At 43.3% G+C, this 57,671-nt stretch carries 56 protein-coding genes, 2 pseudogenes and 2 other annotated features (1 of these 60 running past the window's edge); of the genes and pseudogenes, 7 read left to right on the top strand and 51 right to left on the bottom strand.

Features of this window, described 5'->3' with window-relative positions; all coding sequences use genetic code 11:
* Positions 1 to 23 precede the first annotated feature (23 nt).
* Both rplC and rpsJ read right to left on the bottom strand, forming a co-directional pair.
* Positions 24 to 653: a 50S ribosomal protein L3 gene (gene rplC / locus ACFOZY_RS15850; RefSeq protein WP_378157278.1), complete on the bottom strand. Its 630-nt coding sequence runs from the start codon at positions 651 to 653 to the stop codon at positions 24 to 26.
* A gap of 59 nt (positions 654 to 712) precedes the next feature.
* Complete coding sequence (gene rpsJ, locus ACFOZY_RS15845) at positions 713 to 1,021, bottom strand: 30S ribosomal protein S10 (RefSeq protein WP_378157276.1); 309 nt, start codon at positions 1,019 to 1,021, stop codon at positions 713 to 715.
* Between the two features lie 607 nt (positions 1,022 to 1,628).
* Between rpsJ and ACFOZY_RS15840 the strand changes: the two genes are divergently transcribed.
* Positions 1,629 to 2,468: a nuclease-related domain-containing protein gene (locus ACFOZY_RS15840; RefSeq protein WP_378157274.1), complete on the top strand. Its 840-nt coding sequence runs from the start codon at positions 1,629 to 1,631 to the stop codon at positions 2,466 to 2,468.
* A gap of 47 nt (positions 2,469 to 2,515) precedes the next feature.
* Here the strand turns inward: ACFOZY_RS15840 and ACFOZY_RS15835 are convergent, their stop codons facing one another.
* The 35 genes and pseudogenes from ACFOZY_RS15835 to ACFOZY_RS15665 all read right to left on the bottom strand — a co-directional run bounded on the left by ACFOZY_RS15835 (position 2,516) and on the right by ACFOZY_RS15665 (position 37,453).
* Positions 2,516 to 2,638 (bottom strand): hypothetical protein, encoded by a 123-nt coding sequence (locus ACFOZY_RS15835; RefSeq protein ID WP_378157272.1) that lies wholly within the window; start codon positions 2,636 to 2,638, stop codon positions 2,516 to 2,518.
* A 287-nt stretch (positions 2,639 to 2,925) separates the two neighbouring features.
* Positions 2,926 to 3,069: a hypothetical protein gene (locus ACFOZY_RS15830; protein WP_378157270.1), complete on the bottom strand. Its 144-nt coding sequence runs from the start codon at positions 3,067 to 3,069 to the stop codon at positions 2,926 to 2,928.
* Positions 3,070 to 3,291: 222 nt separating this feature from the next.
* On the bottom strand, positions 3,292 to 4,479 hold the full coding sequence (tuf, locus tag ACFOZY_RS15825) for an elongation factor Tu (protein ID WP_378157268.1): 1,188 nt from the start codon (positions 4,477 to 4,479) through the stop codon (positions 3,292 to 3,294).
* A 124-nt stretch (positions 4,480 to 4,603) separates the two neighbouring features.
* Positions 4,604 to 6,682, bottom strand: a complete 2,079-nt coding sequence (gene fusA, locus ACFOZY_RS15820; protein ID WP_378157266.1) for an elongation factor G — start codon at positions 6,680 to 6,682, stop codon at positions 4,604 to 4,606.
* A gap of 51 nt (positions 6,683 to 6,733) precedes the next feature.
* The gene (rpsG, locus tag ACFOZY_RS15815; protein WP_378157264.1) at positions 6,734 to 7,204 is read right to left on the bottom strand and encodes a 30S ribosomal protein S7; all 471 of its coding nucleotides are present in this window, start codon (positions 7,202 to 7,204) and stop codon (positions 6,734 to 6,736) included.
* A 38-nt stretch (positions 7,205 to 7,242) separates the two neighbouring features.
* Positions 7,243 to 7,662: a 30S ribosomal protein S12 gene (gene rpsL, locus ACFOZY_RS15810; RefSeq protein WP_378157262.1), complete on the bottom strand. Its 420-nt coding sequence runs from the start codon at positions 7,660 to 7,662 to the stop codon at positions 7,243 to 7,245.
* A 99-nt stretch (positions 7,663 to 7,761) separates the two neighbouring features.
* The gene (locus tag ACFOZY_RS15805) at positions 7,762 to 8,010 is read right to left on the bottom strand and encodes a ribosomal L7Ae/L30e/S12e/Gadd45 family protein (protein WP_378157259.1); all 249 of its coding nucleotides are present in this window, start codon (positions 8,008 to 8,010) and stop codon (positions 7,762 to 7,764) included.
* A gap of 127 nt (positions 8,011 to 8,137) precedes the next feature.
* Positions 8,138 to 11,734, bottom strand: coding sequence for a DNA-directed RNA polymerase subunit beta' (gene rpoC / locus ACFOZY_RS15800; protein WP_378157257.1), 3,597 nt, complete (start codon positions 11,732 to 11,734; stop codon positions 8,138 to 8,140).
* Positions 11,735 to 11,837: 103 nt separating this feature from the next.
* Positions 11,838 to 15,398: a DNA-directed RNA polymerase subunit beta gene (gene rpoB, locus ACFOZY_RS15795; RefSeq protein ID WP_378157255.1), complete on the bottom strand. Its 3,561-nt coding sequence runs from the start codon at positions 15,396 to 15,398 to the stop codon at positions 11,838 to 11,840.
* Between the two features lie 219 nt (positions 15,399 to 15,617).
* Positions 15,618 to 16,217: a class I SAM-dependent methyltransferase gene (locus tag ACFOZY_RS15790; protein WP_378157253.1), complete on the bottom strand. Its 600-nt coding sequence runs from the start codon at positions 16,215 to 16,217 to the stop codon at positions 15,618 to 15,620.
* 116 nt (positions 16,218 to 16,333) lie between these two features.
* Positions 16,334 to 16,693: a 50S ribosomal protein L7/L12 gene (rplL, locus tag ACFOZY_RS15785; protein WP_378157251.1), complete on the bottom strand. Its 360-nt coding sequence runs from the start codon at positions 16,691 to 16,693 to the stop codon at positions 16,334 to 16,336.
* Between the two features lie 71 nt (positions 16,694 to 16,764).
* Complete coding sequence (gene rplJ / locus ACFOZY_RS15780; RefSeq protein WP_378157249.1) at positions 16,765 to 17,265, bottom strand: 50S ribosomal protein L10; 501 nt, start codon at positions 17,263 to 17,265, stop codon at positions 16,765 to 16,767.
* A 29-nt stretch (positions 17,266 to 17,294) separates the two neighbouring features.
* Positions 17,295 to 17,436, bottom strand: a sequence feature (ribosomal protein L10 leader region).
* 40 nt (positions 17,437 to 17,476) lie between these two features.
* A complete protein-coding gene (gene rplA, locus ACFOZY_RS15775) occupies positions 17,477 to 18,178 on the bottom strand; it encodes a 50S ribosomal protein L1 (RefSeq protein WP_378157247.1) in 702 nt (233 codons plus the stop codon).
* Between the two features lie 107 nt (positions 18,179 to 18,285).
* Entirely contained in the window at positions 18,286 to 18,711 is a 426-nt protein-coding gene (gene rplK, locus ACFOZY_RS15770; RefSeq protein WP_378157244.1) for a 50S ribosomal protein L11, read from the bottom strand.
* Positions 18,712 to 18,872: 161 nt separating this feature from the next.
* Positions 18,873 to 19,418, bottom strand: coding sequence for a transcription termination/antitermination protein NusG (gene nusG / locus ACFOZY_RS15765; protein WP_465251167.1), 546 nt, complete (start codon positions 19,416 to 19,418; stop codon positions 18,873 to 18,875).
* Between the two features lie 93 nt (positions 19,419 to 19,511).
* The gene (gene secE, locus ACFOZY_RS15760; protein WP_378157239.1) at positions 19,512 to 19,697 is read right to left on the bottom strand and encodes a preprotein translocase subunit SecE; all 186 of its coding nucleotides are present in this window, start codon (positions 19,695 to 19,697) and stop codon (positions 19,512 to 19,514) included.
* A 44-nt stretch (positions 19,698 to 19,741) separates the two neighbouring features.
* Positions 19,742 to 19,888: a 50S ribosomal protein L33 gene (rpmG, locus tag ACFOZY_RS15755; protein WP_378157237.1), complete on the bottom strand. Its 147-nt coding sequence runs from the start codon at positions 19,886 to 19,888 to the stop codon at positions 19,742 to 19,744.
* A gap of 85 nt (positions 19,889 to 19,973) precedes the next feature.
* A complete protein-coding gene (sigH, locus tag ACFOZY_RS15750; protein ID WP_378157235.1) occupies positions 19,974 to 20,612 on the bottom strand; it encodes an RNA polymerase sporulation sigma factor SigH in 639 nt (212 codons plus the stop codon).
* 68 nt (positions 20,613 to 20,680) lie between these two features.
* Positions 20,681 to 21,190 carry an NYN domain-containing protein gene (locus tag ACFOZY_RS15745; RefSeq protein ID WP_378157233.1) on the bottom strand — a complete coding sequence of 170 codons (510 nt, stop codon included), beginning with the start codon at positions 21,188 to 21,190 and terminating at the stop codon, positions 20,681 to 20,683.
* Positions 21,187 to 21,939: a 23S rRNA (guanosine(2251)-2'-O)-methyltransferase RlmB gene (gene rlmB, locus ACFOZY_RS15740; RefSeq protein WP_378157231.1), complete on the bottom strand. Its 753-nt coding sequence runs from the start codon at positions 21,937 to 21,939 to the stop codon at positions 21,187 to 21,189. The genes ACFOZY_RS15745 and rlmB overlap by 4 nt, the downstream gene beginning before the upstream one ends.
* Before the next feature lies 1 nt (position 21,940).
* Positions 21,941 to 22,351, bottom strand: a complete 411-nt coding sequence (locus tag ACFOZY_RS15735; protein WP_378157229.1) for a Mini-ribonuclease 3 — start codon at positions 22,349 to 22,351, stop codon at positions 21,941 to 21,943.
* A gap of 4 nt (positions 22,352 to 22,355) precedes the next feature.
* A complete protein-coding gene (cysS, locus tag ACFOZY_RS15730) occupies positions 22,356 to 23,753 on the bottom strand; it encodes a cysteine--tRNA ligase (RefSeq protein WP_378157227.1) in 1,398 nt (465 codons plus the stop codon).
* A 127-nt stretch (positions 23,754 to 23,880) separates the two neighbouring features.
* Positions 23,881 to 24,396, bottom strand: a pseudogene (cysE, locus tag ACFOZY_RS15725) (serine O-acetyltransferase); the annotation flags it as partial.
* A 59-nt stretch (positions 24,397 to 24,455) separates the two neighbouring features.
* Positions 24,456 to 24,675, bottom strand: a binding site (T-box leader).
* 45 nt (positions 24,676 to 24,720) lie between these two features.
* Complete coding sequence (gltX, locus tag ACFOZY_RS15720) at positions 24,721 to 26,184, bottom strand: glutamate--tRNA ligase (RefSeq protein ID WP_378157223.1); 1,464 nt, start codon at positions 26,182 to 26,184, stop codon at positions 24,721 to 24,723.
* Positions 26,185 to 26,250: 66 nt separating this feature from the next.
* Entirely contained in the window at positions 26,251 to 26,739 is a 489-nt protein-coding gene (ispF, locus tag ACFOZY_RS15715) for a 2-C-methyl-D-erythritol 2,4-cyclodiphosphate synthase (RefSeq protein WP_378157221.1), read from the bottom strand.
* A 1-nt stretch (position 26,740) separates the two neighbouring features.
* On the bottom strand, positions 26,741 to 27,430 hold the full coding sequence (ispD, locus tag ACFOZY_RS15710) for a 2-C-methyl-D-erythritol 4-phosphate cytidylyltransferase (protein WP_378157218.1): 690 nt from the start codon (positions 27,428 to 27,430) through the stop codon (positions 26,741 to 26,743).
* Between the two features lie 130 nt (positions 27,431 to 27,560).
* On the bottom strand, positions 27,561 to 28,673 hold the full coding sequence (locus ACFOZY_RS15705; RefSeq protein WP_378157216.1) for a PIN/TRAM domain-containing protein: 1,113 nt from the start codon (positions 28,671 to 28,673) through the stop codon (positions 27,561 to 27,563).
* A gap of 142 nt (positions 28,674 to 28,815) precedes the next feature.
* Positions 28,816 to 30,195, bottom strand: a complete 1,380-nt coding sequence (gene radA / locus ACFOZY_RS15700; RefSeq protein ID WP_378157214.1) for a DNA repair protein RadA — start codon at positions 30,193 to 30,195, stop codon at positions 28,816 to 28,818.
* A gap of 144 nt (positions 30,196 to 30,339) precedes the next feature.
* Positions 30,340 to 32,781, bottom strand: a complete 2,442-nt coding sequence (clpC, locus tag ACFOZY_RS15695; RefSeq protein ID WP_378157212.1) for an ATP-dependent protease ATP-binding subunit ClpC — start codon at positions 32,779 to 32,781, stop codon at positions 30,340 to 30,342.
* Between the two features lie 261 nt (positions 32,782 to 33,042).
* Positions 33,043 to 34,134, bottom strand: coding sequence for a protein arginine kinase (locus ACFOZY_RS15690; RefSeq protein ID WP_378157210.1), 1,092 nt, complete (start codon positions 34,132 to 34,134; stop codon positions 33,043 to 33,045).
* Positions 34,124 to 34,666 carry a UvrB/UvrC motif-containing protein gene (locus ACFOZY_RS15685; RefSeq protein WP_378157208.1) on the bottom strand — a complete coding sequence of 181 codons (543 nt, stop codon included), beginning with the start codon at positions 34,664 to 34,666 and terminating at the stop codon, positions 34,124 to 34,126. The genes ACFOZY_RS15690 and ACFOZY_RS15685 overlap by 11 nt, the downstream gene beginning before the upstream one ends.
* Positions 34,667 to 34,708: 42 nt before the next feature.
* On the bottom strand, positions 34,709 to 35,179 hold the full coding sequence (locus ACFOZY_RS15680) for a CtsR family transcriptional regulator (protein WP_378157206.1): 471 nt from the start codon (positions 35,177 to 35,179) through the stop codon (positions 34,709 to 34,711).
* A gap of 213 nt (positions 35,180 to 35,392) precedes the next feature.
* Positions 35,393 to 36,340, bottom strand: coding sequence for a nuclease-related domain-containing protein (locus ACFOZY_RS15675; protein ID WP_378157384.1), 948 nt, complete (start codon positions 36,338 to 36,340; stop codon positions 35,393 to 35,395).
* Positions 36,341 to 36,422: 82 nt separating this feature from the next.
* A complete protein-coding gene (locus tag ACFOZY_RS15670; protein WP_378157204.1) occupies positions 36,423 to 37,013 on the bottom strand; it encodes a YIP1 family protein in 591 nt (196 codons plus the stop codon).
* A gap of 179 nt (positions 37,014 to 37,192) precedes the next feature.
* Complete coding sequence (locus ACFOZY_RS15665; RefSeq protein ID WP_378157202.1) at positions 37,193 to 37,453, bottom strand: hypothetical protein; 261 nt, start codon at positions 37,451 to 37,453, stop codon at positions 37,193 to 37,195.
* A gap of 161 nt (positions 37,454 to 37,614) precedes the next feature.
* Between ACFOZY_RS15665 and ACFOZY_RS15660 the strand changes: the two genes are divergently transcribed.
* A complete protein-coding gene (locus ACFOZY_RS15660; protein WP_378157200.1) occupies positions 37,615 to 38,007 on the top strand; it encodes a thiol-disulfide oxidoreductase DCC family protein in 393 nt (130 codons plus the stop codon).
* Between the two features lie 138 nt (positions 38,008 to 38,145).
* Here ACFOZY_RS15660 and ACFOZY_RS15655 read toward each other — a convergent pair.
* From ACFOZY_RS15655 to ACFOZY_RS15630, 6 genes and pseudogenes are all read right to left on the bottom strand, one after another.
* Positions 38,146 to 39,243, bottom strand: a pseudogene (locus ACFOZY_RS15655) (ABC transporter ATP-binding protein); the annotation flags it as partial.
* An 18-nt stretch (positions 39,244 to 39,261) separates the two neighbouring features.
* Positions 39,262 to 40,116 carry a carbohydrate ABC transporter permease gene (locus tag ACFOZY_RS15650; RefSeq protein WP_378157198.1) on the bottom strand — a complete coding sequence of 285 codons (855 nt, stop codon included), beginning with the start codon at positions 40,114 to 40,116 and terminating at the stop codon, positions 39,262 to 39,264.
* Positions 40,113 to 41,024, bottom strand: a complete 912-nt coding sequence (locus tag ACFOZY_RS15645) for a carbohydrate ABC transporter permease (protein WP_378157196.1) — start codon at positions 41,022 to 41,024, stop codon at positions 40,113 to 40,115. The genes ACFOZY_RS15650 and ACFOZY_RS15645 overlap by 4 nt, the downstream gene beginning before the upstream one ends.
* Before the next feature lie 110 nt (positions 41,025 to 41,134).
* Positions 41,135 to 42,454 carry an ABC transporter substrate-binding protein gene (locus ACFOZY_RS15640; RefSeq protein WP_378157193.1) on the bottom strand — a complete coding sequence of 440 codons (1,320 nt, stop codon included), beginning with the start codon at positions 42,452 to 42,454 and terminating at the stop codon, positions 41,135 to 41,137.
* A gap of 402 nt (positions 42,455 to 42,856) precedes the next feature.
* Positions 42,857 to 44,782: an SH3 domain-containing protein gene (locus tag ACFOZY_RS15635; protein ID WP_378157191.1), complete on the bottom strand. Its 1,926-nt coding sequence runs from the start codon at positions 44,780 to 44,782 to the stop codon at positions 42,857 to 42,859.
* Positions 44,782 to 45,354, bottom strand: a complete 573-nt coding sequence (locus ACFOZY_RS15630) for a hypothetical protein (RefSeq protein WP_378157189.1) — start codon at positions 45,352 to 45,354, stop codon at positions 44,782 to 44,784. Before ACFOZY_RS15630 ends, ACFOZY_RS15635 begins: the two co-directional genes overlap by 1 nt.
* Positions 45,355 to 45,525: 171 nt before the next feature.
* Between ACFOZY_RS15630 and nfsA the strand changes: the two genes are divergently transcribed.
* Positions 45,526 to 46,257 carry an oxygen-insensitive NADPH nitroreductase gene (gene nfsA, locus ACFOZY_RS15625; RefSeq protein WP_378157381.1) on the top strand — a complete coding sequence of 244 codons (732 nt, stop codon included), beginning with the start codon at positions 45,526 to 45,528 and terminating at the stop codon, positions 46,255 to 46,257.
* Positions 46,258 to 46,505: 248 nt separating this feature from the next.
* On the opposite strand, the gene ACFOZY_RS15620 is transcribed toward nfsA, so the two are convergent.
* Together ACFOZY_RS15620 and ACFOZY_RS15615 are read right to left on the bottom strand one after the other, a co-directional pair.
* Positions 46,506 to 49,649, bottom strand: a complete 3,144-nt coding sequence (locus ACFOZY_RS15620; protein WP_378157187.1) for a DEAD/DEAH box helicase — start codon at positions 49,647 to 49,649, stop codon at positions 46,506 to 46,508.
* A gap of 97 nt (positions 49,650 to 49,746) precedes the next feature.
* Entirely contained in the window at positions 49,747 to 50,412 is a 666-nt protein-coding gene (locus ACFOZY_RS15615; protein ID WP_378157185.1) for an MBL fold metallo-hydrolase, read from the bottom strand.
* Between the two features lie 147 nt (positions 50,413 to 50,559).
* Between ACFOZY_RS15615 and corA the strand changes: the two genes are divergently transcribed.
* Both corA and ACFOZY_RS15605 read left to right on the top strand, forming a co-directional pair.
* Positions 50,560 to 51,522, top strand: coding sequence for a magnesium/cobalt transporter CorA (gene corA / locus ACFOZY_RS15610; protein ID WP_378157183.1), 963 nt, complete (start codon positions 50,560 to 50,562; stop codon positions 51,520 to 51,522).
* An 86-nt stretch (positions 51,523 to 51,608) separates the two neighbouring features.
* Complete coding sequence (locus ACFOZY_RS15605; RefSeq protein ID WP_378157180.1) at positions 51,609 to 52,256, top strand: phosphatase PAP2 family protein; 648 nt, start codon at positions 51,609 to 51,611, stop codon at positions 52,254 to 52,256.
* Positions 52,257 to 52,268: 12 nt separating this feature from the next.
* Here the strand turns inward: ACFOZY_RS15605 and ACFOZY_RS15600 are convergent, their stop codons facing one another.
* Complete coding sequence (locus ACFOZY_RS15600; protein WP_378157177.1) at positions 52,269 to 52,916, bottom strand: HAD family hydrolase; 648 nt, start codon at positions 52,914 to 52,916, stop codon at positions 52,269 to 52,271.
* Between the two features lie 240 nt (positions 52,917 to 53,156).
* Here ACFOZY_RS15600 and ACFOZY_RS15595 point away from each other — a divergent pair, with 240 nt between their 5' ends.
* Complete coding sequence (locus ACFOZY_RS15595; protein ID WP_378157175.1) at positions 53,157 to 54,215, top strand: LLM class flavin-dependent oxidoreductase; 1,059 nt, start codon at positions 53,157 to 53,159, stop codon at positions 54,213 to 54,215.
* Between the two features lie 45 nt (positions 54,216 to 54,260).
* Here ACFOZY_RS15595 and ACFOZY_RS15590 read toward each other — a convergent pair whose 3' ends face one another.
* The 4 genes from ACFOZY_RS15590 to ACFOZY_RS15575 all read right to left on the bottom strand — a co-directional run bounded on the left by ACFOZY_RS15590 (position 54,261) and on the right by ACFOZY_RS15575 (position 56,580).
* Positions 54,261 to 54,434 carry a hypothetical protein gene (locus ACFOZY_RS15590; protein ID WP_378157173.1) on the bottom strand — a complete coding sequence of 58 codons (174 nt, stop codon included), beginning with the start codon at positions 54,432 to 54,434 and terminating at the stop codon, positions 54,261 to 54,263.
* A gap of 110 nt (positions 54,435 to 54,544) precedes the next feature.
* A complete protein-coding gene (locus ACFOZY_RS15585; protein ID WP_378157171.1) occupies positions 54,545 to 55,456 on the bottom strand; it encodes an MBL fold metallo-hydrolase in 912 nt (303 codons plus the stop codon).
* 94 nt (positions 55,457 to 55,550) lie between these two features.
* Positions 55,551 to 56,117 carry an LPXTG cell wall anchor domain-containing protein gene (locus ACFOZY_RS15580; RefSeq protein ID WP_378157169.1) on the bottom strand — a complete coding sequence of 189 codons (567 nt, stop codon included), beginning with the start codon at positions 56,115 to 56,117 and terminating at the stop codon, positions 55,551 to 55,553.
* A 52-nt stretch (positions 56,118 to 56,169) separates the two neighbouring features.
* On the bottom strand, positions 56,170 to 56,580 hold the full coding sequence (locus ACFOZY_RS15575) for a DUF4362 domain-containing protein (protein WP_378157167.1): 411 nt from the start codon (positions 56,578 to 56,580) through the stop codon (positions 56,170 to 56,172).
* 78 nt (positions 56,581 to 56,658) lie between these two features.
* Between ACFOZY_RS15575 and ACFOZY_RS15570 the strand changes: the two genes are divergently transcribed.
* Positions 56,659 to 57,057: a DUF5412 family protein gene (locus ACFOZY_RS15570; RefSeq protein WP_378157165.1), complete on the top strand. Its 399-nt coding sequence runs from the start codon at positions 56,659 to 56,661 to the stop codon at positions 57,055 to 57,057.
* 24 nt (positions 57,058 to 57,081) lie between these two features.
* Here ACFOZY_RS15570 and ACFOZY_RS15565 read toward each other — a convergent pair whose 3' ends face one another.
* On the bottom strand, positions 57,082 to 57,671 hold the 3' portion of the coding sequence (locus tag ACFOZY_RS15565; protein ID WP_378157163.1) for an amidohydrolase family protein. 535 nt of this gene lie beyond the right edge of the window; only the last 590 of its 1,125 coding nucleotides appear in the window; its start codon lies beyond the right edge, outside the window — the gene reads right to left on this strand; it ends in the stop codon at positions 57,082 to 57,084.

Raw genomic sequence — 57,671 nt, 5'->3', positions numbered from 1 at the left:
CTGTTTCCTCCTTTCTTCAGAGATTATTTCGATTTGATAGCAGTTTTAACAACTACCATAGATTTACGAGATCCAGGAACATTACCTTTTACGAGCAATAGGTTACGCTCAGCGTCAACACGGACAACTTGCAAGTTTTGGATCGTCTTGATCACGCCACCCATTTGACCAGGTAATTTCTTTTGTTTGAATACGCGGTTTGGAGCAACCGGACCCATCGAACCAGGACGACGGTGGTAACGGGAACCGTGGGCCATAGGGCCGCGGGATTGTCCGTGGCGTTTAATAACACCTTGGAAACCTTTACCTTTTGTCACACCTGTTACATCGATTAAATCGCCTTCTGCGAAAATTTCTACCTTGACTTCCTGACCAACTTCGTAATCAGCTAAGTTTACATCGCGGAACTCGCGAATGAAGCGCTTAGGAGCAGTGTTCGCTTTAGCTACATGTCCTTTTTCAGGTTTGTTGGAAAGCTTTTCACGCTTATCTTCAAAACCTACTTGGATTGCTTCGTAGCCGTCCGTTTCAACTGATTTCTTTTGAAGTACTACGTTTGGAGCAGCTTCAATTACAGTTACTGGGATCAAATCACCGTTCTCAGCAAATACTTGCGTCATACCGATTTTTCTACCTAAGATTCCTTTGGTCATTAGTCACACCTCCTGTACATTTTTCTGTTGTTTTTGTTTTTTATATAGTCGTTTACCAATTAAAGTTTGATCTCAATATCAACGCCAGATGGTAAGTCAAGCTTCATTAACGCGTCCACTGTTTGTGGAGTTGGGTTAACGATATCGATCAGACGTTTGTGCGTACGCATTTCGAATTGTTCACGAGAATCTTTGTACTTGTGAACGGCACGAAGAATTGTGTACACAGTCTTCTCAGTAGGAAGCGGAATCGGACCTGATACGCTTGCACCTGAACGTTTAGCAGTTTCCACAATCTTTTCAGCGGATTGATCCAACACCCTGTGATCATACGCTTTCAAACGGATACGGATTTTTTGTTTTGCCATTATTTTCCCTCCTTTTCGCCTATTTTCTAGACATTCTCCACGGAAATATCCCGCCAACCCCTGCCATGGCAAAGCGGCCGGGTGTGTCGGCAACCTCCCGCTTCATCGCAGTCAAAGACCAACATTCAACATTATACATAAATAAAAAGAATCTCGCAAGACCTTTGGCGAAATTCTTTTCTGTTGACTTCCCTATTATATATAGGTTTATTCGCATTTTCAATTAAAAAGGAAATTGTCGGAAGATTAAATGGAGTTTGGGAATTGTGGGTGTTGTTTGGGAGAAGGTGTTTAGGGTTGAGGGTTTTAGGTTAGCCAATACAACGTCGGGAGTTTTGACAAAGCAGTACCAATGTTGGAATGACTCTAATTTGGTGTGGTGGTTTTGGTATAGGGAGGGTGTTAAACGAGTTAAGTCTTTTTAATTTGAACGGAAATCCTGATTATGATTCTTCTTTTATTATAGTCGAGTTTCTTCTATATAAATATGCTATGATGTTGGTAAATTGGAGGAGGTGGAAGTTTCATCGTTAAGGCTCATAGGATTTTATTAGTACGACTATCACCACGACATTCTAAATATGCATTGGTTGAAGAGAATTTGAGAATGATTAAAGCTGGAATCCGCGGTGAAGAGAGATTGCTTCAAAAGCTTTCAAGTTTAGAGCAAGAGTTTATTATTCTACCGAATGTCTGCTTAGAATTCGGTGAAGAAAAAGTACAAATCGATTGTCTGCTTTTAAGTAAGAAATGCATCATCGTATTAGAATCGAAGAACATTAGCGGTGACCTATACATAGATTCTGACACTGACGAGTTCTATCGATTAAATAATGATCAGTCTAAGAAGTACTTTCCCAACCCGTACTATCAATTAACGAAGCACATTCGCTTCATGCTGAACTGGACGAAGCAACAAGACTGTTCCATCCCCGTTTCTGGTGCAGTTGTTTTCACTTCCAAGAATGTTACGCTGCGTAACAATCCGTTTCACTATCCATTTAACAAATTGGACTCAGTCTTTGAAAGAGTTCATCGCTTGTCCCCCACTGCTAATCATCTTTCCGACCAAGAACTCTCTTCTATTGAAATGAACATTCACTTATCCCATCGACCGTTCCAACGTCAAAATTCTTTACTTGAGCAATATGAGATTAACCACGCTGACATTATCAAAGGAATCGTTTGTCCTTCTTGCAAAGTGTATTCACTGATCAGGGACAAATACTACTGGCAATGCGGTCATTGCTGTTATAAATCAAGGACCGGCCTCCAACAAGCGATCGAAGAGTATTTCACTCTTGTAAAACCGACTATAACAAATCAAGAGTTTCGTGATTTTTTTGGAGTTAAATCAATGAAAACCGCCACTAATATGCTAACAAATTTGGATTTAAAAGCTTCCGGATCTAAAAGAAACAGAATTTATATGCGTAAGCAGATGTGAAGTGAGAATTAAACACGTATTCCACAATACTCCGGTTTCAATCAGCATTAAATGGCTGTGGGGCAGCATTGATTTCTCGTATCAGCATTATCTATTGGTGAGTCAGCATTAAACTCGATCCATTCAGCATTAAACAGCTGTGAGTCAGCATCGATTTCTCGTATCAGCATTACCTATTGGTGAGCCAGCATTAAACTCGATACATTCAGCATTAAACAGCTGTGGGGCAGCATTGATTTTCCGTACCAGCATTATTTGTTGTTGAGTCAGCATTAAATTCAATACATTCAGCATTAAACGGCTGTGGGGCAGCATTGATTTTCCGTACCAGCATTATTTGTTGTTGAGTCAGCATTAAACAGCTGTGGTTCAGCATTGATTTTCAGTACCAGCATTATTTCTTGTTGAGTCAACATTAAACTCGATCCATTCAGCATTAAACGGCTGTGGGGCAGCATTAATTTCTCGTATCAGCATTATCTGTTGTTGAGTCAGCATTAAACTCGATCCATTCAGCATTAAACGGCTGTGGGGCAGCATTGATTTTCCGTATCAGCATTATTTGTTGTTGAGTCAGCATTAAACTCGATCCATTCAGCATTAAACGGCTGTGAGTCAGCATTGATTTCTCGTATCAGCATTATCTGTTGTAGAGTCAGCATTAAATTCAATCCAGTCAGCATTAAACGGCTGGGGGTCAGCATTGATTTCTCGTACCAGCATTACCTATTGGTGAATCAGCATTTCCAGTATATTTTCTTCTTTTCATTCAAAAAACCCCCGCTGCCGAAGCAACGGGGGTTTTCTTATTCCCAAAGGGGAATTATTTTGTGATTGTAGCTACAACGCCAGCGCCTACTGTACGTCCACCTTCACGGATAGAGAATTTTGTACCTTCTTCAAGAGCGATTGGGGAGATCAAAGAAACTGTCATTTCGATGTTGTCTCCAGGCATAACCATTTCAACGCCTTCTGGAAGGTTAACTACGCCAGTTACGTCAGTTGTACGGAAGTAGAACTGTGGACGGTAGTTAGAGAAGAATGGAGTATGACGTCCACCCTCTTCTTTAGAAAGAACATAAACTTCAGCTTTGAAGTCTGTGTGTGGAGTGATAGAGCCTGGCTTAGCCAAAACTTGACCACGTTGGATTTCTTCACGAGCTACCCCACGAAGAAGAGCTCCGATGTTGTCTCCAGCTTCTGCATAGTCAAGAAGCTTACGGAACATTTCTACACCTGTTACAGTTGTAGATTTTGGTTCTTCAACAAGACCGATGATTTCAACAACGTCACCGACTTTAACTTGACCGCGCTCTACACGACCAGTAGCAACTGTACCACGACCAGTGATTGAGAATACGTCCTCAACTGGCATCATGAATGGTTTGTCAGTTTCACGAACTGGATCTGGAATGTAAGAGTCAACAGCGTCCATCAATTCAACGATTCTTTCTTCCCATTGAGCGTCTCCTTCAAGAGCTTTCAATGCAGAACCTTTGATAACTGGGATGTCATCGCCAGGGAAATCGTATTCAGAAAGAAGGTCACGAATTTCCATTTCAACTAGTTCAAGAAGTTCTTCGTCGTCTACCATGTCACATTTGTTCATGAATACAACAAGGTAAGGAACACCTACTTGACGAGAAAGAAGGATGTGCTCACGAGTTTGTGGCATTGGGCCGTCAGCAGCAGATACTACCAAGATCCCGCCGTCCATTTGAGCAGCACCAGTGATCATGTTTTTAACGTAGTCAGCATGTCCTGGGCAGTCAACGTGTGCATAGTGACGCTTATCAGTTTCATACTCGATGTGAGAAGTGTTGATTGTGATTCCACGCTCTTTTTCTTCTGGCGCGTTATCGATTTGGTCGTAAGATTTTGCTTCTCCGCCCATTTTCTTAGAAAGAACTGTAGCGATTGCAGCAGTTAAAGTTGTTTTACCATGGTCAACGTGACCAATTGTACCAACGTTCGCATGTGTTTTGGAACGATCAAATTTTGCTTTAGCCATGTTAGGATTTCCTCCTTAAATATAAGAAATAGTTTTAATTTATCGTTACAGATGGCGGAGGACATAGTCCCCCATCATCCATAGCTTATAGAATAGTTATACTAAATAACTGGTGAACTTTCAATTATTCACCTTTATTTTTTTTGATGATTTCTTCAGAAATAGATTTCGGTACTTCTTCATAGTGATCGAACACCATGGAGAATGTTCCGCGTCCTTGTGTATTGGAACGTAGGGACGTTGCGTAACCGAACATTTCAGAAAGTGGAACCATCGCACGTACAACTTGTGCGTTACCACGAGCATCCATACCTTCTACACGTCCGCGACGGGAAGTGATGTCACCCATGATGTCTCCGAGGTATTCTTCAGGAATAACAACTTCGACTTTCATCATTGGCTCAAGAAGTACTGGATTTACTTTAGATACAGCGTTTTTAAGTGCCATGGAAGCGGCAATTTTGAACGCCATTTCGTTGGAGTCAACATCATGGTATGAACCATCGAATAGTTTCGCTTTGATGTCGATCAATGGATATCCTGCAAGTACACCGTTATCAAGCGAGTCACGAAGACCTGCTTCAACAGCCGGAATGTATTCACGTGGAACAACCCCACCAACGATAGCGTTTTCGAATTCGAAGCCTTTACCTTCTTCGTTTGGAGCGAACTCGATCCAAACGTGTCCGAATTGTCCACGACCACCGGATTGACGTACGAACTTACCTTCAACTTTAGCAGAATCACGGAATGTTTCACGGTAAGATACCTGTGGAGCACCCACGTTTGCTTCAACTTTGAATTCACGGCGCATACGGTCAACTAAAATATCAAGGTGAAGCTCACCCATACCCGCGATGATTACTTGGCCAGTTTCTTGGTCAGTATGAACGCGGAATGTTGGATCTTCTTCTGCCAATTTAACGAGTGCAGTACCCATTTTATCTTGGTCAGCTTTAGATTTTGGTTCTACAGATAGAGAGATAACCGGTTCTGGGAATTCCATGGATTCAAGGATAACTTGTGCCTTGTCATCACATAGTGTATCTCCAGTCGTTGTATCTTTCAAACCTACTGCCGCTGCGATATCTCCAGAGTAAACTTCAGCGATTTCTTCACGGTGGTTCGCGTGCATTTGTAGAATACGTCCTACACGTTCACGTTTACCTTTAGTAGAGTTTTGTACATAAGAACCTGATTGAAGTGTTCCGGAATACACACGGAAGAACGTCAATTTACCAACATAAGGGTCAGTCATAACTTTGAACGCCAATGCAGAGAATGGAGCAGAATCGTCAGCAGGACGAGTCGTTTCTTCTTCTGTATCAACATCGATACCTTTCATCGGTGGGATATCCAACGGAGATGGAAGGTATGCAATGACAGCATCCAACATTTTTTGAACACCTTTGTTTTTGAAGGCAGTACCACATACTACTGGATAGAATTCAACGTTGACTGTACCTTTACGGATTCCTTCTTTCAACTCATCAGTTGTAATCTCTTCTCCGCCAAGATATTTCTCCATCATTTCTTCATCAAGTTCAGCAACCGCTTCAATTAGCTTTTCACGGTATTCTTGAGCTTGATCCATGTATTCTGCAGGAATTTCACCTTCTGTTGTATCTGTGCCTAAATCATTACCGTAGAAAGTAGCAGTCATTTCTACAAGGTCAATGATTCCTTCAAATTGATCTTCAGCACCGATCGGTAATTGGATCGGGTGAGCGTTCGCTTGAAGGCGGTCATGAAGTGTTTTAACAGAGTACAAGAAGTCTGCACCTGTTTTATCCATTTTGTTAACAAAAACGATACGTGGAACACCGTAGTTTGTTGCTTGGCGCCATACTGTTTCTGTTTGTGGTTCTACACCGGATTGAGCATCAAGTACTGTAACAGCACCGTCAAGTACACGTAGGGAACGTTCAACTTCAACAGTGAAGTCTACGTGTCCTGGAGTGTCGATGATGTTTACGCGATGACCTTTCCATGATGCAGTTGTCGCAGCAGAAGTGATCGTGATTCCACGTTCTTGCTCCTGTTCCATCCAGTCCATTTGGGAAGCACCTTCGTGTGTTTCACCAATTTTGTGGATACGACCTGTGTAATAAAGGATACGCTCAGTCGTTGTTGTTTTACCAGCATCGATATGCGCCATGATTCCAATATTACGTGTATTCTCCAAGGAGAATTCTCTAGTCATATTGTAGGTCTCCTTCCGTCTCGGATTAGAGTGATTAGTATAGGTATTAGATTACCAACGGTAGTGAGCAAATGCTTTGTTAGCTTCTGCCATTTTGTGCATATCTTCACGTTTCTTGACGGATGCACCAGTGTTGTTGGATGCATCAAGGATTTCGTTAGCAAGACGCTCTTCCATCGTTTTTTCGCCACGAAGACGTGAATAGTTCACAAGATAACGAAGACCTAAAGTTGTACGGCGGTCTGGGCGCACTTCAACCGGTACTTGATAGTTTGCACCACCGACACGGCGAGCACGAACTTCAAGAACTGGCATAATGTTGTTAAGTGCAGCTTCGAATACTTCCAATGGATCTTTACCGGAACGCTCTCTAATTAATTCGAAAGCTCCATAAAGGATTTTTTGAGAAGTACCTCTTTTACCATCAACCATCATTTTATTAATCAAGCGTGTTACCAGTTTCGAATTATAAATAGGATCTGGAAGCACGTCACGTTTGGAAACAGGACCTTTACGAGGCATGTGGTTTCCTCCTTTCGATTATTCTGCTAAGTGGATTATTATTTCTTTTCTTTCGGACGTTTTGCACCGTATAGGGAACGGGATTGCATACGACCGTTAACCGCTGCAGTGTCAAGTGCACCACGAACGATATGATAACGTACCCCTGGTAAGTCTTTTACACGTCCGCCGCGGATTAGAACGACGCTGTGCTCTTGAAGGTTGTGGCCTTCACCTGGGATATACGCGTTAACTTCGATTTGGTTTGTCAAACGTACACGTGCATATTTACGCAACGCGGAGTTTGGTTTTTTCGGTGTCATCGTACCAACACGAGTACAAACACCACGTTTTTGTGGAGAGTTAACATTTGTCAAGGATTTCTTGAAGCTGTTGTACCCTCTGTTCAACGCTGGAGATTTCGATTTCGTGCTTTTGGATTTACGAGGCTTACGTACCAATTGGTTAACTGTAGGCATCGATTACTCCTCCCTTCATTCATTTCTTTGTAATACCACACATCCAGGTGGTTCATTTTTGGGGTAAAAACAAAGTCTTTGCGTCTGGCGCAAAAACTGCTATTCAGCAATCGCAACGATTGTAGCTGCTACTTGGATCCCGCATGCCTTTCCCAATTCTCTTTTAGAATCAACGAAATACACGGGTATTCCTTTATTCTTAGCTGATTGGACCACCGGTTCGGTAATCCGCTCTTCAGCGTCAAGGGCAACGAATAACTCTTTCACTTGACCTGAATCCATCGCTTTCGCTGTTTGCTTTGTACCGATGATTGTTTTCTTCGCCTGTTTAACTCTTTCATAAGACATTTACATATCCTCCAAAGTACAGACAGTCAACTCTCAACCTTAAATATAGTAACATCGCTGAGTTTCAGTGTCAACTCTTATCAAAAAATTCCGGGGAAGAAAGTTTCCCCGGAATCAGATTGTCTCTTTACTCTGCTGCGATCGGCTCTTCGGTAGTTTCTTCCTGATCCATCCGAATTTGACGATAACGCTGCATACCAGTACCCGCCGGAACGAGTTTCCCGATAATGACGTTTTCTTTCAATCCGAGCAATTCGTCGCGTTTTCCTTTGATCGCTGCATCTGTCAAGACACGTGTTGTCTCTTGGAAGGATGCTGCAGATAGGAACGATTCAGTCTCAAGAGATGCTTTCGTAATACCTAAGATGACCGGACGCGCAGTAGCTGGAATTCTGCCATTGACCACTGCTTCTTTATTCGCATCAGCGAACTGATGAATATCGAGCAATGAACCAGGAAGCAGATCAGTTTCACCAGCTTCGATGACACGCACTTTGCGAAGCATTTGGCGAACCATGACTTCAACGTGTTTGTCGCCGATTTCTACCCCTTGCATACGGTAAACTTTTTGGACTTCTTTAAGCAAGTATTCTTGAACAGTCGAAACATCTTTTACGATCAAAAGCTGTTTCGGATCAATGGAACCTTCAGTAAGTGCCTGCCCGCGCTCAATTTGATCGTTCAACATGACTTTCAAACGAGCGTTATATGGTGCTGTATACTTACGTGTTTCCACTTCACCTTGAATTGTAATCTCTTTTTGGCCTTCGCGGATTTCATCAATTTCGGTGATTACACCGTTAATTTCTGAAATGACTGCTTGACCTTTCGGATTACGCGCCTCGAAGATTTCTTGGATACGCGGGAGACCTTGTGTAATATCGTCTCCAGCAACACCGCCTGTATGGAATGTACGCATAGTCAACTGAGTACCAGGTTCACCGATGGATTGAGCAGCAATGATTCCGACTGCTTCCCCAACTTCCACTTTGTCGCCTGTTGCCAAGTTGATACCGTAACATTTCTTACATACTCCGTGTTTCGTGTTACATGTAAATGCAGAGCGGATTGTTACTTCATCGATTCCAGCTTCCAAAATTGTTTTCGCAACATCTTGGTCAATCAAGCTGTCTTTCGGTAAAATAACTTCCTTCGTTTCCGGATGATAGATCGTTTTCTTAGAATAACGACCGATAATCCGTTCATCAAGACCTTCGATGATTTCTGTTCCATCCATCAATGCACCGATTGTTAAGCCACGGTCAGTTCCGCAGTCATCTTCACGGACAATAACGTCTTGAGCAACGTCGACAAGCCGGCGAGTCAAGTAACCGGAGTCAGCTGTCTTAAGCGCTGTATCCGCAAGTCCTTTACGAGCACCATGGGTAGAAATGAAGTATTCCAATACGGTCAAACCTTCACGGAATGAAGATTTGATCGGCAACTCGATAATCCGTCCAGACGGGTCAGCCATCAGACCACGCATACCTGCAAGCTGAGTGAAGTTTGATGCGTTACCACGGGCACCAGAGTCACTCATCATGAAGATTGGGTTAAGACTATCAAGGGACTTCATCAACTGATCTTGAATGGTATCCTTCGCCTGGCTCCAATAAGAGATGACACGGTCGTAACGCTCTTCTTCCGTGATTAGACCACGGCGGAATTGCTTCATGACTTTATCAACCTTATCTTGTGCTTCTTGAAGGATTTGGCCTTTGTTAGGCAAAACGACGATATCGGAAATACTAATAGTAAGACCAGCTTGCGTCGAATATTTGAATCCAAGGTTTTTCATGCGATCCAGCATCTTAGAAGTTTCAGTGATATGGAATCGTTTGAAGACTTCCGCAATGACGTTACCGAATGTTTTCTTCTTGAATGGCGAAACAAGTTCAGCTTCTGCGATATGTTTCTTAATGTCCGTTGTAGCCGGAACGAAATACTTCGCAGGTGTTTCAACTTCTAAATTATAATCTGTCGGCTCGTTAATGTACGGGAACGTTTCCGGCAAGATTTCGTTGAAGATGACTTTACCGACAGTTGTTAAAAGAAGCATTTTGTTCTGCTCTTCAGTGAATGTCGGGTTCTTCAATGAGCCTGCTTGGATTGCAATTCTTGAATGAAGATGTACATGACCGTTATTGTAAGCGATCATTACTTCATTTGGACCGTAAAATACAGAACCTTCGCCGATTGCATCTTTACGCTCAAGAGTTAGGTAATAGTTACCCAATACCATATCTTGAGAAGGTGTTACGACCGGTTTACCATCTTTCGGGTTCAAGATGTTCTGAGCAGCAAGCATGAGCAAACGAGCTTCTGCTTGAGCTTCAGCAGAAAGTGGTACGTGGACCGCCATTTGGTCACCGTCAAAGTCGGCGTTATACGCAGTACATACGAGCGGGTGAAGACGGATTGCACGACCTTCTACAAGTGTCGGTTCAAATGCTTGAATTCCGAGCCTGTGAAGCGTAGGGGCACGGTTTAAAAGTACCGGATGCTCACGAATGACGTCTTCAAGAACATCCCAAACTTCTGAGTGAAGACGTTCAATTTTACGTTTCGCGCTCTTAATATTATGAGCTAATCCTCGTTCAACAAGTTCTTTCATGACGAAAGGCTTGAATAATTCGATTGCCATTTCCTTCGGAAGACCGCATTGGTACATTTTCAAGTGAGGACCAACAACGATAACGGAACGGCCTGAGTAGTCAACACGTTTACCTAATAAGTTTTGACGGAAACGTCCTTGTTTCCCTTTCAGCATATGAGAGAGGGATTTCAACGGGCGGTTACCAGGTCCTGTTACCGGACGGCCGCGGCGTCCATTGTCAATCAATGCATCAACAGCTTCTTGCAACATCCGTTTTTCGTTTTGAACGATAATGCTTGGCGCACCAAGATCAAGTAAACGTTTTAAACGGTTGTTACGGTTGATCACACGACGATAAAGGTCATTCAAGTCGGATGTAGCGAAACGACCTCCGTCAAGTTGAACCATCGGACGCAACTCCGGAGGAATGACAGGAAGTACATCCAAGATCATCCAATCCGGTTGGTTGCCGGAATGACGGAACGATTCTACTACTTCAAGGCGTTTGATCGCACGAGTACGTCTTTGTCCTTGAGCAGTTTTCAATTCTTCTCTTAATGCATCTGTCTCTTTGTCGAGGTCGATTTCCTGAAGAAGGCGTTTGATCGCTTCCGCACCCATCAACGCAGTGAATTTTGTGCCGTATTTTTCACGATATGCACGGTATTCTTTCTCAGACAGAAGTTGTTTCTTCTCAAGCGGAGTATCCGCAGGATCTACAACTACGTATGATGCAAAATAGATGATTTCTTCCAAAGCACGCGGGGACATATCCAAGATTAGGCCCATTCGGCTCGGGATTCCTTTGAAATACCAAATATGTGTTACAGGAGCTGCCAACTCGATGTGGCCCATGCGTTCACGACGGACTTTAGCACGAGTGACTTCAACGCCGCAACGGTCACAAACTACGCCTTTGTAACGGACACGCTTATATTTACCGCAATGGCATTCCCAGTCTTTTGTAGGTCCGAAAATGCGTTCACAGAACAAACCGTCTTTTTCCGGTTTCAATGTACGGTAGTTGATGGTTTCAGGTTTTTTAACTTCTCCGTAGGACCAAGAACGAATCTTATCCGGTGAAGCTAAACCAATTTTCATGTATTCGAAATTATTAACATCTATCAAGGAGCCTACCTCCCTTTAGTCTTTTGTCTTCGATTTAAAGACTTTACGCAGCTCGGACGTTAACACTCCGGGCGGGGTTTCCCCGCCACAGAGCAAGTTTGAATTAATCTACACTGCCTACAGGTTCTTCGCCAGAATTCTGCAGGATATTCAACGCGTCTGTCGGTTGAAGATCATCTTCGTCGTCAAGATCACGCATTTCGATTTCTTCATTGTTAATGGACAGCATCTTAACGTCCATTCCCAAGCTTTGAAGCTCTTTGATCAATACCTTGAATGACTCTGGAACACCTGGTTCCGGAACGCTTTCGCCTTTGACGATCGCTTCATATGTCTTAACACGTCCGACGACATCATCGGATTTGACAGTCAAGATTTCTTGAAGCGTGTAAGCAGCACCGTAAGCCTCAAGTGCCCAAACCTCCATCTCACCGAAACGCTGACCACCGAATTGCGCTTTACCGCCAAGTGGTTGCTGTGTAACTAATGAGTAAGGACCAGTAGAACGAGCATGTAGCTTGTCGTCTACCATGTGTGCAAGTTTGATCATGTACATGACACCGACAGATACACGATTGTCGAATGGTTCGCCAGAGCGTCCATCATATAAAATCGTCTTACCGTCACGATTCATGCCAGCTTCTTCCATTGTTGTCCAAACGTCTTCCTCGTTTGCACCATCGAATACAGGCGAAGCCATATGAACACCCAAGATTCGGGCAGCCATACCTAAGTGGAGCTCCATTACCTGACCGATGTTCATACGGGAAGGTACCCCAAGCGGGTTTAACATGATATCTACAGGCGTACCGTCTGGAAGGAATGGCATTTCCTCTTCCGGAAGAATACGGGAAATAACCCCTTTGTTTCCGTGACGTCCCGCCATTTTATCCCCAACAGAGATTTTACGTTTTTGAACTATATAAACGCGAACCAGTTGGTTTACACCAGGAGGAAGCTCATCACCGTCTTCACGGTTGAATACTTTAACGTCAAGGACGATACCGCCGGCTCCGTGTGGTACACGAAGGGACGTATCACGAACTTCACGGGCTTTCTCACCGAAGATCGCATGTAATAAGCGTTCTTCTGCAGTCAATTCTGTAACCCCTTTAGGCGTTACTTTACCGACAAGAATATCGCCATCGCGAACTTCAGCACCGATCCGGATAATGCCACGGTCGTCAAGGTTGCGCAATGCATCTTCACCGACATTTGGAATATCACGTGTGATTTCTTCCGCACCGAGTTTTGTATCACGGGATTCGGATTCATATTCTTCAATATGAACGGATGTATATACATCATCCTTTACGAGGCGTTCACTCATGATGACAGCATCCTCGTAGTTATAACCCTCCCAAGTCATGAACGCTACAAGAACGTTACGGCCTAATGCCATTTCGCCTTTTTCCATAGAAGGACCATCAGCAAGAATGTCCCGCGGTTTTACACGGTCCCCTACTTTTACGATCGGACGCTGGTTATAGCTTGTTCCTTGGTTGGAACGGATGAACTTTTGAAGTTTGTATTTCGTCAAGTCACCTTTGACTTCCTTGCCATCGACCATTTCAATACGACGGACGTAGATTTCTTTCGCTTCAACATGTTCTACGATTCCTTCATATTTCGCGACAACAGCAGCACCAGAGTCACGGGCAGAAACGTGTTCCATTCCTGTTCCAACAAATGGTGCTTCAGGATTCAACAAAGGTACTGCTTGACGTTGCATGTTCGCACCCATAAGGGCACGGTTGGAGTCGTCATTTTCCAAGAACGGGATACATGCTGTAGCCGCAGAAACTACCTGCTTCGGCGATACGTCCATGTAGTCGATCCGTTCTCTCGGATACGCTGCGTCATCCCCACGGAAACGACCTACAACCATTTCATCGACAAATTCGCCATCTCCAGTAAGAGGTGAATTCGATTGTGCAACTACATAGTTGTCTTCCTCATCAGCAGTCAAGTAATCGATTTGATCCGTTACACGGCCTGTTTGCGGGTCAACACGACGGTATGGCGTTTCAATGAAACCGAACTTGTTAACACGTGCAAATGTAGACAATGTATTGATCAATCCGATGTTCGGACCTTCAGGTGTCTCAATTGGACACATACGGCCATAGTGGGAATAGTGAACGTCACGTACTTCAAAGCCGGCACGTTCTCGTGTCAAACCACCAGGTCCAAGTGCAGAAAGACGACGCTTATGCGTCAATTCAGCAAGCGGATTTGTCTGGTCCATGAACTGGGAAAGCTGGGAGCTTCCGAAGAACTCTTTAATAGATGCAATTACCGGACGAATATTGATCAATTGTTGTGGAACAATAGATTGCGTATCGTTAATTGACATACGCTCTCGTACAACACGCTCCATACGGGATAAACCGATACGGAATTGGTTTTGAAGCAATTCCCCGACCGAACGGAGACGACGATTACCTAAATGGTCAATGTCATCAGTGTTGCCCACATTGTATAGCAAGTTGAAGAAGTAGTTGATGGAAGAAATAATATCAGCAGGCGTGATATGCTTGACCGCCTCTTCAACATAAGCATTGCCGATTACATTGATTTCTTTCTGAGCTTCATCTTTCGGTGCATAGATTTTAATGGATTGAATCGTAATATCATCTGGCAGTACTCCGCCAACTTGGGATAATGTACGGAATCCGATACCATTCTCTAAATGTGGAATAATACGATCTAATGCACGGCGATCCAGAAGGGTTCCTTCCTCAACAAGAATTTCACCTGTTTCCGGGTCCACTAAAGTTTCAGCAATCGTTTGATTGAACAAACGGTTTTTGATGTGAAGCTTTTTATTCATTTTGTAGCGTCCAACATTTGCTAAGTCATAACGTTTAGCATCGAAGAAGCGCGAATATAAAAGGGTTTTAGCACTTTCGACTGTTGGCGGTTCACCCGGACGTAAACGTTCGTAAATTTCAAGAAGCGCTTTTTCCGTGCTATCCGTGTTGTCTTTTTCAAGTGTATTACGTAAGTATTCGTTATCACCCAAAAGATCAATGATTTCTTGGTCGGAACCGAATCCTAACGCTCGTAGAAGAACGGTAATAGGTAATTTACGAGTACGGTCAATCCGGACATAGACAACGTCTTTCGCGTCTGTCTCGAATTCAAGCCATGCACCGCGGTTCGGGATGACAGTCGCACCAAAGCCCTTTTTCCCGTTTTTGTCTGTTTTGTCATGGTAGTAAACGCTCGGGGAACGAACTAACTGAGATACAATAACGCGCTCTGCACCATTAATGATGAACGTGCCCGTTTCGGTCATAAGAGGGAAATCCCCCATGAATACATCTTGTTCTTTGACCTCTTCGGTCTCTTTGTTGTGAAGACGCACTTTCACGCGAAGTGGCGCAGCATACGTAACATCACGTTCTTTCGATTCATCGACGGAGTACTTAGGTTCACCTAATATATAGTCGACGAACTCAAGCGAAAGATTTCCTGTGAAATCTTCGATTGGAGATATGTCGCGGAACATTTCCCGCATACCTTCTTCAAGGAACCACTCATAAGAAGAGGTTTGGATCTCGATTAAATTCGGTAACTCGAGAACTTCCTTGATGCGCGAGAAACTTCTGCGCTGACGGTGTTGTCCATACTGAACTAGTTGACCTGTCAACTGTTTCACCCCTCAAAAGCGATATTGGGTCTTTGCGAAATCAACGAAATAGTGTATGATATCGAAAAGACAAAAAGAAAACGAGTCCTAAATTAGAGCTCATTTTCGATTGAATAAATTATGCTGAAGTAAGTATACCCTTATAAATTTCAGCTTTATACAAATGGGCATACGTCTTCAAAATAATAATTTTGCATTTTATTATATTATCATAGCCGTTTTGTCAAGTCAATCTTTTTCAGCCTTCAAAATATAATACCCTTTCTTCTTCTCCACCGTTTCGACTCGACCGAAAAGTTCCCTTAAATGTTCGATCGTCGAAGGTGCTCCCTGCTTTTTCTGAATGACTACCCAGAGTTCTCCTCCTGCTTTCAATTTCTCAAAAGCCTCATCGTAAAATTTAAAGACTGTTTCTTTTCCTGCACGAATCGGAGGGTTTGTCAGGATTGCAGCAAACTGACCTTCCACATTGGATAGGCCATCACTTTCATAGATGTGCACATTTTCCACATCATTTTCCTTGGCGTTTTTCCCAGATAGTTCGATCGCTCTACCGTTTACATCGACCATGTGGACTTTTCGTTCAGGATAAGACTTAGCGAGCGACAAGCCGATCGGTCCATATCCACATCCGACATCCAGAACGTCCCCATCTACCTGCGGCATAACAAACGATTCAATCAACAGCCTTGATCCGAAATCAACTTCCCCTTTACTGAACACACCAGCATCTGTATTGAAGAAAAACTTTTCCCCCCGAAGTGTAAATGTCCATTTCCTCGGGTCGCTTTTCGAATGAGGATTTTTCGAATAATAATGGTCAGCCATCGGCCATTCCTCCAAAAGTGATGATGGTAAAAAAAGAGACTGATAACTACCAGCCTCTTTTTGGGATGAATGCATAAAAGCCCGCCGTTTCGGACGAGCTTTTTTGCTATGTTAAATTACTTAACTTCTACGCCAGCGCCAACTTCTTCAAGTTTAGCTTTGATTTCTTCAGCTTCTTCTTTAGAAACGCCTTCTTTAAGCGGTTTTGGAGCGTTGTCAACTACTTCTTTTGCTTCTTTCAAGCCAAGACCAGTGATTTCGCGTACAACTTTGATAACTTTGATCTTTTGGTCACCAGCAGAAGCCAATACCACGTCAAATTCAGTTTTTTCTTCAGCAGCAGCAGCACCTGCAGCAGCAACTGCGACTGGAGCAGCAGCAGTTACGCCAAACTCGTCTTCGATAGCTTTTACTAAATCGTTCAATTCAAGAACTGTCATACCTTTGATCGCTTCAAGGATTTGATCTTTGTTCATTTTATGTTCCTCCATTATAGGTTATTTTTGTAGGCGTTAGCCCGTCAGTGAAAACTTAGGCAATAAGTCGATTATGCGCCTTGCTCTTCTTTTTGCTCGGCAACAGCTTTTGTTGCAAGCGCGAAGTTGCGCATTGGAGCTTGAAGTACGCTGAGAAGCATGGATAGCAAACCTTCGCGAGATGGAAGTTCTGCCAATGCTTTCACGTCTTCAGCAGATGCAACCGCACCCTCGATGACACCAGCTTTGATTTCAAGCGCTTCGTTTTTCTTAGCGAAATCGTTTAACACTTTCGCCGGAGCAACTACGTCCTCGTTAGAGAATGCAATTGCGTTTGGTCCAGTCAAGCTTTCATTCAAGCCTCCAAGACCAGCAGCTTCAACCGCACGGCGTGTCATCGTGTTTTTGTAAACTTTGAATTCAACGCCAGCTTCACGAAGCTGTTTACGTAGTTCAGTAACTTGTGCTACTGAAAGGCCACGATAGTCAACTACTACGATAGACGCAGCAGATTTGAACTTGTCCGTGATCTCATCAACTAAAACTTTCTTAGCTTCAACCGCTTTGCTCATTTTGACACCTCCTGTAAGAATGGGGTCATTTATACCGAAAAAAACCTCTGTGCTACAGAGTTGTAGACACAGAGGTTTGAAGTCGTCATCTTAAATAAGAATCAGCCTTGTCCTCGGCAGGATGATTAAGCATTAAGCCCCTGCTGTCTACGGTACAAATGGAGATTTTCAACATTTGCAATCATATCAGATAGCAAATAAGTTGTCAACCTTAGTTTTTAACTACAACAGAAGATGGGTCAACTTTTACAGCAGGTCCCATAGTAGTTGTAACGTTTACTGACTTCATGTACGTTCCTTTTGCTGCAGAAGGTTTCGCTTTTTGGATCGCTTCGAATACAGCATTGAAGTTTTCAACCAATTTTCCGTCTTCGAAAGAAGCTTTACCGATTGGCGCATGAATGATACCAGTTTTGTCAGCACGGATTTCGACTTTACCAGCTTTGATTTCTTCAACAGCTTTTGCAACGTCGAATGTTACTGTACCAGTCTTAGGGTTCGGCATAAGGCCTTTAGGTCCCAATACACGACCAAGTTTACCAACTTCGCCCATCATGTCAGGAGTTGCAACGATTACATCGAACTCGAACCAACCTTGTTGGATTTTGTTGATGTAGTCTGCATCGCCAGCATAATCTGCGCCAGCAGCTTCTGCTTCTTTCAATTTTTCGCCTTTAGCGAATACTAAAACACGTTGAGTTTTACCAGTTCCGTTTGGAAGCACAACTGCTCCACGGATTTGCTGGTCATTTTTACGAACATCGATTCCAAGTTTGAATGCAACTTCTACAGTTGCATCAAATTTAACAGTGCTAGTTTGTTTTGCAAGCGCAACTGCTTCATTGATATCATAAAGCTTAGAACGATCGACAAGCTTTGCAGCTTCGATTAATCTTTTACCTTTGTTAGCCATTATAAATGTCCTCCTATTTGTGGTTTTAACGGAATTGACCTCCCACGACTAAGGGTTGCGCGTTCTGGCGAACAGCCGCAACCCTCCAACACACATCATTAGCCTAATTAGTCTACGATTGTGATACCCATGCTACGTGCAGTACCTTCAACCATAGCCATCGCAGCTTCTACAGATGCCGCATTCAAGTCAGGCATTTTTTGTTCAGCGATTTCGCGAACTTTATCACGTTTCACCGTAGCAACTTTCTTCTTGTTAGGTTCACCAGATCCTTTTTGAAGGCCTGCTGCCACTTTCAATAGAACTGCTGCTGGCGGAGTTTTCGTAATGAATGTAAATGAACGGTCTTCGAAAACAGAGATTTCAACAGGAATGATAAGACCTGCTTGATCAGCTGTACGAGCGTTAAATTCTTTACAGAATCCCATGATGTTAACACCTGCTTGACCCAATGCTGGACCAACCGGTGGTGCTGGGTTTGCTTTACCAGCCGGGATTTGCAACTTAACTACTTTAATAACTTTTTTAGCCACGAGACACACCTCCTTAAGTCCGTGATGTGGTAATAGGGTTTCCCCTCCCACTCAATATCTGTCCGTCAACTGGCGTTGAAAGAAATTATGTTCAGACCAGACCTATGATAGTCTGACCTTTGAAATGATATCACTTTTACCAATCACTTGCAAGCGGGAATTTAGTCGGCTTTGCGAATTTGTTCGAAGTCCATTTCCATCTTCGTTTCACGTCCGAACATATCGACAGAAACTTTTACTTTCCCTTTCGCACGGTCGATCTCTTCCACCTTGCCTTGGAAGCCGGCGAATGGTCCATCCATAACTTCAACAAGGTCATTTTCAGCGAAGTCGACATCGATTTTGCGTTCTGTCATACCCATTGAGCGAAGAATTGCATCGACTTCTTCCGGAAGAAGTGGAGTCGGTTTTGCCCCGCCGCCCGATGAACCGATGAATCCAGTGACGCCTGGAGTATTACGTACTACATACCATGAATCATCGGTCATTACTAATTCAACCAGAACATATCCAGGGAACGTTTTCCGCATCACTGTACGCTTTTTGCCATCCTTGAAATCGGTCTCTTGTTCCTCAGGAATGATGACGCGGAAAATCTTGTCTTGCATTCCCATTGTCTCAACACGCTTCTCCAAGTTTGCTTTCACTTTGTTCTCATAGCCTGAATAGGTGTGGACTACATACCAGTTCTTTTCCATAGTTCGCAGGACTTGCGTCCGTACCTCCCTTTCATTCGCCAAATGAAAAAACCCGTTCGTTTGGAAGACGGGCTATTTTGCAAAAAATATATTTTACTGCTCTTATAGTTCCAAGAACCATCGTACTACTTTTGAAATACCTAAGTCAACGATTGCGAAGAACACGGTCATGAACAAAACAGTTGAAAGAACGATCACAGTATAGCGTGTCAATTCTTTACGTTTCGGCCAACTGACCTTTCTCATTTCAGATACAACGTTACCTAAAAAGGATTTGATTTTCCCCATTATTATTCGAACCTCCGAATTTCCGAATGATCCGGCGAGACCGGTCATAATGTCTGTTTATGAAGTGTGTGCGAGTTGCAGTGTGAACAGAATTTCTTAATTTCCAGACGTTCGTCCGCTCTATTACCGGAAGGAACAGAGTAATTTCGGGATCCGCATTGCACACAGCATAAGACAATTTTCTTACTCATATTTTCACCTAATTATAGTTTACAGTCTTTTAAAAGACTATCACCTTAGTGACATACTGTCAATAACAGACAAATCAGGCGAATTTCATGTGACACTGTCTGTCAAGAGATGACGTTCAAGCTTCCGTTTAATGCGTTGAAGCGCATTATCTATCGACTTTACGTGTCGGTTTAACTCTTCTGAGATTTCGTGATAGGTTTGTCCATCCAAATAGAGTGCAAGAACTTGACGTTCCAGCCCACTTAGAATCTTCGACATTTCTTCTTCCATATGCGAGAATTCCTCGCGATGGATCATCAAATCCTCCGGATCATCCATAACTGCACCACGTAATATATCCATCAACGTCCGGTCCGATTCCTCATCATAGATCGGCTTGTCCAATGACACAGAGGAATTCAGCGGAATATGCTTTTGTCTCGTTGCAGTCTTGATCGCTGTGATAATTTGACGAGTGATGCACAGTTCAGCGAATGCGCGGAAAGAACTGAGTTTCTCTTCCTTAAAGTCTCGAATCGCCTTGTACAGGCCAATCATTCCTTCTTGCACGATGTCTTCCTTGTCAGCACCTATCAAAAAATATGACCTTGCTTTCATTCTGACAAATTGCCGATATTTCGTTATTAAGAAATCCAATGCATCAGGATGACCGGAATGGACCATTTCTACAAGTTCCTCATCTGTCATAGATTCATAGCTTACTAGAAAAAGATCATTCCCCATATCCATCACCCCGGATCTCTGTACTGTTACAGACAGTATACAGGATGTAAAATTTTAGCGTCAACCACTCATTTCATTCCTCGACGCCATTTTTCAAAAATTTCTGCCACTTCGTCAGTGAGCGGAATCTTAGAGAATGGACGCTGCTCTTGGATTGCCTTGACTTTCTTTGTTATATTCTTTTGAATTTCTTCCATTTGAATTTCTAATTCTCTTGCCGAAATTCGTAAGGCTCCCTGACCAAAGATCAGACGTTGCTCGGTCATGTCAGACGTTGCCACATGAATTTGGGTCCGGCGATTGCTAAGCTCATTTGTCAGTTTTTCTATTCGTTCATCCGCTGTCTCATTTTCTCTCGTGTACAATACTTCTACATCGTATGACTTATTTTTCTTCTCCGTTCCCGGCGCTTGATGGGCATCAAAAACGACAATCACCCTCCAGCCGGTGTATGCCCGATATTCCGCCATCATTTCAATGAGACGGTCACGGGCATCTTTCAGCTTTCGTTCTTTAAGGACACGGAGTTCCTTCCAAGCGCCGATGATGTTGTATCCATCGACTAACAGAATGTTCATTGTGAAAGCGGCCGCCGTTTACGGACCACTTCATACATGAGAAGTGCCGCCGCAACCGATGCGTTTAGAGAAGTGACATGTCCAAGCATCGGCAAGTTGTAAAGAAAATCGCATTTTTCTTTTAAGAGCCTTGCCATACCTTTCCCTTCGCTTCCGATGATAATTGCAAGAGGTAAAGTGGCGTCCATATGACGATAATCAGCAGAACCTTTTGCATCGGTTCCAGCGATCCAAACTCCACGTTTTTTCAAGTCTTCTACTGTCTGTGCCAAGTTATTGACCCGAACGACCGGGATATGTTCAATTGCTCCTGTAGAAGCTTTCGCGACTACACCCGTTAGACCGACGGAACGCCGTTTCGGAATGATGATGCCATGGACACCCGTTGCGTCCGCAGTTCGCATGATCGAACCCAAGTTATGCGGATCTTCGAGTTCATCCAGGATGATGAAGAATGGATCCTCTTTCCGCTCAGACGCACGTTCAAATAACTCATCTAACTCAGCGTAACGATAAGCCGCAATGGATGCTGCTACACCTTGGTGATTAACATCCGTTAATTGATCCAGCTTCTTCTTCGGCACGAACTGAACAATAATTCCATTTTCTTTTGCAAGCTTTACAATTTCTGAAACACTATTTTTCTGGATGCCTTCAGCAATCCAAACTTTGTTCATGTCACGGCCAGACCGAAGGGCCTCCAGCACCGGATTTTTCCCTGCTATGATTTCTGATTCCTGCTGTGTCAACTCATACACTCTCCTTTCCATCAATCAGATCAATTGAAAACTTCAGCAGCTCGGATAATCGGGCTTGTTCACTTCGCAAGTAGAGGTAGCCAAGCACAGCCTCGAATGCTGTGCTATGGCGATAAGTCAAAACATCCGTATTTTTAGGAACACTGCCTGATTTAGCATTGCGCCCCCTTCTCATGACCGCCTCTTCTTCCTCTGTCAGCCATTCTTTTTCCATCATCGTTTTAAGGATGTACGCTTGCGCTTTTGCTGATACGTATCTCGTCGCTTCATTATGCAATGTATTCGGCTTCACTCGGCCTGATCGGATGAGATGTTCACGAACAGCCTGTTCCAACACCGCATCCCCCATATAAGCCAATGCTAAAGCATTTAATTGTTTAACATCCGCATCACTTATAGCCATCTATTCACCCTCTTTTCCAGCGGGTGCCTTGAGCTGTATCTTCCAATATGATATTCATCTCTTTTAGTTGATCGCGGATTTCGTCGGAACGTTTGAAATTGCGGTCTTTACGTGCTTGATTCCGCTCAGCGATAAGGTTCTCGATTTCTTCATCCAACAATTGTTCTACCTCTACGTTTATGCCTATAACGTTCATCAACTCGGCCATCATGTCCATAAACGCACGGAGTACACGTTCTTCTGTATTCTTTTCAAGCAAGTAGACATTTGCCAAGCGAGTTAGTTCAAATACCGCAGCAATACCGTTGGCGGTATTGAAATCGTCATCCATCGCTTCTTCAAATTGCTTTCGGACTTCTTCAATCTTGAACATCCACGTGTCCGAGTGATCCCCTAAATTAGCGGTCGCTTCCAAACGGTGTTTCAAGTTGTTGTATGATGTACGGATCCGCTCCAAGCCGTTCTCTGCATTCTCCACCAACTCTTGGGAGAAGTTAATCGGATGACGATAATGGACCGACAGCATGAAGAAACGCAGTACGGAAGGATCCAATTGTTTTATGATGTCGTGGACAAGAACGAAATTCCCTAACGACTTCGACATCTTTTCATTGTCAATATTAATATAGCCATTGTGCATCCAGTAGCGTGCAAACGGTTTTCCTGTCATTGCTTCAGATTGGGCAATTTCATTTTCATGGTGAGGGAACGTCAAATCCTGTCCGCCTGCATGGATATCCATCGTGTCACCTAAATGCTCACGCGCCATGACCGAGCACTCGATGTGCCAACCTGGACGACCTTTTCCCCAAGGACTTTCCCAGTAGATTTCTCCTTCCTTCGCCGCTTTCCAAAGAGCGAAGTCCAAATTGTCTTCCTTCTTTTCGCCCGCTTCGATTCGCGCTCCGACTTTCAACTCGTCGATAGACTGATGTGAAAGCTTCCCATATCCATCGAACTTCCGAGTCCGGTAGTATACATCCCCTTGAGATTCGTAGGCAAATCCTTTATCGACTAACACTTGGATAAAGTTGATGATATCGTCAATATGATGAGTAACTCTTGGATGGACATCTGCCGGCTTGCAACCGAGTGCCGTAACATCCTCGAAATACGCGTTGATGAAGCGCTCCGTCAACTCGGATACTTCTTCACCTAATTCATTTGCCGCTTTGATGATTTTGTCATCTACGTCGGTGAAGTTTGATACGAACTTCACATCATATCCGCGATATTCTAAATAACGGCGGACCGTATCGTACACAATAACTGGCCGGGCATTCCCGATATGAATATAGTTATAGACGGTCGGTCCACAGACGTACATCTTTACTTTGCCTTCCTCCATCGGGATGAATGGCTCTTTTTGCCGGGTTAATGTGTTATAGATTTGAATGCCCATCTTCTTGCCCCTTTCGTTTGTTCACTTTCAACTCTTCTAGCTCCTTCTCCAATGCCGACACTCGCCTGCTTAGCGAGTCACAAATATCCTGTACCGGATCCGGCAAGTCTTGGTGATCAAGCTTCTGCTTCACCTTCATACCGTCTTGAATAACGACTTTCCCCGGTATCCCGACTACTGTCGCATTCGCAGGTACGTCCTTCAGAACGACAGAGCCCGCTCCGATTTTGCTGTTCTCGCCGATTGTAATTGAACCGAGGACTTTTGCACCGCTTGCTACCAGCACGTTATTTTGCAATGTCGGATGCCGCTTGCCTTTTTCCTTTCCGGTCCCTCCAAGTGTGACCCCTTGGAAGAGGGTACAATCATCGCCGATGATACACGTCTCTCCGATCACGACACCCATGCCGTGATCGATAAAGAAGCGTCGGCCAATTTGAGCACCTGGATGAATTTCAATCCCTGTAAAGAAGCGAGCCATTTGAGAAACAGCCCGTGCCAGGAAGGAAAGCTTTCTTTTGTATAACGCATGGGCAATTCGGTAAGCCCATATAGCGTGAAGTCCGGAATACGTCAGGACTACTTCCAAAGAACTTCTTGCAGCTGGATCCTGATCGAATACGACCCTTATGTCTTCCTTCATTCGTTTAAACATGTTGACCTCCTAAAAACGCCAATGAAAAAAACGCCTCTGTCAATAATGACAGAGACGCTGATTGCGCGGTTCCACTCTGATTGGAAGATGAGTACACAACTTCCCTCTCAACACCATTAACGCAGGTGATACGGCTTGGCATACTTAAGATTCAGCCAAACGCTCAGAGGTGCATTTCCATCTTGCAGGGGTCCAGACCACTTTCAGCCGATGATGGTCCTCTCTTTAGAACGTACTTGATGTACTTCTCCTCTTCAACACTTTCCATTGTATGTGCCCTTAGTAAAACACCTTCGGGTTGTAAAGTCAATCTTAATGTTTCGTGTATTGCGATAGGCGGGATAGAACTTTTTCTTTGCCTAAAAGCGCAATTGAATTCGGTAATTCCGGACCATGCGTTTGTCCGGTCGTAACTACACGAATCGGCATGAACAAGTTCTTTCCTTTATGACCTGTTTCTTTTTGGACTGCCTTGATCGCAGCTTTCACTGAATCAGGCTCTAAGACATCCAATTGTTCTAACTGAGCTTTAAGGGCAGTCATGACTTCCGGCACTTGTTCACCAGATAAGACTTCTTTTGCTTCTTCATCATATGAAAGTTCATCATTGAAAAACTGGGCGGATAATTCGACAATCTCCGCACCGAAGCTCATCTGATCATGATACAGTGCCACTAAATTTGAGACCCATTTTTGCTCATCCGCTGAAAGTTCTTCTGATACGAGTCCAGCCTTCTGTAAATGCGGCAAGGAAAGTTCGACAACTTTTTCAAGCGGGAGCTTCTTAATATATTGGTTGTTCATCCAAGTTAATTTTTGCTTATCAAACATGGAAGGGGATTTCGATAGACGTTTTTCGTCAAAGATCTTGATGAGCTCGTCTTTTGAGAAGATCTCCTCTTCTCCTTCTGGTGACCAGCCAAGCAATGCAAAGAAGTTGAACATTGCTTCCGGCAAATAGCCAAGTTCTTTATATTGTGAAACGAATTGGATGATGGATTCATCACGTTTCGATAATTTCTTACGATCTTCATTGATAATCAATGTCATATGACCGAATTTCGGATACTCCCATCCGAACACGTCATAGACCATTAATTGCTTAGGTGTATTGGATAAATGTTCTTCTCCACGGAAGATATGCGTCATGTCCATGAAGTGATCATCTAATACGACGGCATAGTTGTAAGTTGGGATACCGTTCGCCTTTACCAATACCCAGTCGCCTACGTCTTTCGATTCAAACTCGACGGTTCCGCGGATCATATCATCCACTTTATATGTCACGTTCTCCGGTACACGCATACGAATTGTATACGCCAATCCGGATTCTTCTTTAGCTTTCACTTCTTCTGCAGACAAATTGCGGCAGCGCCCGCTGTATTGCGGTGCAGGAATCCCTTGAGATTTTTGGCGTTCTCGCTCTTCCTCAAGTTCTTCAGAGGTACAGAAGCATTTATAGGCATGTCCTTTTTCAAGCATCTCGTGGGCATGCTTCGTATAAATGTCAAGGCGCTCCATTTGGCTGTAAGGAGCGTATGGGCCACCGATATCTACAGACTCGTCATAATCGATTCCGAGCCATCTTAAGTTTTCAAGCTGGGATTCAACCCCGCCTTCGATATTTCGTTCGATATCTGTGTCTTCAATACGAACGATAAATTTACCGCCATGGTGGCGTGCGAATAAATAGTTGAATAGCGCTGTGCGGGCTCCGCCTATATGTAAATGGCCTGTCGGGCTCGGCGCATAACGAACACGGACTTGCTGTGTCATATGACATCCTCCTAATAGATCGTACAATTTTAGTTCTGTGCTATTTTATCACTCAACATACGCTTTTTAAAGAGCGGCACCTTTTTTAACCAATAAAATTGAAGCTAACGATGCAATCCCCTCTTCACGTCCTGTAAATCCGAGTTTTTCGGTCGTTGTCGCTTTTACATTTACTTGTGAAACATCCGCTTTTAGTAATTGCGCTACTCGTCCGCGAATCTCTTCGATATGGGGCGCCATCTTCGGACGCTGTGCAATAATCGTACAGTCAATATTTCCGAGTTCATAGCCTCTCTCTTCAACAACCTTCCAGATTTCCTCTAAAAGCTTTGCTGAGTCTGCATCCTTGAATGCAGCGTCTGTGTCCGGGAAGTGCCTGCCGATGTCACCTTCGCCAATAGCACCTAAAGCAGCGTCTGTTATTGCATGTAGTAATACGTCTGCATCAGAGTGGCCAATCAGACCTTTATCGTGTGGGATTGTCACTCCCCCAATAATAAGCGGTCTTTCCTCTGCAAATGCATGTACGTCATATCCTTGTCCAATCCGAAACATTTCAATTTTCCTCCTGTCGGCTCTTGATGATCGCTTCTCCGAAGATCAAATCATCCACCGTCGTCATTTTTATGTTGTCATAAGTGCTTTCCACAATCGTAACGGGATGCCCGAGCCGTTCAACCAGCATAGCTTCATCCGTCCCCAGGAAACCATCAGCCTCAGCTCTCTCCTCCGCTTCCTTCAACACACTGCTTTTAAAAGCTTGAGGAGTTTGGATGATCCATAGGTTTTCTCTATTGACCGTCTCTTGGATGACACCATCCTCTACTAACTTCATTGTGTCCTTTGCCCGAACGCCTGCTACAGCAGCACCGCTCCGGTCAGCCTCATCCGCAAGGCGGGAAATCACCTCTTTATGGATAAATGGTCTCGCCGCATCATGGACAAGAACAATGTCCGTTCCTTCCACTACTTTGACACAAGCCTGAACACTATGCTGCCGTTCATCTCCACCAGTTTCTATAGATTTCACCTTTGTGATTCCATACTCATCCAGAAGGGAACGGATATCATCCTGTTCTTCAGGCTTGGCAGCGAGCCAAATGCCACTGCAATCCTGGTCTTCTTGGAACACATTTAGTGTGTGTATTAAGATCGGAATGCCATTCAATTTCAAAAACAGCTTATTCTCGCCGGCACCCATCCGCTTTCCACTTCCAGCTGCGGGCAAGATCACTTCATACTTCATTCGTACGTCAATCCTTCTACTGTCGATTCATTCTCCATTCCATTATACAGAATTCAACTCTTGAATGCGTCCCTTTAAGGCAGAGAAAAGGAAGAAGCCATCCGGTTAGCTCCTTCCTCCTTTTGTTCTATTAATTTGAAGCAGCCATTTTGCCGCCATTTTGTTTTGGCTTGGCGAAAATCATACGGCCTGCAGATGTTTGGAGCACGCTCGTAACGACTACGTCGATTGCCTGGCCAATGAATGACTTTCCTTCTTCGATGACAATCATCGTTCCATCATCCAAGTATGCGACACCTTGGTTGTGCTCTTTACCGTCTTTAATAACTACAACATGCATATCCTCGCCAGGAATGACAACCGGCTTGACGGCATTCGCCAAGTCGTTGATATTCAATACCGGAACTTTATGAAGATCACATACTTTATTCAGATTGAAGTCGTTCGTTACGACAACGCCGCCCATCTTCTTAGCGAGCCGGACCAATTTCATATCAACTTCCGGCACATCCTCGAAATCCTCTTCTACGATAAGCACTGACGAGTGACGCTCTTCTTGTAGTTTCTTTAGAATATCCAGTCCTCTTCGTCCTTTCGTACGCTTCAAAGTATCGGACGAATCAGCAATATGCTGGAGCTCTGATAAGACGAACTGTGGAATGACCATTACCCCTTCAATGAAGCCGGTTTGCGAAATATCCGAAATTCGTCCGTCTATGATGACACTCGTATCCAATAGTTTGTACGTGGCCGAGAGTGCCTGTTCATCTTTGTCGACTTCTGCATTCTTTTTCTTCGCGGGTCCCGATTTGTTACCGGCAAACATTTGAAGGATTTCTTCCCGTTTTTTGAATCCCACCTGAAAACCTAAATAGCCTAACAACACCGTCAGCAAGATTGGGACGACCGTTTGGACGACCGGAATCATGATAGTATTGACAGCGGACGATAATAGAAACGCCAGAATCAATCCCACAATCAACCCAATAGTTCCGAATAACAGGTCCCCGATCGGTGCTTTAAGAAGGCCTTCCTCAATCCATTTAATAAAGTTGACGACAGAGTCCGCAAATAATAGGGATAGCAGATAAAAAATGATTGCACCCACAATAGCCGAGACGTAGGCATTTGCCACCCAGGAATTATCGGATAAATTTAAGAACATGTATAAAAACGGTAAGAATAGAACTCCCAGTGTCCCGCCAATCAGCACAAATACAACTTGAATGCTTATTTTTAACAATTCGTCCACCTCCTTTTCCTAGATTATACACATTTCCTATAAAAGACGCTGTTCTGAAGGGGTTGTTTTACCCAAAAATGAGAAAAAGGGAAGAGAAACTTGGTCTTCCCGGTTAATAAAAGGAAGAGGAAGAATAGTTCCCCTATTCCCCAAACGCAACCTTTAATGCATCGTTTACATTTTCTACGCCGATGATTTGAATATCAGGCGGATAGTCCCATCCACCCAAATTGGATGATGGTACGATGGCTCTTTTAAATCCTAATTTTGCTGCTTCGGATACACGTTGTTCAATTCTGGTGACTCTGCGCACTTCTCCTGATAGACCAACCTCGCCGATTACACAATCATAAGCTTTGACCGGTACATCACGGTAACTGGAGACGATACTCGTCATCACGGCGAGATCAATTGCCGGCTCATCAAGTTTTACACCGCCTGCCACTTTAATATAGGCATCTTGAGCCTGTAGCAGCATGCCCATTCGTTTTTCCAGTACAGCCATCAGCAATGACACCCTGTTCTGGTCAACACCTGTAGCCATACGCTTCGGATAGTTGAAGCTGGATGGTGTCACAAGTGCCTGGATTTCCACTAAAATCGGCCTCGTCCCTTCCATTGACGCCACCACGGTCGAACCGGTTGCACCTTGTGCCCTTTCCTGCAGGAATAGTTCAGAAGGGTTCAACACTTCTCTTAAGCCGCTTTGGACCATTTCGAAAATGGCAATTTCATTGGTCGAGCCGAAACGGTTTTTAACACTTCGCAATATCCGATACGTATGATGCCGCTCCCCTTCAAAGTAAAGAACGGTATCGACCATATGCTCCAATAGACGAGGTCCCGCAATCTGCCCTTCCTTTGTTACGTGGCCGACAAGGAACGTTGCAATGTTTTTAGTTTTAGCAATCCGCATCAGTTCAGCTGTACATTCACGGACTTGAGAAACGCTTCCGGGTGCAGATGTCACTTCAGGATGATGGACGGTTTGAATCGAGTCGACAATGACGAACGCCGGATTTACATCTTCAATCGTTTGGTTGATCAGCTCTAAATTCGTTTCAGAATAAATATAAAGTTCCGGTGATTGAACGCCGAGACGCTCTGCACGCAATTTCGTCTGGCGGATTGATTCCTCCCCGGAAATATATAATACGCGCAATCCCCTGTTCGATAGAAGCGCCGATACTTGAAGAAGTAAAGTCGACTTGCCGATTCCTGGATCGCCACCTATGAGCACTAAGGAACCCGGGACGATCCCTCCACCTAACACCCGGTTCAACTCATCCATTTCGGTTTCAATGCGGGGTTCTTCAGCCGTTTCAACCGTCATAATCGGGGTAGCTTTCTGGGATACGGTACTCGAGTGCTGGAAAGCTCCACGAGGGCCTTTCGCCTTAGATACGATTTCCACTTCTTCCACCATCGTATTCCATTGCCCACAACCCGGGCAGCGGCCCATCCATTTAGCAGATTCATAGCCACATGACTGGCACATGAATTTCGTTTTTTTCTTGGCCATTTTTTCCTCCTCTAATCGTTCTATTAGTAGTACGTATGACTTGACTGAAGGTTTCTGCCGATACAATCCATACTCATATGTAATAAAGCGGGCATTCCACTCCAGACGGAAAGTCCGTCCGGCGGAATGTCCCGCTTTGTCTGCTTAAGCTTCAGCTACTTTTTCTTTTACACGGACAACGAAATCGTCATCTTCAACATCGAACACAACCGCTCCGCCTGTTAGAACTTGCCCTTTAAGCAATTCCTCGGATAGACGGTCCTCGACGTGCTTTTGAAGTGCCCGGCGAAGTGGACGTGCTCCATAATCCGGATCATAACCCTCTTTGGCAATTTTGTCCATTGCCGCTTCTGTTAATTCAAGATCAATATCCTGCTCTTTCAAACGGTTTTTCAATTGGCCCGTCATCAATGTAACAATCTCTTTCAAGTGTTCTTTCTCAAGTGAGTGGAACACGATCATTTCATCGACACGGTTCAAGAATTCTGGACGGAATGCTTTTTTCAACTCTTCAAGCATTTTATCCTTCATGTCCTTGTAATCTTTTTCACCGTCTTGAATACTGAAGCCTACGTATTTATTTTTCTTCAATTCGGAAGCACCAACGTTGGATGTCATGATTACCACCGTATTCCGGAAGTCAACCGTCCGTCCCTTCGAGTCAGTCAAACGGCCGTCCTCCAATACTTGGAGCAAGATATTGAAGACATCCGGATGTGCTTTTTCGATTTCATCGAGCAAGACCACGGAGTAAGGTTTACGGCGAACTTTTTCAGTCAACTGACCGCCCTCATCATATCCGACATATCCAGGAGGTGAGCCGACAAGACGGGATGTCGAGTGTTTTTCCATGTACTCGGACATATCGATTCGGATCATCGCGTCATCATCACCGAACATGACTTCAGCCAGTGCGCGAGCAAGTTCGGTCTTCCCGACACCTGTAGGCCCAAGGAAAATGAATGAACCAATTGGACGTTTCGGATCCTTCAATCCGGCACGTGCACGTCGGATTGCCCGGGAAATAGCCGTAACAGCCTCCGATTGGCCGATGACACGCTTATGAAGATGTTCTTCCAAGTTCAAGAGCTTTTCAGATTCCGTTTGAGCAATCTTGGATACCGGGATTCCAGTCCACATTGAAACAACTGCCGCTACGTCCTCCACTGTCACTTCGGATTGTTCTTTGCCTTGCTTTTCTTTCCATTGTTTCTTCGTTGTTTCTAATTCTTCTTTTAATTTTTGTTCTGTATCACGGAGTGCCGCAGCTTTTTCGAATTCTTGGCTTTGGACAGCTGCATTCTTTTCAGAACGTATTCCTTCCAACTTGGACTCAAGTTCTTTCAAGTTTGGAGGAGTTGTATAAGAGCGAAGACGTACCTTTGAACCTGCTTCATCAATTACGTCAATCGCTTTATCCGGCAAGAACCGGTCGGAGATGTAGCGGTCCGAAAGTTTTGTTGCCGCTTCGATTGCTTCATCTGTAATCTTCACTCGGTGATGCGCTTCATAACGGTCACGCAAACCGTGAATGATTTGAATGGATTCATCCACTGTCGGTTCATCGACTTGGATCGGCTGGAATCGGCGTTCCAACGCAGCATCTTTCTCAATGTATTTGCGGTACTCGTCAAGAGTTGTTGCCCCGATACATTGCAACTCACCACGCGCAAGGGATGGTTTCAAGATGTTGGAAGCATCAATTGCACCTTCCGCTCCTCCTGCACCGATCAATGTGTGCAATTCATCGATGAACAAGATGACGTTACCAGCTTGACGGATTTCATCCATTACCTTTTTAAGACGGTCTTCAAATTCACCACGATATTTTGTACCAGCAACGACTGTACCCATATCGAGTGTCATGACACGTTTGTCGCGAAGGATTTCCGGCACTTCGTTATTCACGATTTGCTGTGCAAGACCTTCCGCGATTGCAGTTTTACCTACCCCAGGTTCACCGATCAGAACTGGGTTGTTCTTCGTACGGCGCGATAGCACCTCAATAACACGTGTAATTTCTTTACTGCGGCCAATGACCGGGTCAAGAGATCCTTCACGCGCTATTTGAGTCAAATCACGTGCCAGACTATCAAGTGTAGGCGTGTTAGCTGCCGGGTTAGCACCATGACCAGTTTGTGTGTGGTCATTGCTGCCCAATAGTTGCAACACTTGTTGACGTGCCTTGTTGAGACTTACACCCGCATTATTCAATACACGAGCCGCCACACCTTCTCCTTCACGGATTAGCGCAAGAAGCAAGTGTTCAGTTCCAATGTAGGAATGACCAAGCTTACGCGATTCGTCCACCGAAAGCTCGATGACCTTTTTAGCCCGAGGTGTATAGTGGACAATGGGGCCGACATCTTTAGAACCGATACCGACAAGCTTTTCAATTCCTTCTTCAATCGTTTCTAAATTTACATCGATCGCTTCTAAAGCTTTCGCAGCAATTCCGCCGCCTTCACGGATTAGTCCAAGTAGTATATGTTCAGTGCCGATTGATTCGTGCTTCATACGAATTGCTTCTTCTTGTGCAAGCTGAAGCACTTTCTGTGCACGTTGCGTAAAACGGTTAAACATCATAAGTAGATCCTCTCCTTCTAATCGTTCATATTCGAACGGGCCTCTATGCTAAAGCATTCCCGTAAGCTTCTGAAGTGAAACTACACAAAACATAGCCTTCTATATAGAATTCTTTGATTCGCTGTGAAGTGAATAATCCCCTTCCTAAAAGCGGATTATTTTTTCATAGTCTGACTTTGACTATCTTTGACTTTATTATAATAAAAAATAGGAGCGTGTGCAACCGATTTGCTTGCAGGGAATAATAGGCTGAAGCGCCCATCATTCCCCGCCAGGTTCTCCTTTTTTACGGTGATCCATTTGAAGTCGCTCACGGAACAATTTTGCTCGGAACACATCCCGTTCACGCGGTTTTAGTTCTGTACTTGCATATTCCTGCAAAAATGCAGGCTGCATGAAAATCATCAGCTCATTCAAAATTGACATATCGATATCTTGAATCATCTTTAAGTCTATCCCAAGACGGACATCAGACAGGCATTTGGCCGCTTCATCCGTCGATAAAAGCCGAGCGTACGAGAGCACGCCAAGCGAACGATATAAGCGGTCTTCCAACGCGGTAGGTGAATTCGTCATGAGTGTATGCCGCGCTGTGCGCTCTTCCTGAATGATTTGCTCCGCGATACTAAGCAAGTCGGTCAGGATGTCCTCTTCCGATTTCCCTAAAGTAATTTGGTTGGACACTTGATAGATATTTCCTAGCGCTTCCGTACCTTCCCCGTAAATCCCCCGAACAACCATACCAAGACGGGCAATTTGCGGGATGATCCTGTTCATGCGGTTCGTTATGGTAAGGGCCGGCAAGTGCATCATGACGGAAGCCCGCAGACCTGTACCTGTGTTTGTCGGACAAGTTGTCGCGTAACCGAACCGTTCATCAAAAGCATATGGCAAATCCTTTTCTAATATGTTATCAACCTGGTTCGCTTTCTGATAAGCTTCCATCAGTTGAAGGCCTGGTGATAACACTTGAATGCGGATATGGTCTTCTTCGTTCACCATGACGCTAATCGTTTCGTCGTCAGAAAGGATAACCGAGCCTGGACGATCAGGATTAGCCAACTGCGGACTGATTAAATGCTTTTCCACGAGCACCTGCCGTTGGAGCGGCTGAACATCGCCCATCTGCAAACTTGTGAAATTCGTATTTAACTCAGGACCCGCTTCCAGCAAAACAGCTGTTACTTGCTGATCGACTTGATGGGCTTCGTCTTCCGAAAACGACAGCGGCATCCGGTAACCCACTAAGTTACGTGCCAATCGGATCCGAGTAGACATTACGATATCGGCATGTTCACCTTCGCTCGTCATCCACCCGGTTACACCTTGTTTAATAAACCGTTCAATCGACATCTTTACCTTCACCTCCGTTATGGAGTTGATGTTCTAATACCCGTACTTCATCACGGAGCTTGGCAGCATCTTCAAAACGTTCTTCCTCGATGGCTGTCTTTAATTGAAGACGTAAATCCTCAACTTTCCGTTTCAAAGCATACGTTGCATTAAAACTGGACGGCACTTTCCCTACGTGTTTCACATTTCCATTATGGAGACGCTTAAATACTTGGGGTAGTTGTTCACTAAAGCTTTCATAGCAATGGGAACAACCGAATTTCCCACGATTCAAGAACTCACGGAACGTCATGCCGCAATTTTCGCATGTAACAGCTTGTTGCTGTTTCGGTGCAGTCGACTGGAATGCACCGGTCCCAAAGAAATGGGATAGAAATTGGTTAAGTGACAACGGATCATTGGAGTAATCCACTTGGATCGACGTCGAATGCGAGGCACAAACTTCGCACAAATGCCGCTCCGTTGCTACACCGTTCTGCATTTGTTTAATGACGACCGATACCGGCCGCTGTTTGCAATTATCACAAATCATATGGACGACACCTCTTTTATATGGATTGCATATGGCTGATGGTCATGACATTTCCTGATACTTCAACGCCAAAAGCATCGCATGCAAAATACGTCCGCGGATTTGATCTCGCTGAGGCAAATTCGTCAAAATGGTAGACCGATCCACTGCACTCAACATGAGCTTCGCCTCACGCTTCGTAATAACATCCTCACTAATAAGACGGTACACAATATCTTCAGCCGCATTCTGGGAAGCACCTTGCCGTAAACTGTCCATAATATGATCTAACAGATCGATCTTTGAATGCGGACGTACACGCAAAATACGGATGTAGCCTCCACCGCCCCGCTTACTCTCAACCAAGTAACCGCGGTCAGCAGTGAATCGCGTATTAATCACGTAATTGATTTGCGATGGGACGCATTGAAATCTTTCTGCAATCTCACTGCGTTTAATCTCAATATACCCGGTTTGCTCATCTTCAAGTATCTGCTTTAAATAACTCTCAATGATATCCGATGTATTCCGCATGATCTCACCTCAATTATTCTAAGTATTCGCCCGGCTGACTTTGACTATCTTTGACTTAATTATACACGCGGGTTGATGGATGTGCAAAAGAAATGCGTACTGGATTCGTTCGTTTACTTGCAAGTTCTTGTCGATTACTTGCAAGTTTTTGTCGAACACTTGCAAGTTTGTCCAATTTACTTGCAAATTACTGTCGATTACTTGCAAGTTCGTTTATTTTAGTCGATACGTCCGATTACGATAGCTTCCAGTAAAGGGAAGGTTCAATTCTCGTAATAATCTCGAAGAAGCTGAGATCGATTCAATCCTACAAAACTCGCGAAATTGCTTATTGGTTATTGTTTCCCCATAAAGGAGACGATAATCCTGTAAAGCACGAATATGGCCATTCTTGTCTCGCAGACCGCAGCGAGGGCATGTCCAGGTTTTCCATTCATAGTGCATTTGTACACGATCACATCGCGTGCACATGACACCGTTACGCAGCCTTTTAAAAACTGCTTCTGGAATTAGGGAAGTCGGGTAGACCATCTTAGGGGAGTGGATGGTTTGTAAATAGTCGGCAAGTTGCCGAGCTTGTCCCGGGGAAAGGACATCTTGGGTGTAATACTCATAGAGGTTGTCAAGTAGACGTTGCAATCCGCTTAAGTGAATTGTGATGATGCCGGGTACAGTTTTACCGATAATGGTGGATGAATTCGCGAAAACAACCGCTCCGATGATTGGCAATTGAATGCCCAGTCCATGTAGTAATACAGCACTCAACTTTCGGCGGTGTCGTTCGACCTGATCGGCAGGATTCGAGAGACCGATTGTCGGCTCGTCCTCTTTTCTTCGGGTAAACTGATGTTTCTCTTCGTCAAAGTTCACTTCGCCGGCAATGTTTTTCATTTCGACGATCAAGATGAATTTTCGGGAAATAAAGATGGTGTCTAACTGATAGGTGACTTCTTCGATTGGCAGATGAAGATCGTGCAGCAGATCAAATGGCTCCAAACTATCCAACAGCTTCCATTCGGCGTCTCCTCTCTGTTCACCAACAAATCCCGCTTGTCTTCGGCGGATCATCTCTCTGCTAGTTTCTTCATAGCTGTCACCTACCGGCAGGTATCGCCAAACGGCTTCGAGCAATGACAATTTCACAGGCTTTCCTCTTTTCATTACGTTCAAAAGCACTCCTCCTTCATCCACACCATAGCTCAGCCCTTCAATTAAAACAAGAGGCCCTTAAGTCAGGACCTCCTTAAATGAGACTAAAGAGAACGAGGATGATCAATAAGAGCACAGCCGGAATAATATGTACGATGATTGATCTCCAAATTGAAAGCTTGTGTACCTCGGCTATAGCCAAAATGTTAATGATTATGGACCAAATTCCAATCAGGTCCCCTATGTATAACAGGATCATCTGTAACGGGTAATCCGAATTTCCGTAAAATCCGGTAATATCTCCGTAAATCATATTCAGCGGGAGATTTATGAGTATTAAACCAATAATGGAAGGGATAAACGCCCACCCTGTTGCAATTTTCATCTCCTCTTTTGAACCGGTCCCGCCCAACCATTTTCCGATGTGGAAATTTAGTTTATAGCTGACCCACCAGATGATGAGTCCCATGATGCTTCCGAAGATTAATGCTGAAATCAGGTCTCCCCACATTTTCCCTCCGTCAGTTGTTGAGGGAGCAAATAAACTTAAAAATCCAAATAGAACAGCCAACCATCCAGCATATTTAACCGGTGTATATTCAATAACATAACGGAAAGTGCTTCTTGGCTTCACCATAATTCCTAACCATGGAAAGATTTTCGTTTTTTCATTTGCTGAATCCACTTTTACACCTCTTTCTCATATATATCCTACCAACATTTTCTATTTTCAGGAAGGTGAAAAAATAAAACTGCTCTGTACCAAACAGCACAGAGCAGCAAAGGGAACTAACGGATATGCGGAAGAGGGACATACCCGTTCTACAGTCCTTCTATCTTTGCTTTAGGTGGGGGTAAGGGTGATTAGAACGGGCGGCCGAATGGCGGGACGCCAAATCCCGGACCTGTCGCCGGTACTGGACGAGCTGGAACCGTTACATTTGATTGAGTGAAGTAATGACGAGGGATGTCTGCAAAATGCTGACGGTTTACGTTCACTATCGGATGGATGAAGGGAACTTCACGCGGGATAAACGAATCGAAACAACGGTATTGCGGCGGGCACACGACGGGGTTTGTACGGAGTGGCGCTACCTGGGTAGGACAAAAATTGTGCGGATACATATCAATCTCACCTCCCCTCGGGTTTTCTACATTAAATGCCAGCATCTATTATTCGGCAACGGACAATATCCTAATTCTCCTAAATTATTATGTAAATAGGCTTCATTTTCTTTCGTGCATAGTATAATTGAATAAAGGGACGCCAAATAGGAGGGGAGCCTTTGGAACGAATCGTCTTGTTCGATGGAGTATGTAATTTTTGCAATAGCAGCGTGCAGTTTATCATTAATCGCGACCCTGCGGGCAAAATTCAATTTGCCTCCCAGCAAAGCGTGGTTGGCGAAAATCTGATGGCCGCTCACGGCATTACGGGAAATGATAGCATGGTCTATATAGAGGATGGCCAGGCGTATACAAAATCGACAGCTGCCCTTCGCATTGCTAAGCATCTCACTATGCCATGGTCAATATGTTCCGTTTTGACTATATTGCCGCTTCCAATCCGGGATTCAATTTATAGTCTAATCGCAAAATACCGCTATCGTTGGTTTGGCAAGCGTGACAGTTGCATGATCCCACCTCCTTCGATCCGCAACCGGTTCTTGCATGACTAATTCAGCAACTAAACTACTAAAGCTGCCAGTCCCCTTCTTAGGCTGGCAGCTTTTCCATTACACATATCGTAATACAGGTTTTGTAGTGTATTTTAGTTCACGTTCATTAGCAACTTTAGCTACGCCATGTTCGGATGCTTTTATGCGCATTCCGCTTTCAACATCGAAGAAGTGTGCGCTATCCATTTCAAACCCGAGCATGACTTCCTCGCCAGGTGAAACAATTGTTCTCGACTCTACTTGGGCAATGAATTCTTGAGAACCGATGGACGAATATAATAACATATCGGAACCAGTTAGTTCAGAAACAGCAATTTTGGCACGGAGCGGCTCATAACGAGACCCTTCATTTCCTGTTTGCAGTTGGATATGTTCTGGACGGATACCCATTACAACTTTCTTGCCGGTGTAACCCATTGCATTTAAAATGGCCATTCTCTCATCCGGCACCTTCAGCTCGAATCCCTCTGAAACAAAGCGACCATCCACAATTGTCCCATTGAAAAAGTTCATGGACGGCGACCCGATGAAACCTCCTACAAACACATTCTCAGGGAAATCATACACTTCCTTCGGGGTTCCGACCTGCTGGATCACTCCTTCTTTCATAATGACAATCCGGGTGGCCATCGTCATCGCTTCTGTTTGGTCATGGGTTACATAAATAGATGTCGTTTTCAGTCGCTGATGCAGTTTGGCAATTTCTGCGCGCATTTGGAATCGCAACTTGGCATCCAAGTTCGATAACGGCTCGTCCATTAGAAATAGTTTCGCTTCCCTGACAATCGCTCGGCCTAATGCGACACGTTGCCTCTGCCCCCCGGACAATGCTTTCGGTTTCCGTTTCAGCAAATCCTGCAATCCTAAAATCTCAGCCGCTTCACGAACACGGCGATCGATTTCTTTTTTATTCGTTTTGCGGATTTTCAATCCGAATGCCATATTATCGTAAACCGTCATATGCGGGTACAATGCATAGTTCTGAAACACCATCGATATGTTCCGATTGGAAGGAGGCACGTCGTTCATCAGTTTCCCATCCAAATAGAATTCGCCAGATGAAATTTCCTCAAGTCCTGCAATCATCCGAAGCATTGTAGACTTCCCACAACCGGAAGGGCCGACCAGTACAATGAACTCCTCATCTTTGACATGCAGGTTAAAATCCGTCACTGCATTTGCATTAACCGCCTTATCATACCGCTTATTTATATTCGTTAAGACTAACTCAGCCATCATGCACCCTCCTTATGATCATTTTCCACCTGATTGAAGATTGATACCTTGAATAAAGTACTTCTGGAAGAAGAAGAACAAGATGATCACTGGCAATAAAACTAAGAGTGACCCAGCCATCAAGTAGTTCCACTGTGTACTCATTTCTCCCTTGAATACTTGGAGTCCGATTTGGAGCGTATAGAGTTTCTCATCATTCAAATATAGGAGCGGACCCAAAAAGTCGTTCCATGCACCGTTGAATGAGAAAATCGCTACAGTAGCCAGAGCCGGCTTAGTCAGTGGTATGCCGATTTTTCTCCAAATATAGAAATGGCTGGCTCCTTCCATCCGAGCGGCTTCAATCATCTCATTGGGAATCGTCATATAAAATTGCCGCAGCAAAAAGATATTGAACGCGCTGCCGAAAAAGGCAGGCACGACTAATGGATAGTAAGTATTCAACCAACCTAAGTTGGCAAATAGGACATACTGCGGGATTAGCGTAACGAACCCCGGTATCATCATCGTTGAAAGGACAATGGCAAATAGGACATTCCTTCCTTTGAATGGGATCTTCGCAAACCCGTATGCCACGAATGAGTTCACAAATACTTGACCGATGACAACCAAGACGGTGATTGTCAACGTATTGATCGTATACAGATCAAAAGGCGCAGCTTCCCAAGTTTTGATGAAGTTCTCCCAATGCCATCCTTCCGGAAAAAAGGTAGGAGGAAAGCTCATCACTTCTTGCATCGTCTTCAATGCCGTTGAAATCATCCACCAAAGAGGGGAAAGAAATAGAAGACTTCCGAGACAAAGCAAAACGAAATTGGCAATCTTCAATACCTTATTCCTGTTCGTCATACTATCAAAATAAGATTCTTTCATCGTTTCGACTCCCCTTCGTAATGCACCCACCGAGGAGCAAGCTTCAGATTAATCATTGTTAGGATAAATACGATGATGATTAAAATCCAAGACATAGCCATGGCATATCCCATATCAAACACTTTGAATGCTTTATTCCACATATAGTAGTTATAGAACAGCAAGGAGTTTGCAGGTCCGCCAGTGCCGTTCGACATGACATATGCTTCCTGGAAAATTTGGAATCCACCGATTAAACTTGTCACAACGTCAAAGAAAATAACCGGTGTAATCATCGGCAGAGTAATATAACGGAATTGCTGCCATCTGCTCGCTCCATCAATTTGAGCCGCTTCATAGAGCGACTTCGAAACGCCTTGGAGGCTTGCTAAATATAAAAGCATTCCGCCCCCTACTCCCCAAAGCTTCATGAGAATCAAAGAGGGCTTTGTCCATTCCGGATCGAACAGCCAGTTTGGCCCATCAATACCGAACCAGCCTAATGCCATATTGACTAATCCTGTACTCGGGTCTAATAGTTGCATCCACAAGAGATATACACCCACACCGGATAAGACAGCCGGAAGGTAATAAATCGTTCGGAAGAAACGCATGCCTGGAACGTCCTGGTTGAGGAGGACGGAAAGTAAAATTGCACCGATGGTGGTGAGAGGAACAGAAAAAGCTACATAGTAAAGAGTGTTCCAGAGAGAGGTCCAAAAGAGCTGGTCGTCGACGAACAATTTTTCGTAGTTTCGAAGCCCGACAAAGTCCATTTGGGACGTAATATTGTAATTCGTAAAGCTGGCAACGAGTGAAAATAACAACGGTCCAGCTGTGAAGACAAGGAAGCCGATGATCCACGGAAGGATGAAGACATAGCCGACAAGCCCTTCCTGCCGCTTATAGTTGAATTTTTTCCTTTTCATTTCTCAAACTCCCCTACAGTTATAGCTTGAACTGATTTTCTATAAAGAGAAAGATAGAGAGCATCCCGCTCTTCCAGTCATCACTAGAAGAGCACTGCTCTCTCACCCATTTATTTGTTTTCTTTTGCAAGGTTTTCAACCGCTGCCTGCGCATCCTTTAATGCCTGTTCAGGCGTCTTCTTGCCTAATAGGACATTATCGATTTCCGGATTCATAAGAGTCGGGAAATCCGGTGCAGAAAGAGGATACGGCGTCAATAATGTATTCGGCATGTTATCCACAGCCAATTGGTACACGACCTGGTCTTTCTCAGGCAGTTCCGAACTTTTCGCTGCCGCTTCTGCTGCTTCGATATTGGCTACATTGTCATAGTTTTTAACAGCCCAATATTCCTGAGCTTCTTGATCCGTCAAGTATTTGATGAACTCCCATGCTTCTTCCGGATGGCTGGAGCCTTCAGGAATTTCAGCTACGAACCCGCCTCCCCAGCTCGTGTGGCCACTACCTTCCTCTTTTTCAGGAAGCATTGCTACACCGAAATTGAGGTCCGGAGCATAATCACGGATTTGTGTATAGAACGTAGGCGTATTCACAAACATCGCTAACTTACCAGTGAAGAATGGATTCCCTTGCTGACTATCAATTTGGGATTTAACTGAATTGATGACATTATCACCATAATGGTTCTTCCACTCCACTAACCAATTGAGTGTCTCAAGGTTAGTCTCCGTATCGATTTGTACTTCGCCTTCTTTGCTGACAAAATTCTCACCACTCGCATTCAGCATCCAAACATCATAGTTGACACCGAACAAAGGGTAGAAACCTAAACGTTCATAGTTTTCGCCGTTCTTCTTATCCAATTTAGCTGCATACTCTTCAAGTTCAGCCCATGTTGTCGGCGGTTGTTCTGGATCTAAACCAACTTCCTCGAAAGCATCTTTGTTGTAATACAAAATACGTGTATCTGTATTAAATGGAATTCCATAAGAATCCCCTTCATATAAGGTTGATTCCCAAAGTTCAGGATAGAAACGATCAGAAATATCGTCCTTCTCTAAGAACTGGGATAAGTTCATTGCTTGCTTTTTCTGTCCACGGAGTGCAGTTGCATTGATGTCGTTAATGACTACATCAGGTGGATCGCCTGCTGCAATTGCCGCAAGTTCTTTCGTCCATATATCGCCCCATGGTACAAAAGTGTGTTTAACAACGATTTGATCTTGGGAATTGTTAAAGTCTTCAACGATTTTTTCAATTACCGGCCTTCTGATTTCAGAACCCCAAAATGTCCAAAAATCTACAACAACTTTCCCATCAGCTTCTGCTTCTGCAGCCCCATCATCTTGTTTCCCCGTTTGGAAGCCTGCGCAGCCTGAAAGGATGAGCAACACAGACAATAACGAAAACAGCCATCTCTTTTTGTACAACTCATTCTCCTCCTAAAATAATTTCTTAAAATAGCAATGCACTTCTGTATTCCCCCTCACCTTTAAGATCAAAACTCATTTCCAAAGAAACTTCGAAAGTCGAAGAGAAAGGCCTAAGGTAATGGATTTTAACATAAGCAAAAAGCCCTATTCCGAACTGACGGAATGGGCTTATAGTCTCTATCCAACTTATAATGTAGTTTTTTGAAGGTTCGAAAGTATGCCCTTGAATACCATCATGAATGGTTATGTTTGAATAATTCATGAATCACAGAGCAAATCCATAGCGGGCAATAAGCCAGTCAACCTTGGGGTAAAAACAATGATTTTCCTAATTATATCTGCTCTGCCAACGGACAAACATATAAAAGTCTACCTCCCCGTGGAGAAGTAGACTTTCTCTTATTGCGCTATGTTCTCTGTAATTTTACTGCTAATCCATCCGTCTTTTCCATCTGGCAGCTTCACCAACAGCCAAGTACGATATTCGCTGTCAGTGGCTTCTTTATGCAAGTATTCCAGCTGGATAGACTGATCAACGGAATCAACAATTGAGCTGCTAAGTGACGGTTCAGAGCGTACATTGGCATATTCTGTATTAATCATTAAATAAATCGGTGCAGTTGCGACTATTTCAGTCTCTGCCTCGGAATTATCTGCAAATAGACTAATCCCTTTTGCTTTTTCAACGATTTCATTACCGTATACAAATCCACCTGTTCCAACTCCGATTGCCAACACTGCTGCTACTAACCATTTCTTATTTTTCGTCAAAGAAGTCTTAAACGAATGGAACAAAGCAGAACGGTATTGGAACTTGAGGAAGTCGGTTAAGGAGTCGGGCCTTCCGATCGCCTCATCGATTTTAATGAGCTCGCGGATTTGTCGTCTCTTCAAGCTTCCATCCAAAAATTGAAACTCAATTTCATATCCACATTGAATGTACAAAAAATTTTCTAATAAATAGAACGCTTTTAACTCATCCGTAAAAGCTTCCGCATCTTTAGTTGTTTCCCCTAAATAAGACCCATCCCGCTTCCAACGCTTACCCACTCTTTCCAAGTACTTGTGAGCTATAAGCAGATCTTCAGTGCGGTCTCGTTTGAGGGCTTCTTTAATGAACCGGAACAGTAAATCACCTGTTTTTGAAAAGTTAGAATCAATATTTTTGTCCAAAACAGTTAGCGGCATATCAGAATACAGCTTTTTCACTGTAGTATAAAAACTATCATAATGCCCATTTTGATATTCCTCTAACAAAGCTTCTTGGAAAGAAAGGTAATAGTATAAATGCGCTTCATAGATGGCTGATTTCCCACCATACATTTCTGTACGGGCTGCAACAGGTTGACTCTTAACCGTAAGGTAAAGCTCTTGTGAAATTCGGATCGCGTCCTTCCACAACTTCTTGGTTAGCAACTGTTTTATACCTGAGACTGATTCACGAAGCCACTTTTCCGTTTCTTTACGTTCTTGGCCATTTAATTCGAGTGCATAATCTTTACTTAAAAGGGCCATTTGACTGAAAGCAATATTCAGCTGATTCAGTTGGTCGTTTACACGAAGAATTGTTCCACCGTACAGAGCCGCCATAGCTAAACGATAGGTCTGCTCCAGCGTTTGCAAAAAACCGTAGAAGTGATCGACATACTCATCCCAGTCTTCAAACACATTGTCTAAAGAATCACTGATTTTGGATTGATCACTCCCGCCCATCAATGCGCCAACTCCAGCACCAGCGAACGGAATACCGACAAGCAAACCAAGTACGGAAGCTGTTCCTTTAATGAATGCTTTATCCTTCGCACTTTTCGCCACAGAGTCAAGTGTCAATGCATACCTGCCCACAGATTCTGCATAGCTCTTCAACGCGTGAACGATGTTGTCCACGCTATGTAAAATGCCATGTTGAATTCCATTGAAAAATTCAGCGGGATATCGATATCGCTTAAACAGTTCCCCGTACTCGCCTAATGACATTTTTTTGATGAATTCAGCATAATCCTTTTCAATCTTCTTAAATTGAAGAGCCCTTTGCAAATCGGCTGATACATGCGAGGGATCCGTCAATTTAAAAAACTGTTTCAGAAAGTAATCCCGATCTTCCTTGGAAGGTTCATCCGGAACTGATTTTTCCAAACGATCCAATTCCTCATACCGTCTTCGAAGATGATTCCACACTTGCTCCATTGCCTGATCTGTCAACAACTGTGAATAAGCATTTACTTCGTTGTACACCTCTTGATTGAGTCTGTTTTGCAAATCTCGATCAATGGCATTGTATTCCCGTACCGGATTTTCAAAATATTGATGGATCTGTTTAGCCATTAGAATAGATCCAATACATCGAGACCATCTACCATATCAGTAGCTGAACCCAAATCAGCCGCCGAGATTTGCGAAGAAATGGCATCGACTTCACTAAAGGAATTTTGAAGATCAAACGGTTGTGAGTATGTATATGTATCAGCCATTGATGAAGAAAAAGTTACTTGAGTGCTTCCGAACAAGTCTGGTGAAGTAGTAAAAGAATTGCCTGCTGACCCAATTCCGTGAATGCCGTCACCTGTAAAGTTGGGGCTGACAGTCCCGATCACATCCCCGCCTTGAGAAAAATTTTCGGTTCCAAAAATAGAAGGTCTACCCACGATGTCATTCTCAATGCCCGGCAAGTCCAAAGTCGTACTTCCATACACATTTTCATAAAGATGGCCCGTATCCCCATCTGCATATGAGACAGTAGCACCTCCGGCAACACTTGGTACGATATTTACAACCACGTTTCCACTACCGTCCACAAGAGTTAATTCGTTAAAAAAACTCTTTTTTATGAATAATGTTTTCGCCAATAACGGGTCATTCTCGAACATCGAGGTTAGCAATGCTGAAGTATATTCCATATGTATTCTCCTTAAAAATTATAAGTAGGTCTAAAGTCTATTATAATTCTATTGTTTATAGGATGGAATACCTTTAATTTGAAATATTAGAAATTTGCTATTTTCATTCCCGAATGAAAGCTTTGGTTGTTATTGAGATAAAATGATATCCTTACAGTCGAGGTGAACCATATGATCATTGATACGTTGAAGTCTCATTCATCTGTCCGAAGCTATACGGATTATGAATTGACAAAAGAAGATGTAGCGGAGTTGATCGAGGCAGGGCAGCATGCGGCAAGTTCCCATTTTGTACAAGCGTATTCTGTCATTTGGGTCAGAGATCCAGAAAAACGCAAACAACTTGCCGAGTTGTCGAAAAACCCAAAACAGATTTTAGGAGCAGGGGCAGTCTTATTGTTTTGCGGTGATTTTAGCAGGCTTAAAGAAGCGGCAAAACTGCATGGTAAAGATATTGCCGTCGGACCTGCTGAAAATCTGTTGGTAGCTTCAATAGATGTAGCATTATTCGCCCAGAATGTAGCGGTCGCTGCAGAGTCCAAAGGTTATGGAATTTGTTATATTGGCGGAGTCCGTAATGCTCCATCTGAAATTAGTCAGTTGTTCGGACTTCCTAAAGGAGTTTTCCCTGCTTTCGGCATGACGATTGGCGTACCCGCTGAGCGGAATGAAGTGAAGCCTCGTCTCCCGTTAAATGCCATCCTTCACGAAGATGGTTACGAACAGGACAAATATCCGGAAATCTTAAAAGAGTATGATCAAACGATGAATGATTATTATTTAGAGCGCGGGTCAAACAATAAAAACACGAATTGGTCCGAACAGATGGCGGACTACTTGGAAAAACCGAGACGGCTTCATATGAAAGAATTTTTAAAAGAACAGGGATTCACGTTTGATTAAAAGTAGGAAGGGGCTGCCTTCTAAGCTTGTGCTTAGAGAGCAACCCCTTTTTTGTTTACTACCGATTGTGATGCGTTTACTACCGATTATGCTTTGTTTACTACCGATTATGATGTGTTTACTACCGATTCTTCTCCGTTTACTACCGATTATGCTTTGTTTACTACCGATTTCATTAAAAGGAGGTGCATGGCCCGTTATTCTGTTTAATAGCCATTATTTCCGGAAGAAGATAGTACCGCAAATAATCAAATAATACTCTTATTCGCTTTCGGAACTAACTTAGGGGGCATTGGAACGTGAAGTCTCCAAATAATACTGACTGGTTGACTTCCTTCATGTTGTACATAGTCAGCTGTTCCTAAAAAGACATAGGGAGCCGTATACCCATCTTCCTTTCGGTATTCTCGTACAAAAAGGGCAATCTGATGTCCCATTTTGCGATGATTGAAGTATCGAAAAGCCGTCTGGCTCGTGTCTGAAGTACGACTTTGTGATTGCCAATGGAATAGGTAATCGCTGATTGCATAATCTTCATACATTGTTGACGGTGAAAAGTCCTTATCTGACTTGTTAAGTGTAATGAAGAGCGCATCTATCTTTTGTTCCTCGAAATGCTTAACACCTTCTCGGAAAGCCGGCTTCTGTTCATCATCGAAGTATCCGAACGCTGCCATAACTTGATCAGTCGTATAATGAGCATGAACCCGAAGTGGATTGACGATTGCAAACGGAGATGGCTTTTCCACAAAATCGATACTCTGATAGCGAACAGTTAGTACACTTTTAATTTCTTCTTTCAAAATTGAATCCCGTAAGAGCGTTTGAATTCCCTCTTCAGTCGATCGAAAACCCTCTCTTTCAGGTGCTTGAAGGAAGAAGGAATAATAAAGCATAGCAATCATCTTTCGTTCTTCTTCAGTTCGAACTTGCCCATCCTCTAAATACTTTAAATAGAATCGAATGAGTTCCGCTGAATCCAAATGGAAGAGTGAATGGATACGCTTGGTAACAACCTCTTCAAATGGAGAACTGAAATCCTGAGCAACTCCTGCCTCGACTTTCATTCGTTCGAACAATCGATTCTTTCCGTATAATTCAGGGAGTGTCAGATGATGATACTTCATGAAATTCGAAAGCGTTAATGCTTTTTTAGTATCTTCCTCGAAATGCTTGATCTTGTTCAATAGGCGGGTTTTTGTATTTTTGGTTGCTTGAAGACTCCTTAATACATATTCCTTCGCCTGTTTTTCTATTTTCATAAAGCATCCCTTCGGCAAGAATGAAAAACCATTTTCTACATAGTAACGAACGGAATGTCGGGTATTTCCAATTAACGCCCGAAATTTATCCTCAAAGGAATATTCTTTATGTGCTTGTCCAACGAAGTCCAAAACAGTCAGGCATTCCTTTTCTTCCGCCAGACGAAGACCCCTTCCCAACTGTTGCAGGAAAACAGTTAAGCTTTCTGTAGGTCGTAAAAACAATATCGTATTCACTGATGGAATATCGACACCTTCATTGTAAAGATCCACTACAAATATGAAACGTATTTCCCCACTCTCTAACTTCCGCTTGGCCTGATTGCGTTCCTCTTGAGGCGAGTCTCCGTGAAGGGCAATAGATGGGAGGCCCGATTGAGTAAAGAAAGAAGCCATATAGATCGCGTGCTCAACCGACACACAAAATCCAAGTCCCTTTACATCATTGAAGGAAGCTACATAACGTCTCAAACTACTGACGATATGCTCACTTCTTCTGCGATTATTCGTATAGACATTAGACAGTTCTCCTATGTCATAGCCCTTTCTCGTCCATTTCAGCTCCTCCAAGTCCACCGTATCGGTTACGCAAAAATAGTGGAAGGGGCTTAAGAGCTTACGGTCAATTGCTTCCGTTAGTCTCATTTCTGCAGCTATTCGTCCATCAAAGTGGACTAAGATATCCTTTCCATCCATCCGCTCCGGTGTTGCAGTTAATCCTAAGAGAATCTGTGGTTCGTAATAAGATAACAGTCTTTTATAACTTGGCGCTTCTGCATGATGGAATTCATCCACAATTATGAAATCATAAAAGTCCTTTGTCGTTTGAATGTCCATCCGTTGACTATTCCAGCTTTGGATACTCATAAACAAATGATCAATCGAAACGGGCCGGTTACGTCCTACGAACAAATCACCAAAGTTAGGGTCTTTCAAGATTGCTCGGAACGTCCCTAAGCTTTGTTTTAAAATCTCTTCCCGGTGGGCGACAAACAACAGCTTTGCATTTCGGTTGGCTTGTAGGAATCTTTTAAAGTCAAATGCGGATATCACGGTTTTACCAACACCAGTAGCAGCAACAACTAAGTTTTTATTTCTCCCGAATGTAATCCTCTCGGAAGATAATTGTTCTAATATCTCTTTTTGATAATGATAAGGTTGAATATCTAAGTAATACTGCTCCTGTTCTTCTGCAGCAATTGGCTTTTTCAACGATTCCTCTAATGTGATCCAGTCATCAGGATTACCTACTCGTAATTCCTTAAATTCAGGGTCATTCCAGTAGCTTTCAAAGGTTGCCTCAAACTTTCGAATAATATCAAACGAATCTTTTTCGGTTACTTTTAAGTTCCATTCAAGCCCCGAAGTCAAAGCAGGATTCGATAAGTTGGAAGAGCCGATATATGCTGTACTAAATTTTGTGTCTCTCTTAAATAGATAAGCCTTCGCATGCAATCTTGTTCGTTTCTTATCAAATGAAATACGAATTTCTGTATTAGGCAATTTACTTAACTCTTCAATCGCCTTATAGTCGGTTGCCTCCATATAAGAAGTGGTAATTACACGTAATTTCCCACTCTTTACTTCCGTGAAGTATTTTAACTCGTCTAAAATACATCGTAATCCCGACCACTTAATGAAAGAAACGATCCAGTCAATTGAGTTGGATGAGACAATTTCCCTTTTCAATTCCTCCAGCATATTAGGCTCAGCATGGGAGCCGGTAAATAATGAGCTTTCACTTAAAGGCGTAACCGGGCGTATTGGTTTTTCACTGTGCAAGAAATAAGTAGTATTCAACTTATTATAAATTGAAGTTAGTATTTCTCCTTGTTCTTCTATTTGAAGATCTTTGATTTCATCATTCTCTAAACGATCAGAAAGGGTGTTGATGATTTCATTGCAGACCCGGATTTGGTTAAGTAATGCTTCCGGCTTTTCCTCGCCAGCCTTGTCCCGTATGTAAGACAATGCTCGTCTCGTTACAGTAGAAATATAGGAGGCAAGCATTTTTCGAGCGTCATCCGCATCTATTGCATCCCTTTCAATGACAAATTGTTCTGAAGAAATGGCATCTAATTCTCTTTTCAGTCGATGTGTAATTATTTCTTCGTAAATTCCTTCTTTCATTTTCATCCTCCTTCCCATTCATCATCGATTAGATCTACATTAACAAAATGTTCCGAGTAATAAACAATACTTTTGTTAAAGAGCCAACTCTTTTTCCCTATCTATATTTCGCACTATATTCCTTCATCTGTTCAGCGGGGTTTAAAACTGCGTTCCCATGGCAAACTTCGATTCTGACCGGGGTCAATTTCGTAATGATTGTACTACTTTGCAGCGCTTCTTCCATGTTGCCTGTAAAGATTTTCATGGGTGGCCGAAGTTCGCCTTTCTTCGAAGTAAACAGGTCTCCTGCTAATAGAACCTGATCTTCCTCATGGTAATACGCTACATGGCCTGGTGAATGACCAGGTGTGAAATATGGAGTGAGTCCGCCTATCTTGACTAAATTTCCTTCAGTATCTGTCGGAAGTGGTTTAGCTAACCCTTTTGGTAGGTTGGCTTCCAGTTTCTTTCTTCGAGGATACACGAGGTCCCCTTGCAAGTATGGGATTTCAATTTCATGTGCATAGACCGGCACGTTACATTGTTCCATTATTCCGGTGACGGCTCCTGTATGATCGCCATGTCCATGTGTGAGGAGGATTCGATTGAGCGGCCCAAGATTCAACTTCCCAATTGCTTTCATGATGCCTTTCGTCATGTATTTCATTCCCGTATCCACCAACGTTACGCCTTGATCGTCAACTACGAGCCATACGTGGATCGGAAGCAACAACTTCGAGGAGATACTCCAAATATGTTCAGAAACTTGTTCTACCTTCATTCCTCTTCCTCCTTCAATCTTCTTTCAAATCTGTACAGTAAAAAAGATTGAAAAGTTTCATTTTCATCTTGGTTATTTAACTTTTAGTTAATCTTTTCTCGTTTAAGGGAATAACTTTCACAGAGAAGAAATAAAGGATGATACTAAATGCTCCATACATTAGGCTATACGACGACAGGCGAGCTACTCGCTGACTTTCCATTAGAGGAGATACATACACAGGATTTCAAATGGTTTTGGGTGGATTTTGATCAGCCGACTGAAGAGGAAAAGCTATTGTTGACTTTGTTCTTCCGTTTCCATCCGTTGGCAGTGGAGGACTGTTTAAATCGGTTGCAAAGACCGAAGTTGGATTATTATGATGACTTTTCCTTCTTTGTCTTTCATTCCATTTGTAATGACGATATGGAAGCAGAGGAGCTGGATTTGTTTTTAGGGACGAATTTCGTTGTGACATTCCATCTTCAGCATCTTCGGGAGATGCAGGATGCCCGTGAGCGCATCATGCGAAATCCAGAGAAATTCGAGTACGGCCCTAAGCTGGTGGCTTACCAAATTGTGGACCAGGTTGTCGACGAATACTTCCCCATTCTCTATAAAATTGAAGACCAATTGAATGAGATTGAGGAATCTTTGTCTCCATCGACTGTCCATTTGTCGATGGATTATGTATTTGATGTGAGGAGCGACTTGCTCCGTTTGAGAAGAACGATTTATCCGATGCGTGACCTGCTTTACCGGATTTTAAACTCGGAGCGTCTTGGATTGAATACGCATGAGCAGATCTATTTTGGTGACATATACGATCATCTGTTGAGGTTAAGTGAAATGGTGGATTCCAGCCGAGAATTGACAGCGGACATCCGAGACAGCCAACTTTCCATTAATTCCAATCAGATGAATCGGATTATGATGATTTTGACTATCATCTCGTCCATTTTCATACCACTTACTTTCATCGCGGGGGTCTACGGCATGAATTTCTCCAATATGCCAGAGTTGCAGTGGAAGTATGGCTATTTCATCGTAATGGGACTGATGCTCCTTATTTTCGTTGGAATGCTCCTTTGGTTCCGGCATAAAGGCTGGCTGCGTATCTTCAAATCGTAGAATCGCGTATTCATCATTTTCTTGGACAAATAACCTCCGACTCAAATACATACGTTTTAAAAAGAGGAAAAATTGGAGGAGTTGTATTGAAAAGATATTCCATCCGTCTGCTTGCCGCTTTTGTAGTTTGTATAGGACTTGGAATTTTGTTTGGATATTTGGCTTCGATGATCAGTGATCGCTCCATCGACCGATTCGATACGGCCATCATTGGTGCAATACAAGGATTGGAGACACCATGGCTGACGAAAATGATGCAATTCATCACGATGTTCGGATGGGGATTACCGGTCATCATCCTTTCGATCGGCGTGATCGTCCATTTAGTTTTCATATTGAACTATCGCCGACAAGCTTTCCTATTTTTTATAGTGGTTGGAGCGACTCCTCTCCTGAATATTGTTTTAAAGGCTTATTTTCAACGGGAACGACCGATGATTCACCGCATAATGGAGGCAAATGGATACAGTTTTCCGAGCGGTCATTCGATGATCGCCTTCAGCTTTTATTCCATACTTGCGTATATCCTTTGGAAAAATGTCAATAGTCGAAACGGCAGAAAAATGCTTGTACTCGTTTCCGGTTTCATGATTTTAGCCATTGGAATAAGCCGAGTTTACTTAGGCGTCCACTTCCCTAGTGATGTTCTCGGCGGCTTCCTTGTTAGTGCAATCTGGGTCATCTCCGCACTCGCGGTATTCAGATGGCTGGAGAGGCAAAGAAAAATGGTCTAATAATGTTTAAACTTAGTTAGCTTTCAAGGTGCTCGTTAGTTCCTTAAAATCACGAATGACGAGATCTGCTTGAGCGAGTTCATCTTCGTGGGCAAAGTCGAAATGGCAACCAACCGAGAACAGCCCATTTTCCTTGCCAGCCTTAATATCAGATAATCGATCACCTACCATGGCACCGGATGTAACCGTGTATTTCTCTATAATTGTCCTTACAAGGTCTGACTTGTTTAACGACTGGATTTGCTCAATGCTAAAGGTTTCGGTCACCCAGCGATCCAACTGATAATAGTCGACAATTGCCTTCAAGTATTCCTTTTTTCCATTACTGGCGATGAAAAGAGAACCTGACTGCCGTAATTCTTCAAAAAGCTCTTCAACACCGGTATAGAGGGCACCTTGTCCCGATTTAATGAGCGCTATCAACCGATACAAGAAATATAGATCTACTTCCTCATGCATAGTCTCACTATGCATGGGGAGTAACGTTTTCCACACGACCGGAAGTGGGACTCCCATAATTTCACGGTATTGCTCAATCGGGGTTTCACCTGACCATGAATCTTTTTCTCTTAAATGTTGAAAGGTCTCTTCAAGCGCCTTTTCTAATATAGTATTCGTCCGGAATAATGTTCCGTCCATATCAAATATATAAGCTTTCATCTCAATCCCCCTGTTCTCTCTATTTATAAACGATACAATCTTCATATTGTTTCACAAAATGAAAAGAGTTAGAGGCCAGCAATAATATGCCGGCCTCTAACTCTGGGTACTCATGACTCTATCATTCACAGAAAGAGATTGAATTATACATTGTAGAAGTCCATTTTCTTTTATATGGAATAAAAAACGGTCATACTATAGTTTGAATTCAAACTAACTGCAATGAAAGAGGTGCTATCTATGGAAAAATACCGGATTGATCCGACAAAAGGAATGGAGTTCGGCCTCTATACATTAGGTGATCATATGCCAAATCCCCAGAGCGGAGAACGGATTTCCTCTCAACAGCGTATTAATGAGCTCATCGAATTGGCGAAATTGGCTGACCAAGCCGGAATCGATTTCTTTAGTGTCGGGGAGAGTCACCAGGAATACTTTACAACCCAAGCCCATTCGGTGGTCCTTTCGGCCATCGCTCAAGCGACGGAAAACATAAAAATCGCAAGTTCTTCTACCATTGTAAGTACGTCAGATCCTGTACGTGTGTATGAAGACTTTGCGACGATTGACCTGATTTCCAATGGGAGAGCTGAAATTGTTTGTGGCCGGGCGTCCCGTGTAGGGCTTTTTGAATTATTGGGCTATGATATCCGGAACTATGAGGAACTGTTCGAGGAGAAATTCGAGCTTTTATTGAAAATAAATGAAGAAGAAGTGGTGAACTGGAGCGGAAAGTTCCGGGCACCGCTAAAAGATGCACAAATCCTTCCACGACCGTTAAATGGCTCGATGCCAATATGGCGGGCAGTCGGGGGGCCTCCTGCGAGTGCCATCAAAGCTGGACATGCAGGTGTCCCTATGTTCCTTGCGACATTGGGCGGTCCAACCGAAACTTTTAAACAGTCGATTGACGCCTACCGTGAAGCCGCAGAATTAAGCGGGCACGACTCGCAGCAACTTCCTGTAGCAACTGCAGGTTTCTTCTTCGCAGCTGAGACAACTCAAGAAGCTTTGGAAACCTATTATCCGTATATTAATGAGGGGATGAAACTATCAAATGGTCGAGGTTTCCCTTGGTACTCGTTCATGCATGGAGCAGAATCTGATAGCGTGATGAATGTAGGAAGCCCCCAACAAATCATAGAAAAGATTCTATATCAGCATGAAGTTTTCGGCCATCAACGTTACATCGGACAAATGGATTTTGGTGGAGTTCCATTTGATCAACTAATGAAAAACATCGAGTACATCGGCAACGATATCCTACCCGCCATTAAAAAGTATACGGCCAAGAAATAGACAAAAAAAAGTGCTTTAGCTCTTGTTATGAGTTAAAGCACTTTTCTAATGATATTCCTCTGATTGTCTATTTGGATTAATATCTGAAATCGCTTCTTGTATCAATGTGATATCTTCGGAGATTTTGCGTTTAATGAGGGGGTGGTTACAACGCTCATACTCTTCAAGTAACAATTCCAGTTCGCCAGTGAAGATCCGATACTCGTAGATGTCTCTCATGGCCAACTCCCTTGTGTATAGTTATTGTTACAATTATTACTACCCAATTAAGCAATAGAATAACCAATATTTTGCAGAAAAAGTATATTAATTTCAAAGAAGGCCTGGTTTTACTTTGTTTTCAACTCATTAAAGACGACATGTACGTTTCTTTTAAATCCATCCACACCAAGCCAATCGGCATAGTTTGTGGGAATGCGAATAGTTGAAAGGTCATTTTCCTTTTCTAAGACTATTTTACGGAGATGATTTAAATACTCTATTAACAAATTAATTTGCCCTTTCTGAACAATACCACCATGCCCCGTTACAATCAGTTCAATTTCAAGCTCAGAGAGTTTTTGGAGGTTCTCCAAAAACATTTCCGAATTGTATATAGGTGGGTGTAGTTTTTCTAACACGAGGTCTCCCGCAAATAAGATTCTTTCTTCCGGTAAGTAAAGGACCGCGTCGCTTTCAGTATGGCCTCCTCCGAAGCAATAGCACTCTACTCTGCGGTTCTCTCCTTCTAATACGAGCTTCTCCTCAAAGAGATGATTGGGAGGAATGATTTTTAGTTCATCGATCGCTTCAAGTACCTTCGTCATTTCATGCAACTGATTGGTGACACTGCTTTTGGCAATGGAATTTCTTTCGTTAATCAGACGATTTTCCAATTGCTTCAAATAAGCTTCCATTTCCATCTTCTCTGTTTCGAGGTCGCCAATTCGATTCTTTTCTATATGGAGGTCTCTCGTTTCAGGAGTGGAAATGATGATAGCATCCTGAAATAGTTGGTTTCCAAATGTGTGGTCACCATGATAATGAGTATTAAAAACATACTTGACCTTCTTCTGTGTCAGTTTCTCGGCAGTCTGCTTTAGAGCCTTTGCCGCGTCTGGAGTCGTAAATGTATCAACAATCAGCACTTCTTTTCCTAAATCGATGATTCCGGAATTGCTCATTGCCCCGGCACCAGGTTTGGCTATGACAGCATATACACCATCCGTTAGTTGTTTTACTTTGAAATATGGAGTTTCCACCTTGTCACCACCTAAAACGATTTATGCTTTCTTCAATATTGGTGAATAAAAATCCTTCAACTATAGAAAAAGAAACCGGAGTTTTTCCGGTTTCTTATGACTTCCGTCTTCTTAACACGTACACTACTCCAACTACTATGACTAAGGCTCCGCCGATGAGAAGCCATATGCTGCTATTTGAGAATGGCCCCTTGCTTGTATCGATGACGACGTCTACTGTCGGCTTTTCCCCTTCTCCTAACTCTGTTAGATCATCGGTAGCTGCTGATAATAATGCAGTCCGTGAACAAAGACTGGCCCTCAGTTGATCGTCATCCTTGGATGCGTATATGATATATTCTTTGTTGACCTCGAATTCGAATCCACAGCTGGCCGAGCTTCTTTCGGTGACTACTACCACTTGGGACTCGTCAATCCCCTTCCAGATTTCATCGACTGCAACGACTACTTCCATCGGATCTGCGCTGGAAAAAGTTAAGCCAGTTTTGTTGCGATCCACGATTTGAATGACTTTACCGGTAAATACTGCCCCGCTTCTTGCCATTTCTTCAGTTGGAGGCCCAGGCATTGCACAGGAGCAAGCATATGTGACAGGAGCAGAGAAATTAACTAATAGTGTAAAGGTTAAGACTGACAGGATTAATAATCGGATGATTTTCATGGTGTTCCCCCTTTTTTAGTTAGACGGATGGGAACGATTTTTGTCACAGAGTTTAGTGACATCCGGAGAGACTAAAACTTACCCAATCCCCGTTTTCATCTAACTGAATGGACTCACAAGTCTGCTCTGTTATATCAGGAGCACCAAAATGATCCCAACGTGTGTCATGAGTGGCAGTAATTTTACTGCCGTCAAAAGTTAGATCATCGATGATCGGATCTCCTTCCTCTGTATAACGAATGACCCGCACTTCATCCTGGGTACCCTCTTTAACATGTTGGATGAATTCTTCTAAACGTTCTCGGTTCACGCTCCCTTTCCCCCGGAGAACGATATCTTCTTCAGAAACTTCGTATTCCCCTTTCTCATGTTCATAAGGTGTTTTACCACTTAATGGTTCATCACTCTGATTACATCCAGTCAGAAATAGAAACGCCACAAATATGAAAAACCTTTTTATCATTTAGACCCTCCCTGTGTTTCTAAAAATTCGAAAACCTTTCAGGGAAGTAGACGTCTATATTCATGAGAGGTGACAGTTTTGACTAAACGCTTATTAATTTCAATTGTCTTTATTGCCGGTTTATTCATCATTTCTTTCATTGTTACCGGTAAATATGTTCTGAATTTAGTATTCGAAGATGCTTGCGGAAACGAAGTTGTTCATTCCACCCTATCTCCCGATGAAGAACGAATTGCGTATGTATTTAAACGGGACTGTGGTGCAACGACTGATTATTCCTATCAGCTTACGATTTTAAATGCTGATGAAGAGCTACAAAACAAATCAGGGAATGCTTTTATTTCTGACAAGCCGTTTACAGCCGAATGGACAGATGATCAGCAGTTAGAAGTCCAATATTCCAAGTTAGCCAAATCAACTAAGATGAAACGAAAGGTTGCCGGAGTCAATATCCAATACAGCCCTTCGTTTAACTGAATGGTATAAGAGTTTGGGTTCAACTTATTCTGATTTTTCGAGAGAAAAAATTAGTTCATTCGCTGTCCGCTTATTTAGACGAAACCATTTTTTCTTCAAATTCTTATCCGCCGCTAACTGTTTGATTCTCTTAATCTGCTCTTTAGTAGGAGGTTGTTTTTCTATTATTTCTTCGTAATTTTGAAAGGCCACTCTCCCAGCTGTTTCTGGAGAAAGTAGATCAATGAATTGATACATGGCAGTATAGGAATTTTCTAAACCGATACTATAACCGGAATCTGAACCTAATACAAACCTTCCACGATACTCTTCGACAAGCGGAACAAAATCCACTAATTCATATTTGCTTCCAGGGTTATAGGCAGTAAATCCAGCAAAGAAATCTATTAAAAGATTATCATGTTCTGCCAAAAGCTCCTCCAATTCATCCGGAGCTGTATGCACATTACCATGAGCAAAAATGAATAAGGTATTGGGGTGGTTTTTCAGTGTCAATTTAAATTGTTGCATCGGGAAACCATTAGGTGGATCAATATGAAGCATGACAGGAACTTTATATTCTGCTGCCAAATCATAAATCTCCGGAAGTAGGCCATCATTTGGATGTTTTGCTT

The organism is Chungangia koreensis (genome assembly GCF_042651785.1).
Classification (GTDB): Bacteria; Bacillota; Bacilli; order Bacillales_A; family Planococcaceae; genus Chungangia; species Chungangia koreensis.
This window is presented reverse-complemented; position numbering and strand designations above follow the sequence as displayed.

Coding starts and splice junctions, on each gene's coding strand:
- ACFOZY_RS15840 (WP_378157274.1), top strand. CDS start 1,629: ATGATTAAAGCTGGAATCCGCGGTGAAGAGAGATTGCTTCAAAAGCTT.
- ACFOZY_RS15635 (WP_378157191.1), bottom strand. CDS start 44,782: ATGGCTAAACAGATCCATCAATATTTTGAAAATCCGGTACGGGAATAC.
- cysS (WP_378157227.1), bottom strand. CDS start 23,753: ATGGGCATTCAAATCTATAACACATTAACCCGGCAAAAAGAGCCATTC.
- ACFOZY_RS15735 (WP_378157229.1), bottom strand. CDS start 22,351: ATGGCTATAAGTGATGCGGATGTTAAACAATTAAATGCTTTAGCATTG.
- rplC (WP_378157278.1), bottom strand. CDS start 653: ATGACCAAAGGAATCTTAGGTAGAAAAATCGGTATGACGCAAGTATTT.
- ACFOZY_RS15685 (WP_378157208.1), bottom strand. CDS start 34,666: ATGATTTGTGATAATTGCAAACAGCGGCCGGTATCGGTCGTCATTAAA.
- ACFOZY_RS15830 (WP_378157270.1), bottom strand. CDS start 3,069: ATGCTGAATGGATCGAGTTTAATGCTGACTCAACAACAAATAATGCTG.
- ispD (WP_378157218.1), bottom strand. CDS start 27,430: ATGAAGTATGAAGTGATCTTGCCCGCAGCTGGAAGTGGAAAGCGGATG.
- rplL (WP_378157251.1), bottom strand. CDS start 16,693: ATGAACAAAGATCAAATCCTTGAAGCGATCAAAGGTATGACAGTTCTT.
- ACFOZY_RS15650 (WP_378157198.1), bottom strand. CDS start 40,116: ATGAAAGAATCTTATTTTGATAGTATGACGAACAGGAATAAGGTATTG.
- rpsJ (WP_378157276.1), bottom strand. CDS start 1,021: ATGGCAAAACAAAAAATCCGTATCCGTTTGAAAGCGTATGATCACAGG.
- fusA (WP_378157266.1), bottom strand. CDS start 6,682: ATGACTAGAGAATTCTCCTTGGAGAATACACGTAATATTGGAATCATG.
- ACFOZY_RS15590 (WP_378157173.1), bottom strand. CDS start 54,434: ATGAGAGACATCTACGAGTATCGGATCTTCACTGGCGAACTGGAATTG.
- tuf (WP_378157268.1), bottom strand. CDS start 4,479: ATGGCTAAAGCAAAATTTGATCGTTCCAAAACACATGCGAACGTTGGT.
- ACFOZY_RS15580 (WP_378157169.1), bottom strand. CDS start 56,117: ATGAAAATCATCCGATTATTAATCCTGTCAGTCTTAACCTTTACACTA.
- ACFOZY_RS15665 (WP_378157202.1), bottom strand. CDS start 37,453: ATGTATCCGCACAATTTTTGTCCTACCCAGGTAGCGCCACTCCGTACA.
- rplJ (WP_378157249.1), bottom strand. CDS start 17,265: ATGAGCAAAGCGGTTGAAGCTAAGAAAGTTTTAGTTGATGAGATCACG.
- ACFOZY_RS15745 (WP_378157233.1), bottom strand. CDS start 21,190: ATGAACATTCTGTTAGTCGATGGATACAACATCATCGGCGCTTGGAAG.
- ACFOZY_RS15835 (WP_378157272.1), bottom strand. CDS start 2,638: ATGCTGATACGAGAAATCGATGCTGACTCACAGCTGTTTAATGCTGAA.
- radA (WP_378157214.1), bottom strand. CDS start 30,195: ATGGCCAAGAAAAAAACGAAATTCATGTGCCAGTCATGTGGCTATGAA.
- rpsL (WP_378157262.1), bottom strand. CDS start 7,662: ATGCCTACAGTTAACCAATTGGTACGTAAGCCTCGTAAATCCAAAAGC.
- ACFOZY_RS15680 (WP_378157206.1), bottom strand. CDS start 35,179: ATGCGGAATACATCGGATATCATTGAGAGTTATTTAAAGCAGATACTT.
- ACFOZY_RS15620 (WP_378157187.1), bottom strand. CDS start 49,649: ATGAAAGAAGGAATTTACGAAGAAATAATTACACATCGACTGAAAAGA.
- secE (WP_378157239.1), bottom strand. CDS start 19,697: ATGGGGAAAATCAAATCCTTTTTAGGTAACGTTGTATCTGAAATGAGA.
- clpC (WP_378157212.1), bottom strand. CDS start 32,781: ATGATGTTTAACCGTTTTACGCAACGTGCACAGAAAGTGCTTCAGCTT.
- sigH (WP_378157235.1), bottom strand. CDS start 20,612: ATGGGGAATGATCTTTTTCTAGTAAGCTATGAATCTATGACAGATGAG.
- rpmG (WP_378157237.1), bottom strand. CDS start 19,888: ATGAGTAAGAAAATTGTCTTATGCTGTGTGCAATGCGGATCCCGAAAT.
- nfsA (WP_378157381.1), top strand. CDS start 45,526: ATGATCATTGATACGTTGAAGTCTCATTCATCTGTCCGAAGCTATACG.
- corA (WP_378157183.1), top strand. CDS start 50,560: ATGCTCCATACATTAGGCTATACGACGACAGGCGAGCTACTCGCTGAC.
- ACFOZY_RS15690 (WP_378157210.1), bottom strand. CDS start 34,134: ATGTCGATTGAACGGTTTATTAAACAAGGTGTAACCGGGTGGATGACG.
- rpsG (WP_378157264.1), bottom strand. CDS start 7,204: ATGCCTCGTAAAGGTCCTGTTTCCAAACGTGACGTGCTTCCAGATCCT.
- ACFOZY_RS15595 (WP_378157175.1), top strand. CDS start 53,157: ATGGAAAAATACCGGATTGATCCGACAAAAGGAATGGAGTTCGGCCTC.
- ACFOZY_RS15790 (WP_378157253.1), bottom strand. CDS start 16,217: ATGGCTGACCATTATTATTCGAAAAATCCTCATTCGAAAAGCGACCCG.
- ACFOZY_RS15805 (WP_378157259.1), bottom strand. CDS start 8,010: ATGTCTTATGAAAGAGTTAAACAGGCGAAGAAAACAATCATCGGTACA.
- rplA (WP_378157247.1), bottom strand. CDS start 18,178: ATGGCTAACAAAGGTAAAAGATTAATCGAAGCTGCAAAGCTTGTCGAT.
- ACFOZY_RS15645 (WP_378157196.1), bottom strand. CDS start 41,024: ATGAAAAGGAAAAAATTCAACTATAAGCGGCAGGAAGGGCTTGTCGGC.
- ACFOZY_RS15600 (WP_378157177.1), bottom strand. CDS start 52,916: ATGAAAGCTTATATATTTGATATGGACGGAACATTATTCCGGACGAAT.
- ispF (WP_378157221.1), bottom strand. CDS start 26,739: ATGTTTCGGATTGGACAAGGATATGACGTACATGCATTTGCAGAGGAA.
- ACFOZY_RS15675 (WP_378157384.1), bottom strand. CDS start 36,340: ATGAAAAGAGGAAAGCCTGTGAAATTGTCATTGCTCGAAGCCGTTTGG.
- ACFOZY_RS15575 (WP_378157167.1), bottom strand. CDS start 56,580: ATGATAAAAAGGTTTTTCATATTTGTGGCGTTTCTATTTCTGACTGGA.
- ACFOZY_RS15630 (WP_378157189.1), bottom strand. CDS start 45,354: ATGGAATATACTTCAGCATTGCTAACCTCGATGTTCGAGAATGACCCG.
- ACFOZY_RS15615 (WP_378157185.1), bottom strand. CDS start 50,412: ATGAAGGTAGAACAAGTTTCTGAACATATTTGGAGTATCTCCTCGAAG.
- gltX (WP_378157223.1), bottom strand. CDS start 26,184: ATGACACAGCAAGTCCGTGTTCGTTATGCGCCGAGCCCGACAGGCCAT.